Source organism: Aestuariibaculum sp. YM273 (assembly GCF_030908365.1).
GTDB lineage: Bacteria > Bacteroidota > Bacteroidia > Flavobacteriales > Flavobacteriaceae > Aestuariibaculum > Aestuariibaculum marinum.
The window spans coordinates 3,072,745-3,130,415 of the sequence record NZ_CP133090.1 but is presented as its reverse complement, the minus strand read 5'-3'; the positions used below and the strand labels follow the sequence as shown (position 1 = coordinate 3,130,415).

General features: G+C 35.6%; 50 protein-coding genes and 1 other RNA gene (2 of these 51 only partly in view). 29 read left to right on the top strand and 22 right to left on the bottom strand.

The window, feature by feature from the left end:
• From RBH94_RS13450 to RBH94_RS13440, 3 genes are all read right to left on the bottom strand, one after another.
• Nucleotides 1-55, bottom strand: partial view of an EamA family transporter gene (locus RBH94_RS13450; RefSeq protein WP_307881367.1) — the start only. It extends 860 nt beyond the left edge of the window; the window shows 55 of its 915 coding nt (coding positions 1-55); it begins with the start codon at nucleotides 53-55; the stop codon falls past the left edge of the window.
• 27 nt (nucleotides 56-82) lie between these two features.
• Nucleotides 83-535, bottom strand: coding sequence for a cold-shock protein (locus RBH94_RS13445; RefSeq protein WP_307881366.1), 453 nt, complete (start codon nucleotides 533-535; stop codon nucleotides 83-85).
• Nucleotides 536-706: 171 nt separating this feature from the next.
• A complete protein-coding gene (locus RBH94_RS13440; protein WP_188222010.1) occupies nucleotides 707-2,269 on the bottom strand; it encodes a DEAD/DEAH box helicase in 1,563 nt (520 codons plus the stop codon).
• A 172-nt stretch (nucleotides 2,270-2,441) separates the two neighbouring features.
• Between RBH94_RS13440 and mgrA the strand changes: the two genes are divergently transcribed.
• Nucleotides 2,442-3,455 carry an L-glyceraldehyde 3-phosphate reductase gene (gene mgrA, locus RBH94_RS13435; RefSeq protein WP_307881365.1) on the top strand — a complete coding sequence of 338 codons (1,014 nt, stop codon included), beginning with the start codon at nucleotides 2,442-2,444 and terminating at the stop codon, nucleotides 3,453-3,455.
• 2 nt (nucleotides 3,456-3,457) lie between these two features.
• Here mgrA and RBH94_RS13430 read toward each other — a convergent pair whose 3' ends face one another.
• Nucleotides 3,458-4,135 (bottom strand): hypothetical protein, encoded by a 678-nt coding sequence (locus RBH94_RS13430; protein ID WP_307881364.1) that lies wholly within the window; start codon nucleotides 4,133-4,135, stop codon nucleotides 3,458-3,460.
• Nucleotides 4,136-4,384: 249 nt separating this feature from the next.
• Between RBH94_RS13430 and RBH94_RS13425 the strand changes: the two genes are divergently transcribed.
• On the top strand, nucleotides 4,385-4,942 hold the full coding sequence (locus RBH94_RS13425) for a biopolymer transporter ExbD (protein WP_307881363.1): 558 nt from the start codon (nucleotides 4,385-4,387) through the stop codon (nucleotides 4,940-4,942).
• A 6-nt stretch (nucleotides 4,943-4,948) separates the two neighbouring features.
• Here the strand turns inward: RBH94_RS13425 and RBH94_RS13420 are convergent, their stop codons facing one another.
• The 3 genes from RBH94_RS13420 to RBH94_RS13410 form a co-directional block, all read right to left on the bottom strand.
• Entirely contained in the window at nucleotides 4,949-5,350 is a 402-nt protein-coding gene (locus RBH94_RS13420) for a 3D domain-containing protein (protein ID WP_374047671.1), read from the bottom strand.
• 83 nt (nucleotides 5,351-5,433) lie between these two features.
• Nucleotides 5,434-5,913, bottom strand: coding sequence for an Hsp20/alpha crystallin family protein (locus tag RBH94_RS13415; RefSeq protein WP_307881362.1), 480 nt, complete (start codon nucleotides 5,911-5,913; stop codon nucleotides 5,434-5,436).
• Between the two features lie 131 nt (nucleotides 5,914-6,044).
• Nucleotides 6,045-8,021 (bottom strand): dehydrogenase E1 component subunit alpha/beta, encoded by a 1,977-nt coding sequence (locus tag RBH94_RS13410; RefSeq protein WP_307881361.1) that lies wholly within the window; start codon nucleotides 8,019-8,021, stop codon nucleotides 6,045-6,047.
• A 148-nt stretch (nucleotides 8,022-8,169) separates the two neighbouring features.
• On the opposite strand from RBH94_RS13410, the gene RBH94_RS13405 reads away from it, so the two are divergent.
• From RBH94_RS13405 to RBH94_RS13380, 6 genes are all read left to right on the top strand, one after another.
• Complete coding sequence (locus RBH94_RS13405; protein WP_307881360.1) at nucleotides 8,170-9,120, top strand: isopenicillin N synthase family oxygenase; 951 nt, start codon at nucleotides 8,170-8,172, stop codon at nucleotides 9,118-9,120.
• Nucleotides 9,121-9,124: 4 nt separating this feature from the next.
• Complete coding sequence (locus RBH94_RS13400) at nucleotides 9,125-9,454, top strand: translation initiation factor (RefSeq protein ID WP_307881359.1); 330 nt, start codon at nucleotides 9,125-9,127, stop codon at nucleotides 9,452-9,454.
• A 3-nt stretch (nucleotides 9,455-9,457) separates the two neighbouring features.
• On the top strand, nucleotides 9,458-10,387 hold the full coding sequence (locus tag RBH94_RS13395; RefSeq protein ID WP_307881358.1) for a DUF1835 domain-containing protein: 930 nt from the start codon (nucleotides 9,458-9,460) through the stop codon (nucleotides 10,385-10,387).
• Nucleotide 10,388: 1 nt separating this feature from the next.
• Nucleotides 10,389-11,258, top strand: a complete 870-nt coding sequence (locus RBH94_RS13390) for a nucleoside phosphorylase (protein WP_307881357.1) — start codon at nucleotides 10,389-10,391, stop codon at nucleotides 11,256-11,258.
• Nucleotides 11,259-11,271: 13 nt separating this feature from the next.
• Nucleotides 11,272-12,126, top strand: a complete 855-nt coding sequence (locus RBH94_RS13385; RefSeq protein ID WP_307881356.1) for a substrate-binding domain-containing protein — start codon at nucleotides 11,272-11,274, stop codon at nucleotides 12,124-12,126.
• A 112-nt stretch (nucleotides 12,127-12,238) separates the two neighbouring features.
• Nucleotides 12,239-13,444: a T9SS type A sorting domain-containing protein gene (locus RBH94_RS13380; RefSeq protein WP_307881355.1), complete on the top strand. Its 1,206-nt coding sequence runs from the start codon at nucleotides 12,239-12,241 to the stop codon at nucleotides 13,442-13,444.
• Between the two features lie 58 nt (nucleotides 13,445-13,502).
• On the opposite strand, the gene RBH94_RS13375 is transcribed toward RBH94_RS13380, so the two are convergent.
• On the bottom strand, nucleotides 13,503-17,198 hold the full coding sequence (locus RBH94_RS13375; RefSeq protein ID WP_307881354.1) for a T9SS type A sorting domain-containing protein: 3,696 nt from the start codon (nucleotides 17,196-17,198) through the stop codon (nucleotides 13,503-13,505).
• 387 nt (nucleotides 17,199-17,585) lie between these two features.
• Between RBH94_RS13375 and RBH94_RS13370 the strand changes: the two genes are divergently transcribed.
• A complete protein-coding gene (locus RBH94_RS13370) occupies nucleotides 17,586-18,974 on the top strand; it encodes a T9SS type A sorting domain-containing protein (RefSeq protein ID WP_307881353.1) in 1,389 nt (462 codons plus the stop codon).
• A 63-nt stretch (nucleotides 18,975-19,037) separates the two neighbouring features.
• Here RBH94_RS13370 and RBH94_RS13365 read toward each other — a convergent pair whose 3' ends face one another.
• The 3 genes from RBH94_RS13365 to RBH94_RS13355 form a co-directional block, all read right to left on the bottom strand.
• Nucleotides 19,038-20,741: a T9SS type A sorting domain-containing protein gene (locus RBH94_RS13365; protein ID WP_307881352.1), complete on the bottom strand. Its 1,704-nt coding sequence runs from the start codon at nucleotides 20,739-20,741 to the stop codon at nucleotides 19,038-19,040.
• 110 nt (nucleotides 20,742-20,851) lie between these two features.
• Nucleotides 20,852-23,932, bottom strand: coding sequence for a SprB repeat-containing protein (locus tag RBH94_RS13360; RefSeq protein WP_307881351.1), 3,081 nt, complete (start codon nucleotides 23,930-23,932; stop codon nucleotides 20,852-20,854).
• Nucleotides 23,874-26,192, bottom strand: a complete 2,319-nt coding sequence (locus tag RBH94_RS13355) for a SprB repeat-containing protein (RefSeq protein ID WP_307881350.1) — start codon at nucleotides 26,190-26,192, stop codon at nucleotides 23,874-23,876. The genes RBH94_RS13360 and RBH94_RS13355 overlap by 59 nt, the downstream gene beginning before the upstream one ends.
• Nucleotides 26,193-26,764: 572 nt before the next feature.
• On the opposite strand from RBH94_RS13355, the gene RBH94_RS13350 reads away from it, so the two are divergent.
• On the top strand, nucleotides 26,765-28,141 hold the full coding sequence (locus RBH94_RS13350; protein WP_307881349.1) for a TlpA disulfide reductase family protein: 1,377 nt from the start codon (nucleotides 26,765-26,767) through the stop codon (nucleotides 28,139-28,141).
• A 64-nt stretch (nucleotides 28,142-28,205) separates the two neighbouring features.
• On the opposite strand, the gene RBH94_RS13345 is transcribed toward RBH94_RS13350, so the two are convergent.
• Nucleotides 28,206-29,750, bottom strand: a complete 1,545-nt coding sequence (locus tag RBH94_RS13345) for an NAD(P)H-hydrate dehydratase (RefSeq protein ID WP_307881348.1) — start codon at nucleotides 29,748-29,750, stop codon at nucleotides 28,206-28,208.
• A 181-nt stretch (nucleotides 29,751-29,931) separates the two neighbouring features.
• On the opposite strand from RBH94_RS13345, the gene RBH94_RS13340 reads away from it, so the two are divergent.
• The 11 genes from RBH94_RS13340 to RBH94_RS13290 all read left to right on the top strand — a co-directional run bounded on the left by RBH94_RS13340 (nucleotide 29,932) and on the right by RBH94_RS13290 (nucleotide 41,980).
• Nucleotides 29,932-30,063, top strand: a complete 132-nt coding sequence (locus RBH94_RS13340; RefSeq protein ID WP_307881347.1) for a hypothetical protein — start codon at nucleotides 29,932-29,934, stop codon at nucleotides 30,061-30,063.
• A gap of 83 nt (nucleotides 30,064-30,146) precedes the next feature.
• Nucleotides 30,147-32,594 (top strand): bifunctional aspartate kinase/homoserine dehydrogenase I, encoded by a 2,448-nt coding sequence (gene thrA / locus RBH94_RS13335; RefSeq protein WP_307881346.1) that lies wholly within the window; start codon nucleotides 30,147-30,149, stop codon nucleotides 32,592-32,594.
• A 109-nt stretch (nucleotides 32,595-32,703) separates the two neighbouring features.
• On the top strand, nucleotides 32,704-33,627 hold the full coding sequence (locus RBH94_RS13330) for a homoserine kinase (RefSeq protein ID WP_307883168.1): 924 nt from the start codon (nucleotides 32,704-32,706) through the stop codon (nucleotides 33,625-33,627).
• A 25-nt stretch (nucleotides 33,628-33,652) separates the two neighbouring features.
• Nucleotides 33,653-34,945 (top strand): threonine synthase, encoded by a 1,293-nt coding sequence (gene thrC / locus RBH94_RS13325; RefSeq protein WP_307881345.1) that lies wholly within the window; start codon nucleotides 33,653-33,655, stop codon nucleotides 34,943-34,945.
• A gap of 114 nt (nucleotides 34,946-35,059) precedes the next feature.
• On the top strand, nucleotides 35,060-36,697 hold the full coding sequence (locus RBH94_RS13320; protein ID WP_307881344.1) for a sulfatase: 1,638 nt from the start codon (nucleotides 35,060-35,062) through the stop codon (nucleotides 36,695-36,697).
• A 78-nt stretch (nucleotides 36,698-36,775) separates the two neighbouring features.
• Complete coding sequence (locus tag RBH94_RS13315; RefSeq protein WP_307881343.1) at nucleotides 36,776-37,336, top strand: sugar O-acetyltransferase; 561 nt, start codon at nucleotides 36,776-36,778, stop codon at nucleotides 37,334-37,336.
• Between the two features lie 350 nt (nucleotides 37,337-37,686).
• Entirely contained in the window at nucleotides 37,687-38,769 is a 1,083-nt protein-coding gene (gcvT, locus tag RBH94_RS13310; RefSeq protein WP_307881342.1) for a glycine cleavage system aminomethyltransferase GcvT, read from the top strand.
• A gap of 17 nt (nucleotides 38,770-38,786) precedes the next feature.
• The gene (locus RBH94_RS13305) at nucleotides 38,787-39,623 is read left to right on the top strand and encodes a sugar nucleotide-binding protein (RefSeq protein WP_307881341.1); all 837 of its coding nucleotides are present in this window, start codon (nucleotides 38,787-38,789) and stop codon (nucleotides 39,621-39,623) included.
• Between the two features lie 64 nt (nucleotides 39,624-39,687).
• Nucleotides 39,688-39,984, top strand: a complete 297-nt coding sequence (locus RBH94_RS13300) for a 4a-hydroxytetrahydrobiopterin dehydratase (RefSeq protein WP_188221986.1) — start codon at nucleotides 39,688-39,690, stop codon at nucleotides 39,982-39,984.
• 126 nt (nucleotides 39,985-40,110) lie between these two features.
• Nucleotides 40,111-40,857, top strand: a complete 747-nt coding sequence (locus RBH94_RS13295; RefSeq protein WP_307881340.1) for a YebC/PmpR family DNA-binding transcriptional regulator — start codon at nucleotides 40,111-40,113, stop codon at nucleotides 40,855-40,857.
• Between the two features lie 136 nt (nucleotides 40,858-40,993).
• Nucleotides 40,994-41,980, top strand: coding sequence for a Gfo/Idh/MocA family protein (locus RBH94_RS13290; protein WP_307881339.1), 987 nt, complete (start codon nucleotides 40,994-40,996; stop codon nucleotides 41,978-41,980).
• 173 nt (nucleotides 41,981-42,153) lie between these two features.
• Here RBH94_RS13290 and RBH94_RS13285 read toward each other — a convergent pair whose 3' ends face one another.
• The 5 genes from RBH94_RS13285 to RBH94_RS13265 form a co-directional block, all read right to left on the bottom strand.
• A complete protein-coding gene (locus tag RBH94_RS13285) occupies nucleotides 42,154-43,215 on the bottom strand; it encodes an iron-containing alcohol dehydrogenase family protein (protein WP_307881338.1) in 1,062 nt (353 codons plus the stop codon).
• A gap of 119 nt (nucleotides 43,216-43,334) precedes the next feature.
• Complete coding sequence (locus tag RBH94_RS13280; RefSeq protein WP_307881337.1) at nucleotides 43,335-44,039, bottom strand: HAD family hydrolase; 705 nt, start codon at nucleotides 44,037-44,039, stop codon at nucleotides 43,335-43,337.
• The gene (gene kdsB / locus RBH94_RS13275; RefSeq protein WP_307881336.1) at nucleotides 44,030-44,758 is read right to left on the bottom strand and encodes a 3-deoxy-manno-octulosonate cytidylyltransferase; all 729 of its coding nucleotides are present in this window, start codon (nucleotides 44,756-44,758) and stop codon (nucleotides 44,030-44,032) included. The genes RBH94_RS13280 and kdsB overlap by 10 nt, the downstream gene beginning before the upstream one ends.
• 81 nt (nucleotides 44,759-44,839) lie before the next feature.
• Nucleotides 44,840-45,415, bottom strand: coding sequence for a DUF4126 domain-containing protein (locus RBH94_RS13270; protein WP_307881335.1), 576 nt, complete (start codon nucleotides 45,413-45,415; stop codon nucleotides 44,840-44,842).
• Between the two features lie 19 nt (nucleotides 45,416-45,434).
• Nucleotides 45,435-46,859, bottom strand: a complete 1,425-nt coding sequence (locus tag RBH94_RS13265; RefSeq protein ID WP_307881334.1) for an ATP-dependent RecD-like DNA helicase — start codon at nucleotides 46,857-46,859, stop codon at nucleotides 45,435-45,437.
• Between the two features lie 127 nt (nucleotides 46,860-46,986).
• Here RBH94_RS13265 and RBH94_RS13260 point away from each other — a divergent pair, with 127 nt between their 5' ends.
• The 5 genes from RBH94_RS13260 to RBH94_RS13240 all read left to right on the top strand — a co-directional run bounded on the left by RBH94_RS13260 (nucleotide 46,987) and on the right by RBH94_RS13240 (nucleotide 50,529).
• Complete coding sequence (locus RBH94_RS13260) at nucleotides 46,987-47,724, top strand: hypothetical protein (protein ID WP_307881333.1); 738 nt, start codon at nucleotides 46,987-46,989, stop codon at nucleotides 47,722-47,724.
• A complete protein-coding gene (locus RBH94_RS13255) occupies nucleotides 47,708-48,529 on the top strand; it encodes a DUF3822 family protein (RefSeq protein WP_307881332.1) in 822 nt (273 codons plus the stop codon). Before RBH94_RS13260 ends, RBH94_RS13255 begins: the two co-directional genes overlap by 17 nt.
• The gene (gene rsmD, locus RBH94_RS13250; protein WP_307881331.1) at nucleotides 48,529-49,074 is read left to right on the top strand and encodes a 16S rRNA (guanine(966)-N(2))-methyltransferase RsmD; all 546 of its coding nucleotides are present in this window, start codon (nucleotides 48,529-48,531) and stop codon (nucleotides 49,072-49,074) included. The genes RBH94_RS13255 and rsmD overlap by 1 nt, the downstream gene beginning before the upstream one ends.
• Before the next feature lie 147 nt (nucleotides 49,075-49,221).
• Complete coding sequence (locus RBH94_RS13245; RefSeq protein WP_307881330.1) at nucleotides 49,222-49,752, top strand: nuclear transport factor 2 family protein; 531 nt, start codon at nucleotides 49,222-49,224, stop codon at nucleotides 49,750-49,752.
• A gap of 33 nt (nucleotides 49,753-49,785) precedes the next feature.
• On the top strand, nucleotides 49,786-50,529 hold the full coding sequence (locus tag RBH94_RS13240) for a hypothetical protein (RefSeq protein ID WP_307881329.1): 744 nt from the start codon (nucleotides 49,786-49,788) through the stop codon (nucleotides 50,527-50,529).
• A 50-nt stretch (nucleotides 50,530-50,579) separates the two neighbouring features.
• Here RBH94_RS13240 and rnpB read toward each other — a convergent pair.
• Nucleotides 50,580-50,896, bottom strand: an RNA gene (rnpB, locus tag RBH94_RS13235) — RNase P RNA component class A.
• A gap of 103 nt (nucleotides 50,897-50,999) precedes the next feature.
• Here rnpB and dnaX point away from each other — a divergent pair.
• The 3 genes from dnaX to RBH94_RS13220 are packed head-to-tail and all read left to right on the top strand — an operon-like array spanning nucleotide 51,000 to nucleotide 53,863.
• Nucleotides 51,000-52,703 (top strand): DNA polymerase III subunit gamma/tau, encoded by a 1,704-nt coding sequence (gene dnaX / locus RBH94_RS13230; RefSeq protein ID WP_307881328.1) that lies wholly within the window; start codon nucleotides 51,000-51,002, stop codon nucleotides 52,701-52,703.
• Nucleotides 52,704-52,713: 10 nt separating this feature from the next.
• Nucleotides 52,714-53,280 carry a hypothetical protein gene (locus tag RBH94_RS13225; RefSeq protein ID WP_307881327.1) on the top strand — a complete coding sequence of 189 codons (567 nt, stop codon included), beginning with the start codon at nucleotides 52,714-52,716 and terminating at the stop codon, nucleotides 53,278-53,280.
• A gap of 1 nt (nucleotide 53,281) precedes the next feature.
• Nucleotides 53,282-53,863: a tRNA-(ms[2]io[6]A)-hydroxylase gene (locus RBH94_RS13220; RefSeq protein ID WP_188221906.1), complete on the top strand. Its 582-nt coding sequence runs from the start codon at nucleotides 53,282-53,284 to the stop codon at nucleotides 53,861-53,863.
• Here RBH94_RS13220 and RBH94_RS13215 read toward each other — a convergent pair.
• The 4 genes from RBH94_RS13215 to RBH94_RS13200 form a co-directional block, all read right to left on the bottom strand.
• Nucleotides 53,860-54,384, bottom strand: coding sequence for a porin family protein (locus RBH94_RS13215; RefSeq protein ID WP_307881326.1), 525 nt, complete (start codon nucleotides 54,382-54,384; stop codon nucleotides 53,860-53,862). The genes RBH94_RS13220 and RBH94_RS13215 overlap by 4 nt on opposite strands.
• A gap of 105 nt (nucleotides 54,385-54,489) precedes the next feature.
• Complete coding sequence (locus tag RBH94_RS13210; protein ID WP_188221904.1) at nucleotides 54,490-55,395, bottom strand: Ppx/GppA phosphatase family protein; 906 nt, start codon at nucleotides 55,393-55,395, stop codon at nucleotides 54,490-54,492.
• Between the two features lies 1 nt (nucleotide 55,396).
• Nucleotides 55,397-57,460 carry a polyphosphate kinase 1 gene (gene ppk1, locus RBH94_RS13205; protein WP_307883167.1) on the bottom strand — a complete coding sequence of 688 codons (2,064 nt, stop codon included), beginning with the start codon at nucleotides 57,458-57,460 and terminating at the stop codon, nucleotides 55,397-55,399.
• Nucleotides 57,461-57,539: 79 nt separating this feature from the next.
• Nucleotides 57,540-57,671, bottom strand: the final stretch of a protein-coding gene (locus RBH94_RS13200) for a histidine phosphatase family protein (RefSeq protein WP_307881325.1). The gene runs 360 nt beyond the window's last position; 132 of the gene's 492 nt are visible here — the last part of the coding sequence; the start codon falls outside the window, past its right edge; its stop codon occupies nucleotides 57,540-57,542.

Sequence of the window (57,671 nt, the reverse complement as noted above, 5' to 3'; positions counted from 1 at the left end):
CATAGATAGCAAAAAATGCCAATACAATTAAAACAGTTTTACGAGGTATACTCATAAATACACAATTAGTTCTTATTGCAAATTATATTTTTTTAACTCTTACAGCGTTCATGCCTTTAGGTCCGCGTTCCAGCTCGTAAGTTACCTTGTCATTTTCAGAAACAGGCTCAAGTAAACCACTAACGTGAACGAAATATTTTTCCTGATTAATACTGTCTAAAATAAATCCGAAACCCTTAGAGGTATCAAAAAATGATACTTTACCTTCTTTAGCAGCCGGCTCTTCCTCTTCGCGTTCTTCCTTCTTTGGAATCCCCACTTCAATACTTTCCAGGTCTATCTGTTCTTTTAGTTGTGGATCCGGTGGCGTATCAGTTAAATTGCCGTTATGATCTACATAGGCGAACTGAATTCCTTTAGGATTTTCCTTCGCTTCGGTCTTACGTGCTTCTTTCTTCTTCTGCTTTTCCTCGCGCTTTTTTAAACGTTTCTTTTCTTTTTCAATTTTGTTATAAGTAACCTGAGATTTTGCCATAGATAATTCATTTTCGATTAATACTGAATGTTACAGTGAATTTTTATGAAAAACCTAAACCAAGACCTTTGAAAAAAAATGGAAAAATTAAATAAAAATTGCCTAACACACTTATATGGCGTAAAGGTACATTTATTTTTTTTTCGTTTTAATAATTATTGTAAGATATATTTAATCTTCCGGAGGATACCCATGAATATCTTCAAACACTTCGTCAAAGTTCTGACGTAAGTATGAGTTCAATTTCTTGCGATAATCGTCTTTTAACCACTCTACAAAATTGTAAGTACTTTTACTAATACACTTCGTATAGCGTTGTATTCTGAAATCGATATCATCGCCTAACATCTTAGCTAAACCTATTGCATCGTAAACATCTTCACTGTTTTCAATACAAATTCTGGCATGTTGCTCTATAGAACGTTCTAAGACCACTTTTGAAGACTCTCCACTTCTAATTGAGTCGACATACGTTTTTTGAATATCGAAATACACCTCTTTACTATTCCCAAACTCCTTACGTAATTCGTCTGGCATTTCGTAACGGAAGTTGCTTTCTAACTCTTCATCACTAATAATAGAATCCAGGTAATAGTTAGGTGATTTAAAGATGCGTTGCCAATCTAAATTATCACCCCATGGCCCGAAACGGTAAAAGTTATTACCTAAGTCTATAACCGTAAATTTATTCTTATTCTTAAATATACGAGAACCACGACCAATCATCTGGTAGTACAAGGTCAACGATTTTGTTGCTCGGTTAAGAATGATACTCTCCACTGATGGCTCATCAAATCCAGTCGTTAAGATACTCACCGATGTTAAAATCGCATCCGGTGTATTTTTAAACCACTTTAAGATTTGAGCACGCTCCTTTTTAGTATTGGTATTATCTAAATGCGCAATGGGATACCCCGCTCTTCTAAACGTATCGTAAACGTGTAAAGACGTGTTAATACCATTGTTAAAGATTAAGGTCTTCTTCCCTTTTGAACGCTCTTCGTAAGCCTGAAGTAATTTCGACAACATGTCATCTGCCGTATACAGATCTTCTGAAGATTTCACGGTATAATCACCATTAGCACCTACGACTAACGAGGTTAACCCCACGTTATACGTGTACATATCAGCACGTGCCAGGAATCCGTTTTCAATAAGCGACTCAATACTTTCTCCAACAATTAACTCATCGTAATTATCGGTCATTGGTAATTCAATACTTGAACTTAAAGGTGTAGCCGTAACCCCAAGAATAAATGACTGACTAAAGAATTTAAACAACTTCGTGAATGAGTTGTAATGCGCTTCATCGATAATCACTAAACCAATATCTGATATATCAAGTTTGTTATCATTTAAACGGTTGTTTAAAGTTTCAACCATGGCTACAAAACAGCTGTAGTTGGCCTGGTCGCTTAAGTCTGCCTTACTATCAACCACTTTATTCTCTACAGCAAACTCTGTAAGCATTCTGGATGTTTGCTTGCACAGCTCAATACGGTGTGTCATGATTAACACCTTCTTGTTGTGGTTTTTTAAATATTGTCTTACGATTTCAGAAAAAATAACCGTTTTACCACCACCGGTAGGCAACTGGTATAACAAGTGGTAATCGTCACGTGATTCATCAAAAGCCTGAAAAATTTTACTGATGGCTCCTTTTTGATAACTATATAAGTCCTTCCCTGCTTTACGCTCTTCTTGTTCTAATTCTGCTTTCGATGTAATAGACATGTATTTAACTTTTAGGCGTGCAAAAATAACACCTTTGCAGGGTTTATGACGAATAAATGGTATAAAAATTTCGAAGTTTTTATTTATTCTAATCTTCAATAAGATAGATTTAAACTGTAATAATTTTGAAAAGAAATTTATCTTTACAAACCAATTAAACAAGTACATATTTATGCAAATCAACGACAAAAGCCAAATAAAAGCGTATTACGCCAACGAACAACGCTATAATACCATGACTTATAATCGCTCAGGTAAAAGCGGTGTATTACTACCGGCATTATCTTTAGGCTTATGGCATAATTTCGGATTTGTAGATAGTATTCAAAACGGGCGAGATATTTTAAGAACCGCATTCGATTTAGGCATCACGCACTTCGATTTAGCGAACAATTATGGACCGCCATATGGATCGGCTGAAGAAAACTTCGGTGTCATTTTTAAAAAAGATTTTAAATCCTATCGTGATGAACTTTTTATAGCTTCTAAGGCAGGGTACGATATGTGGCCGGGACCTTATGGTAACTGGGGCTCAAGAAAATATTTAATTTCAAGTTTAGACCAGAGTTTAAAACGTATGAATCTGGACTATGTCGATATTTTTTATCATCACAGACCTGATCCTGAAACCCCGTTAGAAGAAACCATGGGCGCATTGGCTGATATCGTCCGACAAGGAAAAGCCTTGTATGTGGGTATTTCTAATTATCAACCCAAAGAAACTGCCGAAGCAGCGAAACTACTTAAAGATTTGAATGTGCCGTTTATTTTGCATCAGGCGCGTTATTCGATGTTTGACCGTTGGGTTGAAGAAAACTTATTAGATACATTAGAGGATAATGGTGTTGGATGCATAGCCTTTTCGCCTTTAGCTCAAGGCATGCTTACCGATAAATATTTAAAAGGTATTCCCGAAGGCTCCCGGGCATCAAAAAGTTTAACTTATTTAGACACCGATTCGGTAAATAAAAACATTGAAAAAATACAGGCCTTAAATACTATCGCAGCGTCTAGAAACCAAAAGCTTTCTCAAATGGCTATTGCATGGATTTTACGTCAGCCACAAGTGGCCTCTGTTTTAATCGGTGCAAGTTCTTCGAATCAATTAAAAGAAAATGTAAAAGCACTAAACAATTTAAGCTTTAGCAAAGAAGAACTTGAAGCTATAGAACGAATTATAAAATAGTATTATTCCTTTACAATAATGATACTGGCTTTAACACCTGTGGCAAGGTTCCATCGGTTGCCTGAAATTAAGTTTTCCTGATCATCTACCACTCTAAATTCAGCGGTGTTAGGGCCAGATTGCCCTTGATTTAAAGCTACAAAGTCTATTTTGTTTAATCCAGGTCTTAAATCAATTTTAACCCCCTGATATCCGCCATTTAAATACACTCTGGCTTTGATAACATCGTCGTTGACACGAACCTGAATAATATCGCCATCAACAGCGCCATGATCACGATATACGACGTTAACAAATTTGGCATTGCTTTTAAAATCCCCAAAATACTGATCAGTTTTACTTCCATTTAACTGTTCTACTTCCTCTGGCGATAGTTTTAAATCGGCTATATTTTTATCGATTTGCTTTTTATATAACTCTCCCGGGTTTCCAAATTCCTCTTCGTATAATGAAAATGACTTTTTAGGGGTGTTTAATCCGGTAGCAGAAATATCAGGAACATCTAATTTCCCAAACACCACAGGGTCTTCTTTCTTTTCAGCAGGCAATATGGTTTTAGACTCGGTTTCCTTTTTAGTCTCAACCGCAGGAATAGCTACAGACGTTTTTCTGTTATCTAATTGCCCGTATGCAGATAACGATATAGAAAATATGATAATATATAACGAAACTAACTTCATTGTCAATTTAAAATTTGGGTTCGCCTAAACGTATCGGTTTATATTTCATTCAAATATATTTCTTAAAATTTAAACCACCTCGTTGTTCATGGTATTTTGCATTGATTTAACAAAAATCGTTCCTATTTTATCAATAAAACAGGAAATACTTAATTAAAATTCGCATTAATAGGTCAACGTGTTCATTCTCTTTTAATTATGGTATTGTTTTTGTGAGGTAATTAACACATAACCTCTAAACATATTCTTATGCGACTTTCAAAACAACACCCAGAAGTCAATGCTGGTTCTATGGCAGACATTGCATTTTTACTGCTTATTTTCTTTCTGGTAACCGCGACGATCTCCTCGGATGAAGGTATTAACCGAAAACTTCCAGCCGAATGTCCGCCGGGTACAGACTGTGAAACCATGATTCCTGAACGCAACTTATTTCGAATTTCAATCAATAACAAAGATGAAATAATGGTTGAAAACGAAATTATTGATTTAGACGAGCTCAAAGCGTTAACAAAACTGTTTATTAATAATAACGGTGATGGATCTTGTGCGTATTGCACTGGTGTTAAAAACCCTGAAGGGTCTGATAACCCATCAAAAGCTGTGATTTCACTATTAACACACCCACAAGCTACATATAATCGCTTTATTCAAGTACAAGACAGACTTACTGCTGCTTATTACGAACTAAGAAACGATTATTGTTTAAATGTTTTAAACAAACCTGCCACCGAGTTAACATCAGAAGAATTAAAACAGGTTAAAGAAGCTTATCCGTTTATTATTTCGGAAGCTGAAACAAAATAAAATACGCTATTCATCTATAAGCTCGCCATAAGCTATGGTAATGGTTCGCCTCCCCCAAGCTTTGGCAGCTTTTACATCAACTCCCATGTAGATGTCTATTTTGTTTTGCCAGCGAGCCGGCATTTTATCTTTTACATAATATATTCCTTCAAGCCCTTTTATTTTTACCGGTGTATTGTATTTAAGTCCTTTTTTATACAAATCATTTGAAACAGCAATAACTTTTAAACCTGGTTTTAAACTGTCTCCAAAAGCTGTAATTTGAGGTCTTGAATTGGTTTGTGATTGCAAAGAATTATAAGCTGTTGCTGTTACCTTTAAATCATGCCAGACATAATTATCCTGCATGTCATAAGATATTAAAGGATGACTTAACAAAAAAGCTACAGTTATTACAATCGTTTTCAATTCAGTGAGGTTTTCTTAAATATACGATAATTTGATTTGTTCTGGATTATAAAAAAAAAGAGGACTAACGCCCTCTTCTCTTTCTATGATACATCAATTTTCTTAATGGACTTGGTTTTGTCTTTTTCCATTTTTGGCAAATGGATATTTAAAATACCTTCATTATACTCGGCTTTAATCCTTTCGATATCTACAGTTTTAGGAATGGTAAATGTTCGTTTGAACGAAGAATAACCAAACTCTCTTCGTGTATACTGCTCAGATTCTTCTTTATGCTCTGTTTCAGTAGCTGCACTTATAGAGAGCACATTGTTGTCAATGTCAATATTAAAATCTGATTTTTTAAGTCCTGGCACAGCCATTTCTATGGTGTATTTATTTTCAGAATTCATGATGTTTACAGCAGGTGATGAAATTCCTGTATTAAAATTAGACATGAAATCTGTACTAAATCTATGATCCAATATTTCATCGAACCAAGATGTTAAATTTGGTAACAAATTAAAGTTAGAGTCTGAAATTTTATTACCGTTTCTGTTAGTTGTTGGAATTAAAGTACTCATAACTATTGATTTTAAATTAAACATTCATTTTAACCTAAAAACATCAAAAAAAATACCATGCTAAATAGACTGAAAATTTTTCATAAAAACTGACAAACTTTCACCATAACACTCTTAAAACAAATGTCTTATTAGTAATTCATTAACTCAAGTAACGCATCTTCAAAGCGAACTTTAGGCAGGTATTGTTCCTCTAAACGCTTATTAAAAGGAATTGGGGTATCTAAACTTCCCACCCGCTTTACAGGGGCATCTAGGTACTCAAAACAGTGTTCTGATATTAATGCTGAAATATCGCTGGCAATTCCACCAAAAAGAGAATCTTCCTGAAGAATAATAACACGTCCCGTTTTTTTGACCGAAGTATATATGGCTTCAATATCTAAAGGCTGGATCATTCTTAAATCAATTACATCAGCTTTTATTTCATAATGCCTATCTAAAACCTCCAACGCCCAATGCACCGCGGCGCCATAAGAAATAATGGTAACCTGTTCGCCAGATCTAATAAGTGAGGCTTTTCCAAACGGTAAGGTGTAATAATCTGTGGGTACTTCTTGTTTTATAGTTCGGTACAATCCTTTATGTTCAAAAAACAGCACAGGATTCGGGTCGTTAATAGATGTATTTAATAACCCTTTAGCATCGTATGGAAATGCAGGATAAACTACTTTTAATCCAGGAGTTTTAGTAAACCAGGCTTCATTAGTTTGTGAATGGAATGGTCCTGCTCCCACTCCCGCTCCACATGGCATTCTCAAAACTACATCAGCATGTTGTCCCCAGCGATAAAAACTTTTAGCCAAATAATTCACAACCGGATTAAATCCGGAAGAAATAAAATCGGCAAACTGAAGTTCTACGACGCTTTTCATACCTGCAATTGATAATCCCATTGCTGTTTCAATAATAGCAGACTCACAAATGGGTGTATTCCGAACACGCTCTTTCCCAAAAGCTTCAACAAACCCCTCCGTAATTTTAAACACACCACCATATTCAGCAATATCTTGCCCTATAATCACCAGGTTTTCATGTCGTTGCATGCTTTGTTTTAAACTATCCGAAACAGCATCAACAAATCGAATCTCTTCAACTTTTGAATTAGATTTAAGATATTGAAAATCAAAAACTTGAAAAACATCATTTAATTCATTAATTTCATTAGGAGTAATATCTTCTTCCTCAAATGCTATCTGTAAATTATCGATGATTTCTTTAGTAAATTCAGCTTTTATAGCTTCAATTTGTCCGTCATTTAAAACACCTGTTTCTTTCAAAAACCGCTCATAATTTTCAACAGGATCTTTTTCACCCCAAACATCCATAAGTTCCTGAGGGACATATTTGGTTCCGCTTGCTTCTTCATGACCTCGCATTCTGAAGGTTTTAAATTCAATTAATACAGGACGTGGATTTTCACGAACACTTCTGGCAATTTCTGAAACTTTAGAATAGACTTCAATAATATCATTTCCGTCAATAATGTGTGATTCCATGCCATAACCAACCCCTCGATCAGCAATATGCTCACAATTATATTGCTCGTTTGTTGGCGTTGAGAGTCCGTAACCATTATTTTCAACACAAAATAACACAGGTAATTGCCAAACCGATGCCACATTTAAAGCTTCATGAAAATCTCCTTCGCTGGTTCCGCCTTCTCCACTAAAAACAGCGGTTACCTGATGTTTTTTATTTAATTTAGACGCTAAAGCAATCCCATCGGCAACCCCGAGTTGAGGTCCAAGATGAGAAATCATCCCTACTATTTTGTATTCCTGCGTACCAAAATGAAACGAGCGATCTCTTCCTTTAGTGAATCCAGAGGCTTTCCCCTGCCATTGCGCAAACAATCGGTGCAATGGAATATTTCGAGTTGTAAATACTCCCAAATTTCTATGCATTGGTAATATGTATTCTTCAGCGCCTAATGCCATGGTCACCCCAACCGAAATTGCCTCTTGACCTATACCCGAAAACCACTTACTAATTTTACCCTGACGCAACAATACCAGCATCTTTTCTTCAATCAATCGAGGCTTTAATAATCCTTTATAAATTTCAATTTGTAAATTAGGACTTAGAAATTCGGTGTTAAATTCCATATTTAAGTGGTATAATTAGATGTCGTTTAGTGGGTTGATTTATATCAAATATACTATAAAATAAGTGGACGATAAACAAAATAGTATACGCTAAACTTATCAATGTTTTTGTACATTTGTATAGAGTCTTATTTTAAATAAATGCCACATGAACGTAATTCCTAGTGTAGATTTATCCGATTTTATTTCGGGTGATGCTTCCAGAAAACAGAAATTTGTAGACGCCATCGGTAAAGCTTATGAAGAAATTGGTTTCGTTGCTTTAAAAGGTCATTTTCTAGATGACACCTTGGTTGAAAACCTATATACAGAAGTCAAAAACTTTTTTAACTTACCTCTGGAAACAAAGCAGAAATATGAAATTCCAGGCATTGGAGGACAAAGAGGCTATGTATCTTTTGGAAAGGAGAGTGCTAAAGGCAAAAAAGAAGGCGATTTAAAGGAATTCTGGCATTTCGGACAGTATGTGGAAGATGACGACAAGCTTAAAGCAGAATATCCAGATAACGTAATTGTTGAAGAATTACCTGAATTTAATAAGGTTGGTAAAGAAACCTACCAAATGTTAGAAAAAACTGCGAAATACGTGCTTCGTGCTTTATCGCTTCATTTGGGTTTGGAAGAAACATATTTTGATGAATATATTCATAATGGCAACTCTATTCTTAGGCCAATACACTACCCGCCTATCACAGAAGAACCCAAAGAGGCCGTTCGTGCTGCCGCTCATGGTGATATTAACCTAATTACGTTATTAATGGGGGCTCAAGGTCGTGGTTTGCAAGTACAAAACCATAAAGGCGAATGGATTGATGCCATTGCAGAACCCGACGAATTAATGATTAATGTTGGGGACATGCTCTCTCGACATACAAACAATAAACTTAAATCGACCATACATCGTGTGGTGAATCCTCCAAAAGAACTCTGGAGCACCTCGCGTTACTCTATTCCGTTCTTCATGCACCCTATCAGTAGTATGAAATTAGATGTTTTAGATAGTTGTGTAGACGAAAACACGCCTAAAGCTTTTGAAGATATTACTGCAGGGGAATTTTTAACAGAGCGTTTAATAGAATTAGGACTTATTAAAAAATAAAAAAATGGATTTACAAGACCAGCTAAAAAACCTGTTTCCCGATCACGTGTCGGAAGAACCAACAGAAGAGACAACAGAAGAAACAGGAATATGGATGCAGGACGATCCTTTAATTTGTAAATACGAAAAACGCAAGGGTAAACCTATTACCATTATTGAAGGTTATACTGGTGCTACAAGTGATTTTAAAATATTAGCAAAAGAGATAAAAACCAAATTAAGTGTTGGTGGTAGCTTTAAAGATGATAAAATTATTATTCAAGGAGATTACCGTGATAAAATCATGCAAATGCTTAAAGATAAAGGATTTCTTGTAAAGCGCGTTGGCGGATAAATAATGAGTGAAACTTCACTACATATTACCAACGGCACCGTTTTAACCAACCGATTAGAGGAGTTAAATATAGAAGGTAAAAAACTTACCTGGCAGGAAATGTTATGCGAAGGCCCTGCCGTAGAACAAGTGTACTCTGAGGAATTTTATGCCCTAAGAAAACAGTTTTTTGATGAATTCTATAGTATTGATTTAGAAATTGAAAAAATAAAATCTGCCTTAGATGTTTTAAATCATACCGAAGATTTTACTGAAATTATACTTTGGTTTGAATACGATTTATTCTGTCACATCAACATGATTGCTGTTATTAGTTTAATTCAGCAGAAAAAAATTGAATTACCTCTTTTTTTAGTGTGTAGTGGTCGCGTTAGAAGAAGTAAGAACATGAAAGCCCTTAATGAATTGACAAGTGGGCAGCTTCTTAAGCACTACAACGATAAAATAAAGTTAACTCCGGAAGACATTGATTTAGCTCGAACCGTTTGGAGCATTTACTGTGGAAAAGACCACAACTTATTAAAACCTTATATTCTAAAAGAATCATCGTTCGATTATCTAAGTAATTGCCTTAAGGCGCATTTAGAGCGATTTCCAGCTACCAAGGATGGCTTAAATAATTTAGAACGTAATATCCTTGAAATAGTAAGAGATATTGATGTTAATTCTACGAATCACTTATTAGGATACGCCTTGCATTTTCAGGGGTTCTATGGCTATGGTGATTTGCAATTAATAAGAATCATTGAAACCTTGATGGTTTATATTGATAAAGAAGAAAACAAATTAACCCTAAACCGAAAAGGTCATGAGGTACTATTAGGTACACATCGTTATCTTTCTGAACTAGATAATCGCATGGTTTACGGAGGTGTAAAAAAATCAGATTTTCAATTTAATAGCAGCATCAACCGATTAGTTAAAAACGCATAACATGAGTATTAAAGCTTCCGAACTAATATTAAATCCCGATGGCAGTGTTTATCACTTAAATTTGAAACCCGAAAATATAGCTCAAACCATAATTTTAGTAGGTGATCAGGATCGGGTGGAGAAAGTTTCGAAGCACTTCGACGCTATTGAATTCAAAACTCAAAAGCGTGAATTTAAAACCCATACCGGAACCCTGAAAGGAAAGCGAATTTCCGTCATTTCAACAGGTATCGGACCTGATAATATTGATATTGTTTTAAATGAATTGGACGCATTGGTTAATATCGATTTAGAAACACGCTCTCCCAAAGAAGAGTTAACATCACTAAATATCATTCGAATTGGAACTTCAGGAGCATTGCAGGAATCTATTCCTGTAGACAGCTTTGTCTTAAGCTCCGCGGGTTTAGATATTAACGGTATGCTCCACGCCTATCAAATTGAAGGTATTTGTAATCCAGATTATGAAGACGCTTTTATAAAACATACCGGCTGGAGTATAAACAAAGCAAAACCTATTTTAGTAAAAAATAGCCAAGCTTTAGAAAGTATATTAATTGAAGATCATATCTTTAAAGGTGTAACACTAACTGCTGGTGGCTTTTACGGGCCACAGGGACGTGTTTTACGCCTTCCAGTTCAAGATCCGGATCTAAATAAAAAAATAGACAGTTTTAGTTTTCAGGGAATGACAGTAACAAATCTTGAAATGGAGACGTCTGCAATTTATGGGTTATCCAAACTTTTAGGACATCATGCTGTGTCGTTAAATGCCATTATTGCCAACCGAGCCACCGGAGATTTTAGTAAAAATCCTTCCGAAACGATAGAAAAACTCATAACTTATACACTAAATAAAATTACCATTTAAAAGAGAAGGATTCATGAAGAAAGTTACTATTGGTGGTGTGCCGGAACATTTTAATTTACCTTGGTATTTAACATTAAAGAATGGTGAATACAAGCAGAAGGGTATCAATCTGCGTTGGAAGGATTATCCGGGTGGCACAGGTGCCATGTGTAAAGCGTTACGTGAAAAAGAAATTGATATTGCCATAATCCTTACAGAAGGTATTATTAAAGATATTATTGAAGGAAACCCTAGCAAAATTGTGCAAACTTTTGTTCAGAGTCCTTTAAACTGGGGAATTCATGTTGCTCATCATTCACCCTACAAAACAGTTAAAGATTTAAAAGGAACCAAAGCTGCAATAAGTCGTTATGGTTCAGGATCACATTTAATGGCCTATATCAATGCTGAAAACCATCATTGGGATATAGAAAACGATTTAAATTTTGAAGTTATAAAAGATTTAGATGGCGCCATTGAAGGCCTCACTAATGGTTCTGCCGATTATTTCATGTGGGAAAAATTCACCACCAAACCCATTGTCGACCAGGGTATTTTCAGAAATATTGGCAACTGCCCTACACCCTGGCCATGTTTTGTAATTGCAGTTCGTGAAGATTTTATTGAAAATAATAAAGAGGATCTAAAAACCATTCTAAACATTATCAACACGACTACAGCTGATTTTAAATCTATTCCAAATATAGATAAAACCATAGCCAATCGTTACGAACAGGAACTGGAAGATGTTAGAGAATGGTTAAATATCACCGAATGGTCTCAAAGTTTAATTGATGAGGAAACTGTAATGAATACACAAAAAGAACTTCGTGCCTTAAATATTATTTCAGAAATAGTGTCTTATGATAAGTTAACCTTTAAAATATAAACTCTTATCAAAATTAACTTCTGATAATCTATAAATTAAACAGTTAGACTAATATTAATAAATAACTCATTTTTTTTTTCATAAATTTAATAAAGCCTAAACTTCTTTATTTATGAAAAAAATTACACGCTATTTTCTTTTTATTTTATTAGTATGCAGTATATCTGCAGTAGCTCAACCAACAAACAACTTGCCTTGCGGAGCTATTGAGTTAACTGTTAATGAATCTGGAATTTGCTCAAACCAAGTTTACTCTTTTGATGGCAGTGAAACAGATTCAAATATGGGAATACCTGCTTGTACCAGTAGTTACAGTGGTGAAGATCTATGGTTTAAATTTAATATGCCTGCTGATGGAGCCGTAACCATTAAAACCTCTTACGAATCTGTAATTGATAACATAGATTTAGAGGTGTTTGCAGGGAATGACTGCAACACTTTAACATCTATTGGATGTAATGCTGATGGTAACCCAGATGTTGGTTTAAGTGCTTACTATGCACAAATAGATGTTGTTCAACCTGCCGGAAGCACCGTATACTTTAGAGTTTGGGATGTTGATTATTTAGAAGAAGGTTCTTTTAACGTTTGTGTTTACAAAATAGACTCTCCTATGATTGCTACTAATGATGATTGTAGTAGTCCTATAAATCTTACTTTATCTGCCGATTGTTCTTCACCTATTTTGGCAACAAACTTTCAAGCAACACCTTCAAACGGAATAGACGACCCTAGTTGCGGTATTTACGAAGGATATGATGATGTTTGGTTTACTGTAAATGTTGATGATACCAAATTTTACGATATAACCATAGAAACATCTGAAGACACGGGCTCCGCTTTTTTAGATACGGGTATTGTTGTATATAGTGGCTCCTGTGATGGAACTCTCACCGAAATCGAAAATGGGTGCGATGACGACAAAGGAAATAAAAATTTCTCAAAAGTAACCATTGAAAACCGAAGGAATGAAACCCTTTTTGTTAGGGTTTTTCCATCATTTGAAGCTCAAACAGGAACATTTAACATATGCGCCATCGGAACAGAAACACTTTCCTTAAAATCTCCTGAATTATTTTCTTTTAATCTTTATCCAAACCCAACTAAATCTTTTGTAAACCTAAAATTTAACAACAACATTAGTAGCATGGTTAATATTGATATTTATAATCTTCAGGGCACCCTAGTTCAGAGTACAAAAAAAGAGCTTCAAAACAGTCATTTACAACTAGATGTCTCTTTTCTATCTGATGGTTTTTATTTCTTAAAAGTAAATGATGGTTTAAATTCGCTTTCAAAAAAATTAATTATAAAATAACTTTTAATAAAACAAAAGGCTACTTAATTAAGTAGCCTTTTTCATTTATTACAAAAATTTAAAATTTAACAATCTGCCTTACAATTGATTGATTATTTTCTAAGCTCTTGATTTTAATTAAATACATTCCTTGTTGAAAAGCTTCAAGATGCTCTATTTGGATTTGCTGATTGACATTTTTAACATTTCTGTTAAGAATTAGCCTTCCATTTAAATCAAAAATAGTAATTTCAAAATCTGTATTCACAAAGATTTTTGGAATCATTACTGATATCATTGAGTTAAATGGGTTTGGTTTTACAAACAATTCATTTAATAAAGATTTTTCAACACTTAAACTTTCGCAACCATCAGGTATACCATCATTGTCAGAATCTACAGCATCATCAAATCCAGGGCAAACATCATCACAATCTGCTACACCATCTTGATCGGTATCTATATCTGAAACACCACAACCACAACTTCCCTGATCTGTTTTATTAGGATCATTAGGACAATTATCATCACAATCTGGAGTACCATCTTGATCGGTATCTATATCTGAAACGCCACAACCACAACTTCCTGGGTCTGTTTTATTAGGATCATCAGGACAATTATCATCACAATCTGGAGTGCCATCTTGATCAGAATCTATATCTGAAACGCCACAACCACAACTTCCAGGATCATTTTTATTAGGATCGGAAGGGCATAAATCAGTACAGTCAGGAGTGCCATCTCCATCTGAATCTGTGTCTACTACTCCGCAACCGCAATTACCTGGATCGGTTTTAATAGGGTCGGAAGGACATAAATCATTACAATCTGGAGTACCATCACCATCTGAATCGGTATCAGCTACCCCGCAACCACAACTACCCGGATCGGTTTTATTAGGGTCGGAAGGACATAAATCATTACAATCTGGAGTACCATCACCATCTGAATCGGCATCTGCTACACCACAACCACAATTACCCGGATCGGTTTTATTAGGGTCGGAAGGACATAAATCATTACAATCTGGAGTACCATCTCCATCTGAATCGGTATCTGCTACTCCACAACCACAACTACCAGAATCGACTTTATTGGGGTCATTAGGACAATCATCAACACAATCGGCTACACCATCTTGATCTGTATCCTGAAAACCTTCATCAATGTCTCCATCTCCATCATTATCAATTCCATCACAAGTTTCTGTATCTACACAATCGGCTATTCCATCACCATCTGTATCAGGAAAGCCTTCATCTACATCTCCATCTCCATCATTATCCACTCCATCACAAGTTTCTGTATCTACACAATCAGCTATTCCATCGCCATCTGTATCAGAAAAGCCTTCATCTATTTCTCCATCTGAATCGTTATCAACACCATCACAAACCTCCGTAGCACTTGGGTTAATAGTGTCATCGGCATCATTAGAATCTCCTGAAATAGTAGAATACCCTTCAGGAGCACTTGTTAAGCAAAATTCAACCATCACATCTGTTCCATATCCATCACCATCATTATCGACATAATAGATAATAGGTTCATGAATAGCCGGATTTGTGTCGTCACAATCTGAGTTATCTAAAACATAACCTGCTGGCTGGCTCGGTTCTTCTAAACTAACATTTAGATTTCCAAATCCATCATCATCAGCATCTTCATACCAAACAAAGGAATCTGACCCATCACAATTTTCATCTATACTATTTCCAGGGATTTCATTTGCATTCGGATTAATCTCTGCTACAGCATCATCACAATCCTCACTATTTAAAACATAACCTTGTGGTTGGGTACATTGTGTTAAAGTTGAATTTATATCACCATAACCGTCTTGATCGGAATCTTCGTACCAAACCGTTTCAGGGTTTATTTCTAATTTAGAATCATTACAATCGGTGTTATCTAAAACATAACCCAGTGGTTGATCACATTGTGTTAAAGTTGAATTGATATCACCATAACCATCTTCATCGGAATCTCTATACCAAACGGTATCGGGATTAATATCTGGATCAGTATCATCACAATCAGTAGGATTTAAAATATAGCCTACTGGCTTAGTACATTGTGTCAAAGTTGTATTTATATCACCATAACCATCTTCATCAAAATCTCTATACCAAACGGTATCTGCGTTAATTGCTCCATTATTATCATCACAATCTGTATTATCTAACACATAACCTACTGGCTGCGTACATTGTGTTAAAGTTGAATTTATATCACCATAACCATCTTGATCGGAATCTTCGTACCAAACCGTTTCAGGGCTTATTTCTAATTTAGAATCATTACAATCGGTGTTATCTAAAACATAACCCAGTGGTTGATCACATTGGGTTAAAGTTGAATTGATATCGCCATAACCATCTTCATCAAAATCTCTATACCAAACGGTATCTGGATTAATATTTGGATCATCATCATTACAATCTTCACTGTTAGTAGAAAAACCTGGAGAAGGTGTTAATTCGCATCGCATTGCAACCACAGAAGAACCATAACCATCTTCATCTTTATCTTCATAATACAATTGAGGTTCATAAATAGAAGGGTTACTATCATCACAATCTACTTCGTCACTATAACCATCGTCATCAAAATCTGTAGTGGCTGTTGGTGACCATAAATTCATTGTAAAATTTGGATTAGGGACTGTAAAGGGTTGAGAATACACTCTAAAATAATAGGTATCGCCTACTGTTAATCCAGTATAACTTATTTGTTCCAATGTAGTAACACCTCCATTAATATCACTACAGGATATTTGAGTTAAATTATTGCAATCTCCCGAAAACAAAGTTAAAATAGCATCAAAAGAGGAATTAACAGTGATGTTTATATCTGTTGTTTGTGCTAAAAACGAATACCAAATGTCATCTCTCGCATTAGCTTGTCCATTGCAGGATTCTGCTATAATATCTGTACCAGCACCTCCCGCAACACTACCTTGAATTGTGTTTTCCGATAAATTAACAGATGAAATTCCAGTTTCTTGCAATATTGATATCGCTCCACTACAAAAATCATTAGATGGCGGACCTACAGAAAGTGTTGTAACAACAGGTGTTTCATACCAAATACTATAAGTATTTGCATCACATTTTGACCTAATAAAAACGATATATGCCGTATTTGGCGACAATGCATTTTCTCCTGTTGAAGCGTTTGTGCTTCCGCCAGTGTTACCTGAAGCCACTACTCCCTCCCCTTGAGTATTTCCAGACGGAACAATTTCCCATTCATAATCTACAGGATTATCTCCAGATGCTGGAGCCTGCCAATAAAAATCTAAACGCGTGTTTGACAAATAACTAATTCTGGCACTATTAGTTAAAGGCTCGTAACACGTGGGCAGGTTATCTAAATTTATTAGTGAAATAGTGTGATTTCCATTATCAATTGAACTACACCCTGAATTTAAATGAATATGTATTTGAATGGTATTATCATCAACTTGCCCTGGCTGAAATTGATATGTTAAAGGCGATGTTCCTTGAGCTAAAATATTATCGCCAGAAGAATCTCTTATGGTAATATAATCGTTTACATTAGTTATAGCAGATGTAAATGTATATTCGTTTTCTAGGATATTAGAAACTGTTACATACTCATTTGGAATAATATATTGTGTTACAATTTCAGTATACCCATTATTAATTGCCACGTAAGCATTTTCAATTTCTGTATTACTTCTGCAATCTTGCGGATACATCAAACTGATATTAAGTAGAATAAATGCTAAAACAGTAATTTTTTTCATAAATATATAGCTTTGAAGGTGTTTATTAAATATAGAATATTCTTAGCCAAAGTTTACGATTAGTAGATGTATAGCAAAAAAAACTGATGATCTGATAATGAATGAATTAAAATTATTTTTATTACACCAAAAAGTTGTAATTAATCATCTCATTTCGTTTATATTTGCGCGGCTGTTTTTAATACGCTATTTACAATACTTTATTGATTAACAATTTATTACAGCATCATTTTCTCACAATTTCAAAATCTGTATCTGTATAAATTTTCTTTCTTTTAATAGAAATAAATAAGAAAATTATCGTTTAAAAGCTTAAAAATCAGATTATTGGTTGCTAATTAACATTTGTTTATTTATGTTTATCGTCAATTTTAAGATTATGACGATATGAAAACAACTTTACTACCTTATATTTTATTTATATTTTTAAGCTTGAGCTTTTCTTGTTATTCACAGTTATTTAGCTCGAAAAAAAATATATCCTCTACAGGATCTAGTCCTTTTGTAATACAATCCGGAAACTTAGATAATGATAATTTGCCTGATATTTTAATAGGTACCCTAAGCAGTACAGTTGAATGGTATAAAAATAATGGTGATGCTACTTTTTCAAAACAAAAAGATATATCTAATAATCTGCGTTATGTTAAAAGTGTAGCTATTGCAGATTTAGACTTAGACAACCACAATGACATCATTGCTATTTCCAATATCGATAATCAATTAGTATGGTTTAAAAATGATGGCAACGGAAATTTTGGTAGTGCTAAATTGATTTCATCCGCATTAGATAGACCTGTAGTTATTAAAACAGGTAAATTTGATAATAACAATAGTATCGACATCGCTGTTGCAGACTATGAAGGGAATCAAATTGTGTGTTTTACAAATAATGGCTCTGGGAATTTTAGTTCAGGCAAAGTAATAATAACCCCTCCTGTAATAGCAAAACCCGGAGATATTGACTTAGCGGATTATGATAAAGATGGTGACTTAGATGTAGTTGTTGCTTATTCTCAAACAAAAAACGTATTTGTCTATTATAATGACTTGGGTCAAACAGGTTTATTAAATTTTACAACTTCTGAATTTGTAGCTGGAGGTATATCAGGAATTACAGATGTCTCCTTTTCAGATATTGATAATAATAATCAATTAGATATTTTAGTAGTGGCAGGAAGTAGTAATATTGTTAACTGGTACAGCAGAGAAGCCTCTGAAAACCATGTAGCTAATTCAATCACAAGTAGTAACATGCCTTATAATGCTTTAGTTGGAGATTTAAATAATAACAATAAGCAAGATATTGTTTTAAGTTATGCTAGTACAAATGTTGCTGATCAAATTTCATATTTTGAGAGTTCTAACTCTGGAACATTTATGACTGAATCAATAATAGACAATACTCAGGATGATATTATTTTTACAATTAATGATTTTGACAATGATGGTGATCTAGACATTGCAAGCGTTGCTAAAAATGAAAGTACCTTAAGTTGGTTTGAAAACCAAACTATAAACTCAAAGTCTTTAAGTAATTCTAATTTTGAAACTACCCCTATAAAATTTTATCCAAATCCGACTAAAAGTGTTTTATACTTCGAAAATTTACATAATAGCAATAAAAATATCACGATCTATAACATATTAGGCCGAAAAGTTATGAGTAGTAAAATTAATAATTCAAATACTTTAGATGTAAGTAAACTATCTAATGGCTTATATATTATTCGGTTTATAGAAACAAATACTTCTGTAAAATTTATTAAAGAATAATACTCAATAAAATAAGAAAAGCAGCCAAAAAGGCTGCTTTTTATTTTTAGTTAAAAATATCATCTATCTTTTAATTTGTTGTTTCTTAGAAGAAATTACTTTTTTAACTAAGGTTCCTTTATTAGTCGTTAATCTTACAAAGTACATTTGATCATTAAATCTTGAAAAATCTAGTTTGGTTCTATCAACTGTACCTCTTCTATAATTATTATTCTCTGCTTTTTGTATTACAGCTCCTTTAAGATCATAAACATCAATCTTAACGTTAGTTTCGTAATCAAATTTGTAGCTAACTGTTACTTCTTCCTCAAACGGTACAGGATACGCAGTAAATGTTACAGCTTTAGTATCTCCAACTTTACCCCATCCTCCTGTATCAACCTCACATTCAGGATATACAAAAGACGCGCTAGGCGGAGAAAATGCACCTCCCTCCATAGGCGATGCTGGTAAATATAACCCATCTGGAATATCTGTTTTACAAACTACAGCATGAGCTATAAAGTAAAAATCTCCCGAAGCCACAATTGAAGGTGTGCTAAATGTTGTTTGCACATATCCTAAATCGCCAGCGTTAAAGCTATATTGCCCAGGAGCTACCGTATAATCACCTTTTTTAGTTTTAGGATAAGGATCACAACCAACATATACGTGAGCTTCTGATAAAACAAAACCTTCAAGCATTTCATAAACCACATCAACTGTACCATCTTCTGCATAATTTAAGGTAACAGTACCTGCGTAATCACCTTTACTTATGTCACATCGTCCTGCTCCAGCATATAAAGAGAATTCATGCGATCCAAATTCAGTTATTTTATTAACCCAACCCCATCTCTGGAAACCATCATTTCTAAAACAGCTACTAACTCCATTATCTCCATCATTCACGTATACTAAACCATTTTCAATATAAGTAGCCACTCCAAATGCTGTTTCACAACTAGGCACACAATTATATAAATTAGCGGTTACTATACAGGTTGTTTGACATCCTTTAGCATCAGTAATTGTTGCAGTGAAGATCTCCCCAATCACAGCACCATAAGCTGTTGTGCTTTCGGATGTATCATCATCATATGTAGCAGAACCTGTACTTGTCCATTTTATCTGATAAGGAGCAGTACCTCCTGTAGGAACAACACTTAATGAAATCGGCAATCCTTCACACATTAATTCTCCGGTAGAGGCATTACACTCTAATAAAGGAGGTAACATAACCTCATAACTCGCATAGGCTTTACATCCGTTGTCGTCGGTTACTTCCAAATTGTATGTTCCCGCTGCTAATCCACTAATGTCCTCTGTGGAAGCTGTATACCCATCAGGACCTGTCCAGCTATAGGTGAACGGTGATACCCCATTGGTTAATGTAGCATCTATACTACCATCATCACTGGTACCATCCTCATCGTTACACGTAACATCCGTACCTGTTGCACTGGCACTGAAGGCTTCTGGTAACATAACCTCATAACTCGCATAGGCTTTACATCCGTTGTCGTCGGTTACTTCCAAATTGTATGTTCCCGCTGCTAATCCACTAATGTCCTCTGTGGAAGCTGTATACCCATCAGGACCTGTCCAGCTATAGGTGAACGGTGATACCCCATTGGTTAATGTAGCATCTATACTACCATCATCACTGGTACCATCCTCATCGTTACACGTAACATCCGTACCTGTTGCACTGGCACTGAAGGCTTCTGGTAACATAACCTCATAACTCGCATAGGCTTTACATCCGTTGTCGTCGGTTACTTCCAAATTGTATGTTCCCGCTGCTAATCCACTAATGTCCTCTGTGGAAGCTGTATACCCATCAGGACCTGTCCAGCTATAGGTGAACGGTGATACCCCATTGGTTAATGTAGCATCTATACTACCATCATCACTGGTACCATCCTCATGTTACACGTAACATCCGTACCTGTTGCACTGGCACTGAAGGCTTCTGGTAACATAACCTCATAACTCGCATAGGCTTTACATCCGTTGTCGTCGGTTACTTCCAAATTGTATGTTCCCGCTGCTAATCCACTAATGTCCTCTGTGGAAGCTGTATACCCATCAGGACCTGTCCAGCTATAGGTGAACGGTGATACCCCATTGGTTAATGTAGCATCTATACTACCATCATCACTGGTACCATCCTCATCGTTACACGTAACATCCGTACCTGTTGCACTAGCACTGAAGGCTTCTGGTAACATAACCTCATAACTCGCATAGGCTTTACATCCGTTGTCGTCGGTTACTTCCAAATTGTATGTTCCCGCTGCTAATCCACTAATGTCCTCTGTGGAAGCTGTATACCCATCAGGACCTGTCCAGCTATAGGTGAACGGTGATACCCCATTGGTTAATGTAGCATCTATACTACCATCATCACTGGTACCATCCTCATCGTTACACGTAACATCCGTACCTGTTGCACTAGCACTGAAGGCTTCTGGTAACATAACCTCATAACTCGCATAGGCTTTACATCCGTTGTCGTCGGTTACTTCCAAATTGTATGTTCCCGCTGCTAATCCACTAATGTCCTCTGTGGAAGCTGTATACCCATCAGGACCTGTCCAGCTATAGGTGAACGGTGATACCCCATTGGTTAATGTAGCATCTATACTACCATCATCACTGGTACCATCCTCATCGTTACACGTAACATCCGTACCTGTTGCACTAGCACTGAAGGCTTCTGGTAACATAACCTCATAACTCGCATAGGCTTTACATCCGTTGTCGTCGGTTACTTCCAAATTGTATGTTCCCGCTGCTAATCCACTAATGTCCTCTGTGGAAGCTGTATACCCATCAGGACCTGTCCAGCTATAGGTGAACGGTGATACCCCATTGGTTAATGTAGCATCTATACTACCATCATCACTGGTACCATCCTCATCGTTACACGTAACATCCGTACCTGTTGCACTAGCACTGAAGGCTTCTGGTAACATAACCTCATAACTCGCATAGGCTTTACATCCGTTGTCGTCGGTTACTTCCAAATTGTATGTTCCCGCTGCTAATCCACTAATGTCCTCTGTGGAAGCTGTATACCCATCAGGACCTGTCCAGCTATAGGTGAACGGTGATACCCCATTGGTTAATGTAGCATCTATACTACCATCATCACTGGTACCATCCTCATCGTTACACGTAACATCCGTACCTGTTGCACTAGCACTGAAGGCTTCTGGTAACATAACCTCATAACTCGCATAGGCTTTACATCCGTTGTCGTCGGTTACTTCCAAATTGTATGTTCCCGCTGCTAATCCACTAATGTCCTCTGTGGAAGCTGTATACCCATCAGGACCTGTCCAGCTATAGGTGAACGGTGATACCCCATTGGTTAATGTAGCATCTATACTACCATCATCACTGGTACCATCCTCATCGTTACACGTAACATCCGTACCTGTTGCACTGGCACTGAAGGCTTCTGGTAACATAACCTCATAACTCGCATAGGCTTTACATCCGTTGTCGTCGGTTACTTCCAAATTGTATGTTCCCGCTGCTAATCCACTAATGTCCTCTGTGGAAGCTGTATACCCATCAGGACCTGTCCAGCTATAGGTGAACGGTGATACCCCATTGGTTAATGTAGCATCTATACTACCATCATCACTGGTACCATCCTCATCGTTACACGTAACATCCGTACCTGTTGCACTGGCACTGAAGGCTTCTGGTAACATAACCTCATAACTCGCATAGGCTTTACATCCGTTGTCGTCGGTTACTTCCAAATTGTATGTTCCCGCTGCTAATCCACTAATGTCCTCTGTGGAAGCTGTATACCCATCAGGACCTGTCCAGCTATAGGTGAACGGTGATACCCCATTGGTTAATGTAGCATCTATACTACCATCATCACTGGTACCATCCTCATCGTTACACGTAACATCCGTACCTGTTGCACTGGCACTGAAGGCTTCTGGTAACATAACCTCATAACTCGCATAGGCTTTACATCCGTTGTCGTCGGTTACTTCCAAATTGTATGTTCCCGCTGCTAATCCACTAATGTCCTCTGTGGAAGCTGTATACCCATCAGGACCTGTCCAGCTATAGGTGAACGGTGATACCCCATTGGTTAATGTAGCATCTATACTACCATCATCACTGGTACCATCCTCATCGTTACACGTAACATCCGTACCTGTTGCACTGGCACTGAAGGCTTCTGGTAACATAACCTCATAACTCGCATAGGCTTTACATCCGTTGTCGTCGGTTACTTCCAAATTGTATGTTCCCGCTGCTAATCCACTAATGTCCTCTGTGGAAGCTGTATACCCATCAGGACCTGTCCAGCTATAGGTGAACGGTGATACCCCATTGGTTAATGTAGCATCTATACTACCATCATCACTGGTACCATCCTCATCGTTACACGTAACATCCGTACCTGTTGCACTAGCACTGAAGGCTTCTGGTAACATAACCTCATAACTCGCATAGGCTTTACATCCGTTGTCGTCGGTTACTTCCAAATTGTATGTTCCCGCTGCTAATCCACTAATGTCCTCTGTGGAAGCTGTATACCCATCAGGACCTGTCCAGCTATAGGTGAACGGTGATACCCCATTGGTTAATGTAGCATCTATACTACCATCATCACTGGTACCATCCTCATCGTTACACGTAACATCCGTACCTGTTGCACTAGCACTGAAGGCTTCTGGTAACATAACCTCATAACTCGCATAGGCTTTACATCCGTTGTCGTCGGTTACTTCCAAATTGTATGTTCCCGCTGCTAATCCACTAATGTCCTCTGTGGAAGCTGTATACCCATCAGGACCTGTCCAGCTATAGGTGAACGGTGATACCCCATTGGTTAATGTAGCATCTATACTACCATCATCACTGGTACCATCCTCATCGTTACGTAACATCCGTACCTGTTGCACTGGCACTGAAGGCTTCTGGTAACATAACCTCATAACTCGCATAGGCTTTACATCCGTTGTCGTCGGTTACTTCCAAATTGTATGTTCCCGCTGCTAATCCACTAATGTCCTCTGTGGAAGCTGTATACCCATCAGGACCTGTCCAGCTATAGGTGAACGGTGATACCCCATTGGTTAATGTAGCATCTATACTACCATCATCACTGGTACCATCCTCATCGTTACACGTAACATCCGTACCTGTTGCACTGGCACTGAAGGCTTCTGGTAACATAACCTCATAACTCGCATAGGCTTTACATCCGTTGTCGTCGGTTACTTCCAAATTGTATGTTCCCGCTGCTAATCCACTAATGTCCTCTGTGGAAGCTGTATACCCATCAGGACCTGTCCAGCTATAGGTGAACGGTGATACCCCATTGGTTAATGTAGCATCTATACTACCATCATCACTGGTACCATCCTCATCGTTATCTGACGTAACATCCGTACCTGTTGCACTGGCACTGAAGGCTTCTGGTAACATAACCTCATAACTCGCATAGGCTTTACATCCGTTGTCGTCGGTTACTTCCAAATTGTATGTTCCCGCTGCTAATCCACTAATGTCCTCTGTGGAAGCTGTATACCCATCAGGACCTGTCCAGCTATAGGTGAACGGTGATACCCCATTGGTTAACGTAGCATCTATACTACCATCATCACTGGTACCATCCTCATCGTTACAGGTTACATCTGTACCTGTTGCACTCGCACTAAAGGCATCTGGATTTATTAAAACAACCTCCTCTTCGACATAACACCCTGCAGGAAGCTGAGCCTTAACCATATAAGTGCCTGCTGGAAGATTCGAAAACAAATGACCATCTAGCTCACTACCCAAGACAGGGGTGCTATAACCATTTCCATCATTTATTGAGTATGTTATTGTATTTAAATAAGGACTGGGCTCAACTTTTATAGAACCGTCATCACTTGTACCATCCTCATCGTTACAAGTTGGATTCGTGCTAACAATTTCAATTTCTAGAGGCCTTGTATTTCCAAATTGAATTGGCCCCACTAAATCTTTTAACTCAGATACAAAAGATGTAGAGGATCGAGTTTTAACCATTACACTTCCTAAAAAAGGCTCACAAGGTTGATCTTCCCCATTTATATCCAAACTTAAAAACGTACCGTCTACAGCAAACTCTGCAAATTGTAAAGTTGAATAATTTGCATATAATTGCCCCCCAGGTTTAACAGTATCCCAACCGTCTGGACCATCCACTTCATTAAATTCATTAACTTGAGCATATGCCTCAACTCCTAGCTGAACCTGAGCATATCCAAATGTAGTGGTTCCTTCACCTCCATCATATCTTGGGAAATTACCATTTCCATCTCCAAATGTAAATGGCGCTGCATTATAACTATTAAATAGCTCAAACCAAGTATCATCTTTTCCGTTTAAATCCATCCAAATAAAAACTCTGGTATCTGCTGCACCCCCACCATTTTCATAATTCATAGAAAAGGATACATCTCCATTTTCTACAATAGAACCTTGAAAACCTGGAGTTATCATGTCAAACACATAAGCTGTTCGTCCATCATCTTCCCCTCCCGAAGTCCAGACACCTCCAGAATAATCAATACCTTTCCTATAAAATTCGACATCTAAATAACTAGTCCCATTTGTGGCTCTTGTTGATACCCCAAAATAAGCCCATATTTTACCATTTGGATCTTCACGTATGTGTAGATACGTATCCACAATATCATTTTTTTGAGGACCCCCTGAACCTTCTCCAACCGTCCAGGTTGTTGGATTATCTGCATTAGAATCTGATCCTGATGTAAAGAAAGAATTATCCACCTTATTTCCATCTGTTCTTGGGTCTCTATTGTAAAAAGCATCAATCCAAAGATAAGTTAGCCCATCGGGAGCCAAAACAGGTGTGTAAGCTGGAACAGATTGCCCCAAAGTAAAGCTTAGGTTTGTTCCTGCTAACAATCCTGCAGGAACATCAGAAACATCTATAATTCCATTCCCTCCATTTGAGCCTATAAACCAGTCATCACTGGGGACACTATTACCACTTACAGGTCCTAGTTCTCCCGAATAAACATCAGCGTCAACACCAAATCCTCCTACCACATCAGATCCTAATGTAATCTGCGCCTTAACCGTAGTGACGCTAAACAAAAAAAGCATGAATAAAACTAAGCTCGAGGCTCGTTTTACATGCTTTATTAACCAATAGCAATATGCTGTTCGATTAGTAAATCGTTGAGTAAAATTGTTCATTAACATAACAGTAGTTTTAATTAGTAAATATGTTAACACAACAATCGTAAAGTTCAGAATACAACATCTGCATAAAACAAATGAAGTATCATTCTAGAACAAGGTGACATGTGGGCATTTTAATTACCTAACAGTCGTAAATTTTTAATACATAGATAAAATAAGGGCACTTAACCCAACAAAAGAAAAAGTTTAGAAAACCTAAATAATTATATAACAAATTATTCAAGTAAACTTGATAGTACAAGGATGAAAATAGGGCATTTCAAACTGCTATTAATCAAAATGCGCTTTTAACTATTAAAGAGAATAATAATATAAATATGTAAAGAATATGAGAGAATGGGTTATAACAAATATATGTAATAAAATACTGTTTAGCAAGAAGATTTTACCTTATTATTTATTTTTAGACCATCCGCAGATTAAACCGACAAACAGATAAATTTCAATTTCTTTGAATAAAAAGTTTTTAAAGATACGCACAGTATTAAATCGTTAATATTAAGTGAAAGTTGCCTTGTAAACCACGTGTTTTTATATTTTTGAAAACATTAAATCTAAAATCAAACATGAAAAAACTACTAATCTTATCTACAGCTGTTGCTATGATAGCCTGTAAAGAAACGCCACAAGTAGATTACGCCCTTATTGGTGGAACTATTACAAATTTTAAAACTAACACCAAAGTAACCATTAATACGCCTGATGGGTCTGTTAAAGAAGATTTAATGGTTGCTGAAAACGGCACTTTTGCAGATACTCTAAATACTAATAAAAATCTTTACGCGCTTTACGACGGAAAGACCCCTATTTATCTTTATGTAGAACCAGGTTTTAATCTGAATATTAATTACGATATTAACGATGTTCAAAATTCCTTGGCAATTACAGGAAAAGGTGCTGAGATTAACAATTACTTAATTGCTAAAAGAAAAAAAGAAGGGGAATTATTCGGTAATCCGAGAGAGACATATAAGCTTGAAGAAGCCGATTATAAAGCTAAGTTAAACGAGATTAAAACTGAACTTTCTTCTTTACTTAATGAAACTACTGGACTTCCGGAAGACTTTAAAGCCAAAGAGTTAAGAAATATTAATTACTTCTATTTAATGCTTCATGATAACTACGAAAATGCGCACCGTGCTTTAACGCAAAATCCAACATTCAAGGTGTCTGAAGAATTCATGAAAGAATTAGAAAACGTAGATTTTTCAAGCCAAGAGGATTTTAAATACTCTACATATTATAAAAACTTAGTGTCTGCTCACTACAGAAATAAAGCACAGGAATTAGTTAAAAATGATTCCATTGATTATGAAGTAGCTTACCTAAAATCTGTAGCAACAATTACCAATGCAGAAATGAAAAACACTTTAGCTTTCGAATTTGCAAACCAATACATTGGTCGTGCAGAGGATGTTGAAGCGTTTTATAACTTATACATTGAAAACTCAACAAACGAAGAAAACAATGAGATTATTAAAGAGAAGTACAATAAGTTAATGGCTTTAGCTAAAGGGAAACCTTCTCCAATATTCACTGATTATGTAAATTATGAAGGTGGTAAAACATCTTTAGCTGACTTAAAAGGAAAATATGTTTACGTTGATGTTTGGGCTACCTGGTGCGGACCATGTAAACGTGAAATTCCTTTCTTAAAAGAAGTTGAAGAAAAATTTCATGATAAAAACATTGAATTTGTAAGCATCTCAATCGACCAACAAAAAGATTTTGAAAAGTGGAAATCTATGGTGGCTGAGAAAGAACTTAAAGGTGTTCAGTTATTTGCTGATAGCGACTGGAAATCATCATTCGTTCAAGAGTATCAAATTAATGGAATTCCTCGTTTCATCTTAATCGATCCGAATGGAAATATCGTTAACTCAAACGCTCCAAGACCTTCAAATCCTGAATTAACAGAATTATTTACGTCTTTAGACATTTAATTCCAACTTATATACTATTAAAAAAGGCAGTTTTAAAGCTGCCTTTTTTAGTTTTGCCTATTATTTATTTTGTTTGTTCTGCTTGCTGAACTTGTTCTGGTTTTTGAAACAAATCTAAAAAAGCTTCTCCAAGGTAGTTTATAAGATGACTGGCAACTAAACTTTCATAGCCATAATCTTCAACAGCAATATCTGCTGATTTTCCATGTAAATACACACCAAAAACAGATGCAATCAACGGATCATAACCTTGTGCAATTAATCCTGTAATTATCCCTGTTAACACATCACCACTTCCTGCTGTAGCTAATCCAGGATTCCCTGTAGAATTGATATAAAGTTTGTCTTGATAAACAGTAATAGTATGAGCGCCTTTAATAATTACAATGACATTATATTTTTTTGAAAAGGCTTTCACTTTATTAAGCTTATCGAAATCATCCGTCCATTCCCCAATTAATCGTTCTAACTCTTTAGGATGTGGTGTTAAAACTGTTTCCGAAGGTAATAACCCTAATAGTTCGGGAGATTTAGATAAAATATTTATACCATCAGCATCAATTACCAAGGGGATTTTGTTTTCTTTAAAAAAGACTTCCAAAGCATTGATTGTTGGTGTTGCTGTTCCTATTCCAATCCCTAAACCTATAACCGTTGGTTCAATATTAAAAGAAATATTCGTGATTTTATCCTCATTCTTATCAGTAATAACCATAGCTTCAGGAAACCCGGATTGTAACGGTATGTAGCCACATTTTGGTATATAGGCGGTCACTAATCCTGAACCAATAGAAAGCGCTGCCTTGCTCGCTAAGGTGACTGCTCCTATCCTGCCATAGCTCCCTCCTATCATTAAACTATGCCCAAAACTTCCTTTATGTGAAAACTTATCTCTAGGTCTATATAACGGTATAACTTCATTTTTTCCAATTAAATTAGCTTCCGTTTCCGTTTCAAAAATATATTGTTGATCAAACCCAATATCTAATACTTCCCATTGGTCTGTATATTTTGCTGTTTCAGGTAAAAAGAACACAAGCTTTGGCGTGACAAAACTTAAGGTATAATTTGCTTTCACGACACACAAATCACTTTCAGGCACTTTATTGGTTTGCAAACCCGAAGGAATATCAACCGACAAGGTAAAGGCTCTTGACTCATCAAAATGTTTAAACAATAATAATACCCACTGGTGTATTGGTCGATTTAATCCAATACCGAAAACGGCATCAACAATAATATCCTTCTCTCCTATATCAGGAAAGTCATCACCTTCTTTTAGTAACGTCGGCCAGACTTTTGTAGACTGCTTAATTCTGTCGTAATTAATTAAGAAATCTTTAGAACGTTTATCACTGTAATTAACGATGTAGGTGTTCACATTATAACCATCGTGAATAAGATGCCTTGCCAATACCAGACCATCACCCCCATTGTTGCCTATACCACAAAATATATGAATGGGTACCTGAGCCCCCTGCATGCGCTGATGAAACCAGTTGAAAATAGCTGTGCCGGCACGCTCCATAAGATCTGCAGAGCTTATTTGCTGCCGCTCTACAGTCAACCGATCACCTTCATAAATCTGTTCATTTGAAAATATTTTCATTTATATCTTTATCGTTTGTAAGTTGCCTCTTTTAAATTCTCTTAATATTATCTTAAAATTTATTTATTAAATTTTCATTTCTTAATTCCTTTCGTGAATTTTATTAAATGAAAATCGACTCAATGTAAGAATACTGTAAAAAAATTCAATTTGTTTTTTTATACCATTAAAAATAATACTTTTGAAACATACTATTACAGAAATAATGAATCTTTTAGCCCAAAATATGAGTACAACGCATCCTTTTTCTTCAAAAGGATACACTACTATTTTTGGTACAACTACAATTATTACAACCCCTTGGGGTTACTAATTATATATTCTTCAGGCTCATTTTGTAATTTCAACAATTACAACCAAACAACATATTTAACCAAACAATCAACTTATTAAAACATGAAAGTTTTAAAATTTGGAGGAACATCTGTAGGTTCATCGAAAAACATCAACAACGTTATAAATATATTAGAAAACTATTCTAAAAACGATACAATTACATGTGTGGTATCGGCTGTTGGCGGTATTACAGACAAATTGCTTCTAGCTGGCAAACAAGCACAAAACAAAGACCAACAGTATATAGATACATTCAACCTGATTAAGGACATTCATTTTAACATTATTAATGAACTTAATTTAGGGGATAGCTCTGCAATTATCGCCTTTGTAGACGATAAATTGAATGCACTTAAAAGCTTATTAGATGGTATCTTTTTAATCAATGAATTATCGCCAAAAACATCAGATAAATTGGTGAGTTTTGGTGAATTATTATCATCTTATATCATTGCTGAAACGATGAAAAATCGTGGCATTTCAGCAGATTCTAAAAACTCACAAGAACTAATCGTTACGAATTCGAACTTCACAAAAGCTGAAGTTAAATATGACGTAACTAATAAAAATATTCAGGATTATTTTAATAGTGCTGAACAACAAATTACTATTCTTCCTGGGTTTATTTCTAAATCTAAACTAGGAGAACAAACGACTTTAGGGCGTGGAGGGTCAGACTTTACTGCTGCTATTGTAGCGGCCGCTTTAAAAGTAGAGCAATTAGAAATATGGACCGATGTAAGTGGTATGTTTACTACCAACCCGAAATTGGTGAAACAGGCCTACCCGATTGAAAAAATATCGTATCAGGAGGCTATGGAATTGTCTCATTTTGGAGCGAAAGTATTATACCCACCAACCGTTCAGCCGGTATTAGATTTAAATATTCCAATACACATTAAAAACACATTAGATCCTGAAGCTGCAGGCACTGTTATTTCTAATGACGATGCCCCTGTAAATGGTTCTGTAGTAAAAGGAATTAGTAATATTGGAAACATTGCCTTAATTACTTTACAAGGGAGTGGTATGATTGGTATTCCTGGATTTTCTAAACGTTTATTTGAAACCCTATCCCAGGAAAAAATTAATGTTATCCTTATAACCCAGGCTTCATCAGAACATTCTATTTGTCTAGGTATTGATGAAAGTGATGCCGATTTAGCAAAAACAGCTATCGATGCGACATTTGAGAATGAAATTCAACTGCATAAAATCGATCCAATTATTGTTGAAAAAGGACTTTCAATCATTGCTTTAGTTGGTGATAATATGAAGAACCACCAAGGCATCAGTGGTAAAATGTTTAGTGCCTTAGGAAAAAACAATATCAATATTAGAGCCATTGCTCAAGGCGCTTCAGAGAAAAACATCTCTACCGTAATTGCTGAAAAAGATGTAAAAAAAGCATTGAACACCTTACATGAACAGTTCTTTGAATCGAAAACCAAGCAACTTAACGTCTTCATCACAGGTGTTGGTAACGTTGGCGAAAAATTGGTGGAGCAAATCAAACAACAACGTAAATATTTAAAGGAAAATTTAAAAATCAATTTACGTGTTGCTGGTTTATCGAATTCAAGAAAAATGATTTTCGACGAGGATGGTATCGATTTAAGTAACTGGAAAGAACAACTTGAAAATGGAGAACAGGCTTCTTTAGACGGTTTCTTTGAAAAAACAAAATCACTAAACTTACGAAACAGTATTTTTGTAGATGTAACAGCCAATAAAGACGTCGCTTTTCTTTATGAAAAATATCTACGTCAAAGTATAGGCGTTGTTGCTTGTAATAAAATTGCTTGTTCCAGTGATTATGAGAATTATAAATTACTAAAACGTTTATCTCTAAAATATAATGCACCTTACTTGTTTGAAACCAATGTTGGTGCTGGACTACCAATCATCGATACACTAAACAACTTAGTAGCATCGGGAGATAAAGTAACATCTATCCATGCAGTATTATCAGGAAGTTTAAACTTTGTATTCAATAACTTTAACGATACCACTAAGTTTTACGATATTGTAAAACAAGCTGGCGCTGAAGGCTATACCGAACCAGATCCAAGAATTGATTTAAGTGGTGTAGATGTGGCCAGAAAAATTTTAATTCTTGCCAGAGAAAGTGGTTTTGAAATGAATTTAGAAGATATTGAAAACATACCTTTCTTGTCGGAAGCCGGTTTAAAAAGTGATACGGTAGATGATTTTTATGAAACCTTAATTGCTGATGAAGACCATTACCAAGCGCTGTATGCTTCAGCGAAAGCCAAAGGTTGTCAGTTAAAATATGTTGCTCAATTTAATAATGGTAAAGCTAGTGTAAGCTTACAGGAAATTCCAAGCGATCACCCATTTTATAATCTAAAAGGAAGTGATAATATCGTAATGTTCTATACTAACCGCTATGCGAACCAACCCATGATTATTAAAGGTGCTGGTGCCGGTGCTGATGTTACCGCTTCTGGTTTGTTTGCCGATATTATAAGAATTGGAAATAATTAATTGTTATCTGAATAGAAATAGACAAACTCTAAAACTAAACAAGATGACATTACACAAACAAAATTCCAGCTTTTGCTCTAGTGCTGCTGAGAACTATTTATTAGAAAAAATGAACGAAATAAGAATATTTTCACCTGCCACTGTGGCAAATGTAGCTTGTGGTTTCGATGTGTTAGGCTTTTGCTTGGACAGTGTTGGAGACGAGATGGTTATTCGTAAGGTTGAACGAAAAGGGATTCATATCACAAACATTGAAGGATTCGATTTACCATACAAAGCTGAAGAAAATGTTGCAGGTGTTTCTGCTCTAGCCATGTATGACGCTATCAATGTTGATTACGGTTTTGAAATAGAAATTTACAAAAACATAAAGCCTGGAAGTGGCATTGGTAGCAGTGCCGCAAGTGCTGTTGGTTCTGTATTTGGTATGAATGAGCTTATCGGTCGTCCGTTTAACAAAACACAGTTAACCGAATTTGCTATTAAAGGCGAAGCTCTCGCCAGTAAATGCGAACATGCCGATAACCTAGCTCCTGCTATGTTTGGTGGTTTTACCTTAGTAAAAAGCATTAGTCCGTTAGAGATTTTAGAAATCCCGTCGCCTCAAGATTTATACGCTACTATCATTCATCCGCAAATTGAAATTAAAACCTCTGAAGCCCGTGCTATTCTTCCAAAAGAAGTAGCATTAAGTAATGCTATTACACAATGGGCAAATTTCGGAAGTTTAATTCATGGGTTACATACCAGCGATTATGGTTTAATTCAACGTTCATTAAATGATGTCATTGTGGAGCCGTACCGAAGTCAATTGATTCCTTATTACAACGAAGTAAAACAAGCGGTAATCGATGCAGGTGCTTTAGGCGCTGGCATTTCAGGATCTGGTCCTTCTATATTTTCTTTAAGTCAAGGCTTAGAAACTGCCGAAAAAGTAAAAGATGCTATGAGTCAAGTTTACTCGAATACAAACATCGATTTCGACATCCACGTGACTAAGATTAACACCTCAGGAATTAAAGTATTAAACTAACTATTCATTATTATTTGATAATACAATGAACTATTACTCATTAAACCAACAAGCACCAAATACATCTTTTAAAGATGCCGTGATAAAGGGATTGGCTCCTGATAAAGGCTTATACTTCCCGGAAAGTATTACACCGCTTCCGCAATCCTTTTTCGATACTATTGATAATTTGTCATATAGCGAAATTGCTTTCGAAGCCATTAAGCAATTTGTCTCTCCGGAAATTCCTGAAGACACTTTAAAAACCATTGTTGAAGAAACATTGTCTTTCGATTTCCCAGTGGTGAAGTTAAATGATAACATTTCTACGCTTGAGTTATTTCACGGGCCAACCATGGCTTTTAAAGATGTTGGTGCGCGTTTTATGGCGCGTTGCTTAGGCTATTTTAACCAGAATAACAACAAAGAAGTTACTGTTTTAGTAGCTACATCTGGTGATACTGGTGGCGCTGTAGCCAATGGCTTCTTAGGGGTTAAAGGTGTAAATGTGGTTATTTTATATCCTAGTGGAAAAGTGAGTGATATTCAGGAAAAACAATTAACCACACTCGGACAAAATATTAAAGCTTTAGAGGTTAACGGGACATTTGATGATTGCCAAGCGATGGTAAAAACAGCGTTTTTAGATGAAAGTTTAACAAACCAAATGCAGTTAACATCAGCTAACTCAATTAATGTCGCTCGATGGTTACCACAATTATTCTATTTTATGTTTGCTTACAAGCAATTACACAAGCAGTATAAAGATATTGTCTTCTCAGTACCAAGCGGAAACTTTGGAAACATCTGTGCAGGAATGATGGCGCAACAATTAGGTTTACCGATCAAACATTTTGTAGCCTCAAACAACGCTAATAATGTTGTAACTCGTTATTTAATTTCTAAGTTATACGAACCAAAACCATCGATACAAACTATTAGTAACGCCATGGATGTTGGTGCTCCAAGTAATTTTATTCGCATTCAGGAGATTTATAAAAATGATTTTGAACATTTAAAGGACAACTTATCATCTTTTAGTTATTCTGATGAAGAAACCAAAGAAGCGATGCTGGAAATATATAAGAACTACAATTACGTTGCCGATCCTCATGGAGCTGTGGGGTATTTAGGTTGTAAAGATTATTTAAAGGAACAGCCCGATGCGCATTGTGTGTTTTTAGAAACAGCACACCCAACAAAATTCTTAGATGTAGTTGAAGAGGTTATAAAAGAAAAGCAACCATTACCTGAGCAAATTCAAGCAGTAATGGATAAAGAAAAAGAGTCTGTAGTGATTTCAACTTACGACGATTTAAAAGACTTCCTTTTAAAATAATACAAATGGCGTTTCACTTTTGAAACGCTTTTTTTTTGCTTCAAAGAATACATTTGAATGTTTATATTTACCCCTCAAACTAAAACTTTCAAAATATTCTACTTAAAATCAATTATGAATTTTAAACAACTTTTACCCCTAACCTTATCTATTACTTTATTCGTTTCCTGTGGTAAAACCAAGAAAAACCAAGACAAAACTGAAGTTACTTCTAAGCGACCCAATATCATCTTTATCATGTCCGATGATCATGCTTATCAAGCCATAAGTGCTTATAGTGATAAGCTAACCACGACTCCGAATATCGATCGCATAGCTAACGATGGAATTTTATTTACCAATGCCTCGGTTACCAACTCTATATGTGCGCCTTCCAGAGCAACCATTCTTACCGGAAAGCACACACATATTAATGGAAAAATTGATAACCTATCCCCTTTTGACACCACACAGGTCACATTTCCTCAATTATTTCAAAAAGCAGGATACCAGACCGCCATGTTTGGAAAACTTCATTTTGGAAACAGTCCCAAAGGTGTTGATGAATTCATGATTCTTCCGGGGCAAGGTAATTACATCAATCCTGATTTTATTACCACAACCGGAGAAAGAGTAAACAAAGAAGGCTATGCAACAGATATCATCACAGATATGTCTATTGAATGGATGGATAAAAAGCGTGACACCACAAAGCCCTTCCTATTAATGTATCTACACAAAGCCCCACATCGAGCCTGGTGGCCTAAACCTGATAAGTTTAAAGCTTATTCAAAACGAAGCTTCCCTGAACCTGAGTCTTTATTCGATGATTATACCAATAGAGGAACAGCAGCTAAAACTGCAGAAATGAATATTCTAAATCACATGTTACTCTCTTACGACCTGAAAGTGTTTCCTGAAACTGTTGACGCTTTGGGTGCAAATACCGATAAGAGAAATACAGGTATGTTTAACCATGGTGATTTCTCAAGAATGAATAAAGAGCAAAAAGCCTTGTATATGCCTATTTTAGAAGCTATCAATAAAGACTTTAAAGACCATTGGCCTACAATGACAAAAGAAGATAAAATGCGATGGAAATACCAACGTTATATGCAGGATTACTTAGCCTGTATTTCTACAGTTGATGAGAATATCGGTCGGGTTTTAGATTATTTGGAAGAGAACAACTTAGAGGACAATACCATTGTGGTTTATACGTCCGATCAAGGTTTTTATTTAGGTGAACATGGTTGGTTCGATAAGCGTTTTATGTACAATGAATCCTTCAGAACACCTTTAATGATAAAATGGCCAAACCAAATAAAACCTGGAATTACAAGCGATGAAATGGTTCAGAATTTAGACTTTGCACAAACCTTTTTAGAAGCGGCTGGAATTTCCATTCCCAACGATATGCAAGGTGAAAGTTTAATGCCATTATTAACAGGTAAAACCGAAGAATGGACGCGTGATGGCGTGTATTACCATTATTACGAATATCCTGCTGAGCACGCCGTAAAACGCCACTACGGCATTGCTACCAAAGAATTCAAATTAATTCACTTTTATTACGATGTGGATGAATGGGAATTATACGACCTTAAAAATGATCCTCAGGAAATGAATAACGTTTATAATAACCCAGAATATGCCGACATTGTAACAAAACTAAAAAAGGAGTTAACTGATATGCGTAAAAAATACAAAGACTCTGATGAGTTAGATCAAAAATTTATAGAGCGATATAAAGACAAAACAAATCATCATTAATTTAAAAAAAAGCGTTTCAAATGGAACGCTTTTTTTATTTCAGCATATCAGCTAACTTTATTATCTCAACTTTTACTTATGAAAACAGAAAAAGAAAAAATGCTTGCCGGCGAACCGTTTGACGCCCATTGTGACGAAATGATTGGCATAAGAACTAAAATAAAACACATTCTTCACAAACTTAATGTTACCGAATATTATACCGATAAATTTCAGGATACCATTAATGAATTATGTCCAAATTCAGCCAAAAACATTCACCTAGAACCTCCTTTTCATTGCGATTATGGCGAAAACATTTTTGCCGGTGATGGCGTGTTTATCAATTTCGGAGCTGTCATTCTCGATGGCGCCAAAGTAACTATTGGTAGAAAAACATTAATTGCGCCTGGCGTTCATATTTATACGGCACGACACCCACTTAACATTAAAGATCGATGTGCCTGGGAAGACGTTAGACCCGTAACTATTGGAGAAGAATGCTGGATCGGTGGACACGCCACAATTTGTCCGGGTGTAACCATTGGCGACCGCTCTGTTATTGGGGCAGGTTCAGTAGTAACTAAAGACATTCCTTCCGATTGTCTGGCTGTTGGTAATCCTGCCAAAGTTGTAAAACAATTAAATCAAGAGGTCTAAATGAATTTAACAGATTGGATTGGCTTCGTAGGCGTATCATTAATACTCCTCGCTTATATTTTAAATGTTACCAATAAAATTTCAAATACCCACGTAGCGTTTATTCTTTTAAATTTAATCGGTGCATCATCAGCATGTCTAGCTTCCATCCTATTGAATTACTGGCCATTTATCATTCTGGAAGGTGTTTGGGCATTTGTATCATTACTGGCACTTTTCAGATATAGAAAATTAAAATAGTTCATTTTTCATTTTTATGCATTGAATCTTAAGTTCTTTTTAACTTTTGATAAAAAGAGGGATCTATAAAATTTCAATACATTTGCGGAACAAACTAAAATATTACGTAAATGAAAAATACAGCCTTAACAGAAACTCACGTTGCTCTAGGTGCTAAAATGGTGCCTTTCGCAGGATATAACATGCCTGTTCAATATGAAGGAGTAAATATTGAACACGAAACCGTAAGAAACGCCGTTGGTGTTTTTGATGTGTCTCACATGGGTGAGTTTTTAATTGAAGGTGAAAATGCATTAGCTTTAATACAAAAAGTATCGAGTAACGATGCTGCAAAATTAACCATTGGTAAAGCCCAATACAGCTGTATGCCGAACGATAATGGTGGAATTGTAGACGATTTAATTATTTACAAGATAAAGGACGAGCAATATTTATTAGTGGTTAACGCTAGTAATATTGAAAAAGACTGGAACTGGATTCAATCTAAAAACGATGTAGGTGCTGAGATGCGTAACCTAAGTGATGAATACTCGTTATTAGCGATTCAGGGGCCAAAAGCTATTGAAGCAATGCAAAGCTTAACAAGTCACGATTTATCTGCAATTAAATTCTACTCTTTTGAAGTTGGAGAATTTGCTGGTATCGATAATGTAATTATCTCTGCGACAGGTTACACAGGAAGTGGCGGATTTGAAATCTACGTTAAAAATGAAGACGTACAACAGGTATGGGATAAGGTATTTGAAGCCGGTGCCGACTTCGGTATTAAACCTATTGGTTTAGCGGCTCGTGACACCCTTCGTTTAGAAATGGGATACTGTCTTTACGGAAATGATATAGATGACACGACGTCTCCTATTGAAGCTGGTTTAGGCTGGATTACAAAATTCACGAAAGATTTCACCAATTCCGAAGCTTTAAAAGCCCAAAAAGAAAATGGCCCATCGCGTAAATTAGTAGCCTTCGAATTAGACGAGCGTGGTATCCCGCGTCAAGGTTACGATATCGTGGATGCTGAAGGAAATAAAATTGGAAATGTAACCTCAGGAACCATGTCACCAAGTTTAAGCAAAGGTATTGGTTTAGGTTATGTACCAACCGAATTAACTTCTGTAGGAAGTAAAATTCACATTCAAATACGTAAAAATGCAGTTCCTGCAACTGTGGTAAAACTACCTTTTTATAAGGCATAAATTCTAAATTCTATGTTATGAAACGGTTGCCGAACGAAGTAAAACATAGAATACTAATATTAGGGGCTAGCGGTTTTTTAGGCCATGCAATCTACAAAGAGCTATGCCCCTATTTTAATACCTTCGGCACCTATAATACAGAGAATCCTCAATTTGATAAAAATCAGCATTTCTTTCAATATAATATTGAAGAAGACGATGTCTACGAAATTCTCGATATTGTAAAACCAAGTATTATTATTTCTGCCCTTCGAGGCGATTTTTCTGCTCAGTTTGTTGCACATAAACATGTTGCCGAATACATAAATAATCATAAAACCAAATTTATATTTCTATCCTCTGCCAATGTGTTTGATGCATATAGCAAATACCCTAGTTATGAAGAAGATAAAACCTTAAGCAATAGCATTTACGGGCATTTCAAAATAAAAATTGAAAACATGCTGCTTCGATTACCTAAAAAGAAAGTTGCCATACTACGATTACCCATGGTTTTCGGACCTTATTGTCCACGACTGAAAGAAATTGCACAACTTATTAGTGATAAAGAACCGGTTGAAATATTTCCTAATTTAATTATGAATGTCACTACGCACACTAAAGTGACACAACAAATTCACTATATCATAAACCGAAACAAATCTGGCGTGTTTCATTTGGGAAGTATCGACTTAGTGCATCACGATGAGTTTATCAGGGATATTATTAAAATTTCGGGACTCAAAAAAGCGATTTATAAAAGAGTTTATACTACAAACGACGATCGGTATTTAGCGGTTTTACCCAAATACAATATGCTTCCTAAAAATCTACAATTATTAAGTCAGGAAATTTTAACAGAGTTAGAAATATAATTGATTTTGCAATTCTTAATTAGTACATTGTAGCTAATTATAACCCTATTAAAAACCACACATTATGAGCAAACTATCAGAACAAGATATTGAAAAACGTTTATTACACCTACCAGAATGGGACTATTATGACGATGCCATTCATGCCGAATTTGAATTCGACAACTTTAAAGACTGCTTCAGTGCTATGAGTCGTATTGCTTTTGAATGTGAAGCATTAAATCATCATCCAGACTGGTCTAATACCTACAACGTCTTAACCATTTCCCTTTCTACACACTCCGCTCATGGCGTAACCGATAAAGATTTTGCATTAGCAAAAGCCATAGAAGCGATTGTAGAACCGGAAGATGAAGATTAAAACTTGCAACAATTTAAAATCTAATGCACATGCTTTGTAGATTTTTTTAAATTTGCAGTCGAAGATTAAAAATAACAACCTTAATAAGTCATTCTATAAATGACTTTTATATAAAGATTTTATAATATGGGAAGAGCTTTTGAGTTTAGAAAAGCACGTAAAATGAAACGCTGGTCGGCAATGAGTAAAGCGTTTACACGTATTGGTAAAGATATTGTAATGGCAGTAAAAGAAGGCGGTCCCGATCCGGATAGCAATTCGCGTTTAAGAGCTGTTATTCAGAATGCCAAATCGGTAAACATGCCAAAGGACAATATTGAGCGTGCCATTAAAAGAGCTTCAGATAAAAGTCAAGGAGATTATAAAGAAGTTATTTTTGAAGGTTACGCGCCTCATGGTATTGCAGTTTTGGTTGAAACCGCAACCGATAACAACACAAGAACAGTAGCTAACGTTCGTAGTTATTTTAATAAATGCGACGGAAGTTTAGGAACTTCAGGTTCGGTTGTATTCATGTTCGACCACACGTGTAATTTTAAAGTGAAAGCTGACGGTCTAGACATGGAAGAACTTGAGCTAGAACTCATCGATTTTGGTGTCGAAGAAATTTTTGAAGATACAGATGAAGATGCTGATGGAAATGAAGTTACTAGCGTAATGATTTATGCACCTTTTGAAAGCTTTGGAAAAATTCAGGCGTATTTAGAAGAAAATAACATTGAAATATTATCATCAGGTTTCGAGCGTATTCCGCAGGTAACGAAGCCACTTTCGGGTGAAGAAGTTGCAGATGTTGAAAAGCTTTTAGAAAAACTTGAGGAAGATGACGACGTACAGAATGTGTATCACACGATGCAGGAAACAGAAGAGTAAATCATCAATATAATTTACAAAAGGCTATCATTAATTTTGATAGCCTTTTTTATTACAACAATTCTTAACATAAAGATTATATTAGCTAAGTCTGACTTTACAAAGAATTCTTAATTTAGAAAGAAAATATATACACATGATAAAAAACGATACAGTTATTAAATGGGGCATTATTGGTTGTGGAGATGTTACCGAAGTTAAAAGTGGACCAGCTTACAAACTTACTAAGGGTTTTGAACTGGTTGCGGTAATGCGCAGAAATAAAGACAAAGTTAAAGACTACGCAAAACGTCATCAAATTGAGAAATACTATACTGATGCCGACGGTTTAATTAACGACCCGGAAGTTGATGCTGTATATATTGCTACCCCACCAGATTCACACATGTTCTATGCTTTAAAAGTAGCCGCAGCTGGTAAAATCTGCTGCATAGAAAAACCAATGGCCCCAAACTACAAAGAAAGTTTAACTATTTTCAATGCCTTTAAAGAAAAAAATATCCCCTTATTTGTTGCCTATTACAGAAGGTCTTTACCTCGTTTTACTCAGGTGAAAGAATGGATTGATAATAACGAAATTGGAGAAGTAAGACATATCAGTTGGCAGTTCAGTGCGCCTGCTTCAGAATTGGATAAATCTGGTGAATACAACTGGCGCACAGACGCTAAAATAGCACCTGGAGGTTATTTTGATGACTTAGCCAGTCATGGTCTGGATTTCTTCACTTTCATTTTAGGAAACATAAAAGAAGTTAATGGTATTAGTGTAAATCAGCAAGATAATTATTCTGCCAAAGATGCCATAACGGCTTGCTGGCTTCATGAAAATAACGTTACAGGATCGGCGTTTTGGAATTTCGATTGTAATGAACGATTAGATAAGGTTACCATTCACGGTAGTGAAGGCAATATAGAATTTGCTATTTTTCATGACAAGCCAATTAAATTAAAGAGTATGAAAAATAAAGAAACTCTGGATATAGAACATCCAAAACACATTCAAATACACCATGTCGAAGATATGCGAAACATGCTCGTTCAAGATGATTTTACACATCCATCGCTTGGTGCTTCGGCATTGCACACCAGTTGGGTAATGGATAAAATTTTAGGAGTTCTGTAAAAAAAAAAAAGCGACTTCATTTGAAAGTCGCTTTTTTTGTATGTAGACATGTAATGTTTCTTTTTAGGGACAAGTAATTGTTTACTTTATGTTTCATTAGAACCCACACATACTATAAAGTTCAAAATCTATGCCAAATTGAAGTTATAAACCTCTAATTAACGAAGTTTTTACTACATTTTCTGGTATAAACTTTTAAGTTTTTTTGGAGTCATAATACTCTTCCAGTTTTTACCTAGAGCATTTTCCCAAAGTGGTGCCATACCAAGAGATACATTAATCATAATATCAAATTCAGCATCAGATAAATTAGCACAGATACCCTGCGGTAATTCAACATTATGCTTCGCTTTCATTTCTTTAAACAGCTTTACGCCTTCAGGATAAAATTCTTCTAAATGGTCAAAAACAATACAGTTTCCAATACCATGTTTAGTTCCTAATAAATAGGCTAAACCATAACTCATGGCATGTGCAACCCCTACCTGAGAATAGGCAATACTCATACCACCATGCCAAGAAGCCATCATTAATTTTTCCTGTGATTCTTCATCTGATAAATTGTTATCTAGAAAAATTTCATGACATAAATCGAAGGCTTTTTCTCCATAACTCTGACTAAACGCATTGAGGTAAGACCCTTCTAAAGATTCAATACAATGTATATAACAATCCATACCTGTATAAAACCATTGTTCTTTTGGTACATCTTTGGTTAGTTCTGAATCTAAAACAACCTGATCAAACGGGGTGTAATCTGAATTAATTCCAAGCTTTTTTTCAGGACCTGTAAGAACCGTTGTTCTGGATACTTCGGCTCCCGTTCCGGAAATAGTAGGTATGCCTACGTGATAAATAGCTTCATTTTTAACTAAATCCCAGCCCTGATAGTCCTTAGCTTCACCCTCATTGGTTAGCATGATTGAAACAGCCTTAGCCAAATCTAAAAGGGTGCCTCCTCCTATACCAATAATTCCAGAAGGTCTTTCTTTAGTTGTGAGTATTATATCTTCCACCAACTCGTCGACCTGAGACGTTTTTGGTTCTTCAGCAGCAGATATATATATAATTTTATCATCATAAGCTAAAGGAATTCTAGAAGTCAGCCACGCGTTATTTTTAAATACATCGTCTACCAAAAAAATAAATGGAGCTTTGGAATTTAAACGCTTTGGTTCTAAAATATCATTTAACTGATTGAAACTACCGCGACCAAAAATAACTCTTGGTACCATTGGAAAGTTTTTATAACTCATCTAATATGCTTTCTTTTTCGAAACCCAAAAATAAGGTTATTTTAAAATTTACCTCATAAAATCGTACTAGATTTTATGAATTTTAACACAAATTATATTTAATCTAAAAGTGTTATTAACTCCTTTAAACTACTAATAGTTTTGTAATTTTTACCATTAGTTTCTTTTTCAGTCACTTGCTCATGAGCCCAAGTGGTATGAAATGGTATATGCACTGCATGAGCTTTAATATTCACTAACGGCAATACATCGGATTTTAATGAATTACCTACCATTAAAAACTCCGAAGGATTAATATCTAAGTGATTTAAAAGCTTCGAATAATTCGCTTCTTTTTTATCACTTAATACTTCGATATGATGAAAATACTTTGTTAACCCAGATTTTTCAAGTTTACGTTCCTGATCTAATAAATCGCCTTTTGTAGCTAATATTAAACGGTATTTTTGTGACAATGCTTCTAAAACTTCTTCTACTCCATCAAGTAATTCCACAGGTTTATTCAGCATATCTTTACCTATGTTTAATATGGCTTCAATGGTTTTTGTAGACACCTGGTAATTAGATTGTTCAAGCGCACTTTCAACCATCGATAACACAAATGCCTTTACGCCATAACCGTATAACGGCAAATTATCAATCTCCTTTTTAAAAAGTTCCTGATCTAATTTGTTTAGGGTTTCATACTCCGATAATAAATTCCCAAAAGCAACTTCTGCTTCTCTAAAATACGTTTCATTGACCCAAAGGGTATCGTCGGCATCAAAACCTATAACTTTTATATTCTGGTAGTTTACTTCCATTGTTTTTGTGCTCGTACTAAATCTTCTGGAGTATCAATCTCTACACCTTCTACATCGGTTTCCACCATTTTAATGCGTTTACCGTACTCTAAATACCTTAGTTGCTCTAGTTTTTCCGAAGCTTCCAATGTTAACATCGGTAAACGGTAAAAATCAAGAATCGCTTCTTTTCTAAAGGCGTATACGCCTTTGTGCTTATAATACTTCACCTTAACCTCCTTATCTCTTGGATATGGAATCGGACTTCGTGAAAAATATAAAGCGAAATTAAAATGATCAAGAACGACCTTAACGGTATTTGGATTTTTTATGTCCTCTTCCTCGGTAATATGCACCATTAAAGACGCTAAATCAATTTGTTTATCATGATCATCTTTAAAAACATTGATTAGTTTTGATAAGGATTCTTTATCCGTAAATGGCTCATCACCTTGAACATTAATTACAATATCGATATCCATATCTTCAACAGCCTCGGCTATCCTATCACTTCCACAATCATGTTCCTTCTTACTCATAATGGCCTTGCCCCCATTATTCACGATTTCGTTGTAAATAATATCGCTATCGGTTACCACAAACACATCATCAAACAATCCTGTAGCTACAGTGGCTTCATAAGTTCTAAGAATAACTGGCTTTCCTCCTAAATCTTGCATGAGCTTTCCTGGAAAACGAGAAGCACTGTAACGTGCCGGAATCATTGAAATTATCTTCATTGGTGTGTTATTAATATCTGCTTTCAGTTCTTTATTTTCTTACTTAAATTCTGAAATTATGAGACAAAAATAGAATTTTTATTATCGATTTGAAGCTTTTGGACGACTAAACTTTTTATAGAGTTTAAATATGATAAACAAGATGAATATCACAACTAAAAATGCGATTACAGGAACAAAAATAGAAAGCACAGACATCACCATTGATGTGCCTGTTTCTATGGTCGACACCACAGGGTTTGCCAAGCCGCCTGTTGTAGCGGTTGATGCTAATCGTGTGGTTCCCGAAGAGCCTGAGATTGCTGCTGCTGTTCCTCCACCGGCTATTATTGCCAGTGCCCAGGTTACAACCGGACTTAAATCGGCTACTGTTGATAGCATCACGGCCGTTCCTGCCAAAGCAGCTAATGGTACTGCAATACTGTCTAAAGCATTATCAACGTAAGGAATAAAATAAGCGAAAATTTCCACTATTGTAGCTACCCCTAAAGTTATTAATGCAGTTGAACTCCCCACCCACAGCCAGGATTCATTAAGTTCCCAGACACCAAAATATGATGCTAAACTTAGCGCAAATAAAGGTAAGAATACACGAAAGCCCACTGAAGCTGCCAAACCTATACCCAAAAAAATACTTATTATAGAATCAACTGTCATAGAAAAATAAAATCAAAAACTATGCCTCAAAGAAATCGTCTTTAAAACCTATAAGATACAATTTTTCTTTGGCACGTGTCACTGCCGTATATAACCAACGTAAATAATCGGTATCAACACCATTTGGCAAATAAGGTTGTTCTACAAAAACCGTATTCCATTGTCCTCCCTGAGATTTATGACAGGTAATGGCATAGGAGAATTTCACCTGTAAAGCATTAAAGTGTTTGCTGCCTTTTACTTTTAAAAACTTACGGTAGTTACTGCTTTCGTTAGCGAAATCTTTCATCACTTCTTGATACAACTTATTGGAATCATCATAAGACAAGGAGGGCGTTTCTGCTTCAATAGTATCTAAAAGTAAAACAGTTTCTATCGGTGCCATTTTAGGATAATCGACCATGCGTATTTTTACTTCCGCAAAGCGGAACCCATAAAGCTCTTCTATTTTGAATATTTCCAAAACTTCAATAATATCGCCATTAGCAATAAATCCAGCTTCACTGGTTGGCTTTACCCAGAAATAATTATTTTTTACAACCATTAAATAGTCGCCTGCCGAAAGTTCACTCTCATTAAATAAAATGCGGTTTCTTATATTCTGATTGTAAAGATTCGCTCGCTTATTACTACGAACAATAATAGTAGTTTCTTCATTACCTAAATCACTATAAGCACTGTTAATCGCGTCCATAATTTCATGTCCATCGATTAAGCGAACAATGTCTTTAAAGCCATGCAAATCAAACTTAAAATAATCATGATAATCGCTCGCTAATGCTTCGCGTAACACCGTAGCATTAGCTAAAATACCTGAATCGTATTCCTGACGCACCACTTCATCTAATTCCATACGAGTGACTTCCTTGTTATAATTTAAAGCCAAGGTATTTTCATTTAAGGCAGGACTTAAATCCAGTTTCACCGGCGGTAACTGTGCCGTATCCCCTATTAATAAGAGTTTGCATTTATGTCCGGAATACACATATTGAATCAAGTCGTCTAAAAGCGACCCGTTTTCAAAAAGTTTTGATTCTCCAGGGGTATCCGGAATCATCGAGGCCTCATCAACGATGAAAATCGTGTTTTTGTGTTTGTTAGGTTGCAATACAAACGACACACCGCCTCCCTTGTCTTTTTTAGGGAAATATATTTTTTTATGAATCGTAAAAGCCTCTCTTCCTGAGTAATTGGATATTACTTTAGCTGCCCGACCTGTTGGAGCCATTAAAACAGAGCTTTTTTTGGCTTTCCATAAATTATTTACAATGGATCCAATTATGGTTGTTTTTCCAGTTCCAGCATATCCTTTTAAAAGATACAATCCGTTAGGCGAATCGTTAAATATAAATTCCGAAAGTTGCTGTAAAACAACACCTTGCTTTAACGTCGGTTCGAAAGGAAATTGTTTTTTTACTAAGGAATTAAATTCGGATGCAGTCATTGAAAAGAAAAAAATTTATAAATTATTCAAATATAGAAATGATTTTATTCTCAATAGATTTTTACGATTAAAAAAAAATTGTAGATTTGCGAAAGACCTTTAATAACTTTTTAATTAAAAAATAACGATGTTAAAATTTATTCTTATTGCTGTTGCAGTAATCCTACTTACAGTTGTCCTGGTTAAGGTAATTGACAAATTTGTTCCTTCTAAACTTAAACCAGTTATTAGTATAGCACTTTGGATTTTAATCATATTTTTAGGTTACCAAACCTATATGTCTATATACACGCCTATCTTGTTTAATCAAGAAAAGAACAAACGTTACGCAGAAGTAATTAAGAAATTAAATGACATTAGAGATGCCGAGTTAGCACACAAAACCGTTACAGGTAAATTCGCAGATAACTTTGATGATTTAATAAAATTCGTAGATACAGCTGAGTTTACTATCACTGAGCGTCGTGACACATCTGTTTTAGATGTAGAACAATCAAAGCGTTTTGGTGTAGATATGTTTAAAGACGAAGTAATTATTGATACATTAGGATATGTTCCTGTAAAAGACTCTTTATTTAAAAGCTCTGACCGTTACAAAACTATGATGAATGTTCCTGTTGGAGAACCAGGTGCTAAATTTAATTTAGATGCTGGATTTATAGAACAAAGTAAAATCAACATTCCTGTTTTTGAAGCATTCGTTAAAAAAGACGTTGTTTTATTTGACTTAGACAGAGATATGGTTATCCAAGAAAAGCAAGTAATTTCTGTTGATGGTGTAAACGGTGAAACTTTAAAAGTAGGTTCTATGGAAGAAGTTAATACCGCTGGTAACTGGCCTAAAAATTATGGCGCAAACGAATAAAGAAATAAATACTTTAACAAATAAAGACTTGTCCATTCAAATTAGTTTGAGTGGACTTTCTTTTTGTATACTACAAAGAGATAGCAACACCATTAGCTCACTTACCGAAATTAATTTTGGTAAAAAGCTAAATTATTTAGTGCTTCTTGATCATTTAAAAAATGCTATTGAAGACACACCTGCTTTACAACAATCATTTAATAGCATTACTGTAGTTCATGACAACGATTTGTCTAATTTAGTGCCCATGCCACTTTTCGACGAAGATCATCTAGCAGACTATCTTAAATTCAGCTCAAAAATCTTAAAGTCAGATTTTATTGCAACCGATGATATTCTATTAAATGATAGTGTTAATGTTTATGTCCCGTTCATCAACATTAACAATTTTATCTATGACACCTTTGGTGAGTTTACATTCAAACATGTCTCTTCTGTTTTAATAGAAAATATTCTACTTACAGAAAAAAATGCGGATGAACCGAAGGTATACGTAAATGTTGGCCAGGATCATTTTGAAATCATCATTGTAGACAAGGCTAAGCTTGTGCTTTACAACACCTTCGATTTCTCTTCTAAAGAAGACTTTATTTATTACATTTTGTTCACTACAGAACAACTTAATTTAAACCCCGAAACCTTTCAGCTTATTCTATTGGGTCAAATTGAAGAAGGTGATGAGTTATATAATATAGCGTACAAATACATAAGATTTGTTAGCTTTGGCGATAAAAACGTAAACTACAATTTTGTAGAGACACCAAAATCTAAACACTCTAATTTTACACTAATACACAGTTTTTAATGCGAATTATTTCAGGATCACTTAAAGGAAGAAAAATTATTGCTCCAAAAAAATTGCCAATTCGGCCAACCACCGATATGGCAAAAGAATCCTTATTCAACATTTTAAATAATTCATTTTATTTTGACAGTGTTTCTGTTTTAGACTTATTCGCCGGATCAGGAAATATAAGTTATGAATTTGCATCTCGCGGTACTTCACAAATCACTTGCGTAGATCAGGATTTTGGTTGTATAAAGTTCATTAAACAAACCGCTGATAGTTTTAACTTGCCTATTCAAACTATCAAAAGTGATGTGTTTAAATTTTTAGAGAAAGCGACGATGAAAACCGATATTGTTTTTGCCGATCCGCCATATAACTTCCCTGAGGAAGAGTTTGCTAAAATTGCCGAACTCGTTTTCGAAAATAACTTTCTTTTAGAAGAAGGCGTATTAATAATAGAGCACTCTAAGCATACTGATTTATCGGAGGTGAAACATTTTAGTTATGCCAAAAACTATGGCAGTAGTGTTTTTAGTTTCTTTGAAAATGAAGTAAGTTAAGTTTTACTTCTGTAATTATTTTTTTTTCAGTACTTTAGGAGATAGAGTTAAAGCCCTTTCTCTAACTTTTACTTATATTTTCATGTAAGCCAGTTGTTGTTCTTATTTATGGTTCTGTGTATTAATAACCAATTAAAAACCATAAATATGAAAAATCTTTTTCTATTATTACTTGCATTAAGTGTACTTACTGCATGCAACGACAAACCACAACGCTATTTCGAAACTTCGCAGGAAATAGATATCTTAAAATCGGGTATAAAAGCCTACGAAACACAGGACTGGACTGCCTGGAGAGCCAATTTCGCCGATACTGCTAAAATTCACCACAACACCATTAAAGGATTATCACCTGAAGATAATATAGCTAATCTGCAAAGCATGGTTGCCAATTTTGCATCCTATGGATTTCAGGATAAAGGTTCTTTCTCTGAAATGGTAATAGATAAAGACGCTGAAACCTGGGTAAACTACTGGGGCATCTGGAATGGTGTTGTCATGGCGTCTGGAGAAAAAGTTACGGTTCCTGTGCATTTAACCGCCAGATTTATTGGTGATAAAATTGTTGAGGAATATGTGTACTACGACTCCGCTCCTATTTCAAAAGCTTTAGAAGCTGCCGAAGCCATGTCGGATTCTGAAGCTCCAGCTGAAGAGGTCGAAATGGCTAACGAATAATCATTCATTTACAAACTAAAAAACCAAACCAAAATGAAAACAATAAAACACCTCCTGACACTCATTTTATTAATTGTATTAATTCCTGCAGGTTCCGCTCAAATGTATCGCATACATCAGGATAACGTAAAACCATCCAAAGTCATGGACTATGAAAAGGCCGCAAAAGCCTTTAATGAAGCTTGTGCAAAACATAACGTGCAAACAAGCTGGGCCACGGCAACCACAAATGATTTAAAATACATTTACATTTCTGAAATTGAAAACATGGCCGCTTTAGATGAACGTCCTTTTGCAGATATGGCTAAAGCTATGGGAGACGACTTCGGAAAACTATTCGAAGATTTCGATAAATGCTATGATTCGCATTCCAGCTACATCATTCATCTTTCAAAAGATTTATCTTATATGCCAGAAGGATTAAGTATAACACAGGAGGGCCAGGACTATCGTAAATGGTTTTATATCTATTTTACCCCTCAAAACGCAAGAAAAGTTAGAGAGGGCATGGAAGCCATTAAAAATTTGTATGTATCAAAGAAAGCCAAAGAATATTACCGTGTTTACAGAAACGGTTTCGGCACCGCTGAAGACTGTTATCTTGTAGCAGTATCATCCAAAGATGAAATTGATGGCGCTACAAAGTCTAAAGAAAACGAAAAACTTTTAGGCCCTGACAGTTGGGATACCTTTAAAAAAGTTATGGATTATGCAGAAAGATTTGAAGAAGTTAGTGGTAGAATGCGTCCTGACCTGTCTTACGCTCCTAAAAACTAAATTATAACAAGTAAATAAAAATCCTTCTGGAATACCAGAAGGATTTTTTGTGCTTAAGTAAATCTATAAGCCGAATTCTGTACTTCTAATACTAAAAGCCCTTATCATTTATCTGAATGTACTGTTACCAGCACACTTTAGCTGCCTACCCTCCAACAATCAAACGTGCCGCCCTCAAGCGTTGGTATACATGGCATTGCACCGCATAGAGTTTACCTGATTTCACTACAGCATTACCTGTACATCCTTTCTGTTGCACTTTTCCTGACCTCTCGGCCGGTGGTCATTAACCACTACGCTGCACTATGGTGTTCGGACTTTCCTCTCTTTCAAAATAAATTGAAACAGCGATAAGGCGATCTACTCGCGGGCAAAAGTACAATTAATTGTTAATAACTCCTGTTTAATTTTTATTCTGTTTTCATAAATTTTTGACTTGAATTTTTAACTTTGTTTATCAAAAAATATCAATGGAACACTTTGTAGTATCAGCCCGTAAATACAGACCTCAAACGTTTAAAGACGTTGTTGGTCAGCAGGCCATTACAAACACATTACTTAATGCCATTGATAACAATCATTTAGCACAAGCTTTGCTCTTTACAGGACCGCGTGGTGTCGGAAAAACAACCTGCGCCCGTATTCTGGCGAAAATGATTAACAGTGATGGTGCTGAAACCGGAGATGAAGATTTTGCCTTTAACGTTTTTGAACTGGATGCCGCCTCTAATAACTCAGTAGACGATATTAGAAGCTTAACCGATCAGGTGCGTATTCCTCCTCAAGTTGGGAAATATAAAGTCTATATCATAGACGAGGTCCATATGCTGTCTCAGGCTGCTTTTAATGCGTTTCTTAAAACATTAGAAGAACCGCCAAAACACTGTATTTTCATTTTAGCAACCACCGAAAAGCATAAAATTATTCCAACCATCTTATCACGTTGTCAGATTTTTGATTTTAAGCGCATCACCGTTAAAGATGCTAAGGAATATTTAAAGTATATAGCCGAAGAGCAAGGGGTTAATGCCGATGATGATGCACTTCACATTATTGCTCAAAAGGCAGATGGAGCCATGCGTGATGCACTTTCTATTTTCGATCGGGTTGTTAGTTTTTCGGGAAAAGACCTAACGCGACAATCTGTTACCGAAAACTTAAACGTACTGGATTATGAAACTTATTTCACGAGTACGGATTTAATTTTGGAAAATAAAATTCCGGATTTGCTGCTACAATTCAACAATACCTTAGCTAAAGGGTTTGATGGACACCATTATATTGCCGGTTTAGCCTCTCACTTTAGAGATTTACTGGTAAGTAAAACACCGGAAACTATAGAGCTTTTAGAGGTTGGCGAAGAAACCAAGAAGAAATATTTAGAACAGTCACAAAAAGCATCGCAAGCCTTTTTACTTCAAGCCATAAATCTCGCCAACGACTGCGATTTAAAATACAAAACCAGTAAGAATCAACGCTTACTCATTGAATTATGCCTTATGCAACTTGCCTCTATCACTTTTGATGGAGAAAAAAAAAATAGCAGACATTACATAATTCCGTCTTCTTTCTTTAAAAAGAAAGGTATAAAACCTATTGCTGTTAATGTTCCAAAGGAGGAAACAGCTTTAGAGCCAAATACAGCCAAAAAACAGCCCCCTTCAAATAATTTTCAAGCGCCACAACCAGCTAAAATTGATTTAAAGAGCGATAACAAGCGTAAATCTGGTTTATCACTTAGTAGCTTACGAGTTAAGAAAGAGCACCAAATTAAGCAAATGGAAGTGGTTGTAGATGAAGAAAACCTACCAACCGAGCCGTTTGAAGAACAAGACCTTATTACCGCCTGGAATGAATACACAGACGCTATAAGAAGTAAGGGACAATACAATTTGGCCTCTATTTTAGCTATGGATGTACCTAAAGTAAAAGGAACTACAATACATGTAGAATACCCTGCTGAAACCAATAAAGTAGAAGTTGAGCGTAACCAATACGAACTTATGTCCTATATTAGGAAGTCTCTAAACAACTACGATATTAGTTTATCTATTGATGTTAATGAAGTGAAGCAGAAACAATACGCTTACACTCCAATAGAAAAGTATGAAAAGCTTAAAGAGAAGAACGCTAATATTGACGTTTTAAGAAAAACTTTCGATTTAGACATTTAATTAGCTCAAAATGAATAAGTTTCTTTTTTTTATTTTAATCATTACTGCTTTTGCGAGTTGTGACGGTCGTGAACGGGCTTACATGACTAATGAGGCTATTTTAAAAGAAGATAATCTATTTAAAGCCTTTAGCGAAGAGTTGCATTTTATTCCTGAAAGACCTGTTGTAATTGAAACTGACACGATTTTAAGTACAGGATTTGAAATTAAAATCAATTACCACTCCACAGAGCATAATCCCATTATTATATCTAAGAAGAATAAAAGCGACTCTATAACATATTCTCATTATAAAAATTTTGAAGCCAATATTGATTTTTCGAAAAACAGTTCATTAATAACAGCATTTGTTTTAAATAAAACACACTTCAATCGATTTGAAAGTCCAGCATTCTGGAACAACGCTATTATGCAATATGTGTGGATTAATCATGAAGCTTCTGATGAAAACAGAGTTCAATTGCATACTGCTTTCAAAATTCCTGAAACAGAGATTTACAAAGATTTTATTTTAAGTATTTTTGCAGACGGAACGACAGAAATTAAAGAATACCAAATGACACCAAAAACAATATAATATGTTAGGATTAAAATTACCAACAGACCCACGCTGGGTTAATATTGTAGAAAAAAATATTGAAGAAATACTTACAGATCATGCCTTTTGTGAGCAAAAAGCAACAAGTACTGCAATATCACTTATTGTAAGTTTTCCGGAATATACGGAGCTTGTTCAGGAAATGACCGCCTTAGTGAAAGAAGAAATTAGCCATTTTAAAATGGTTCATGATAAAATCATCGAGCGTGGCTGGACTTTAGGACGTGACCGTCGTGATGATTATGTTGTGGAATTAATGAAATTCTTCCCTAAAGGTGGAAGCAGAACCACACAGCTTGTACATCGCTTACTTTACGCCGCTCTAATCGAGGCTAGAAGTTGTGAACGTTTTAGATTATTATCGGAAGAATTAGAAGATAAAGAACTGGCTACATTTTATAGAAACTTGATGGTTAGTGAAGCTAACCATTACACGATGTTTTTAGGCTTTGCCAGACAATATGGTGAAAAAAAAGAAGTTGATGCCAAATGGCAACAACTTCTGGAATATGAAGCCGAGATTATGTCTAACTTAGGAAAATCTGAAACCATTCACGGTTAAAACTTAAAACCAACACCAATTTGAATATTGGTGTTTTTTGCTTCAGCTGAAACGTAATCATCAAAAATATTTGAGAAACCATAAGTATATCGTACATCTGCGAATACGCTGTACGATATCTTATATTCTAATGCTGCGACACCAGAATAGGCAAAGTTTTTCATCATATCCTCTTCTTTATGCACTTTTAGCCCCACTTGTGGAGCCACACCAAAACGTAATTTCTCTGCCAGTCTAAACTTTAAAAAGACAGGCATTTGAATATAATCTAAGTTTAATTCTTCAGCCTTAGCGCCTTCAGCAGAAAACTGAATTTCAGGCACTAACGAAAATCCTTTAGAAAAGGCTATATCACTAAAAGCACCAAAATAAAAACTGTTTCTGTGTTTATTTTCCATAAATGGCGTGTCGTCGAAATCTAGATTTGAGATGTTATAACCTGCTCTAACACCGAATTTTACATCTTGTGAAAATCCGTAAAAGGAAGCACAAAGAAATATTGTAAGTAGTAATTTTTTCATAATAAATAGGTTTAGTGTGTAAATCTGTTGCTTAAATAAATAAGTAACACGAATATATATTATAAACCTAAAATCTTACAATTTTAAAAGGTGAAGTGCACAATTTTACTGTGTATTGCTAGAAACGGTATCGTAGTATATACTTTTTATAATACCATCGGCCAATCCTATCTTTGGCACATAGATGTTTTTAGCATTACTCCATTTCATCGCCGATAAATAAATACGCATTGCAGGAATAATAACGTCTGCACGGTCTTGATTTAAGTCTAATTCTGAAATACGTTCTTCGTAAGAATAACTTTGAAGCGTGTTATAATAAGAGGTTAAATAAAAGTAAGATAAAGGTTTACCCATGGCCTTTCCAGAGATTTTAAAAATCTTATTGATGTTACCTCCAGATCCTAAAACAGATATCTTGTCATATTCTTTTGTATTGGTTTTAATCCAACTTTCAAGTTCTAACCAGGTTTCTTTAGACACCATATCATTAAGTAAACGTACGGTACCAATCTTAAAAGAACGAGAGGTAATTTGTTCACCTTCATGAATAACCGTAAACTCTGTACTACCACCACCTACATCGACATAAAGATAGGTCTTGCTTTCATCTATATATGTATTTAAATCGGTGGCCGCGATAATAGCAGCCTCCTCTTCTCCATCAATAATATCAATATTTATACCGGCGTGTTGCTTTATACTTTCAACAATTTTCTTTCCGTTTGCCGATTCACGCATCGCTGATGTTGCACAGGCTTTATATTTAACTACCCTATGAGATTTCATAAGTAATTTAAATGCCAACATCGTGTCCAGCATGCGCTGTGTATTTTCTTTAGATATTTTCTGATTTACGAATACGTCGGCACCCAAACGAATAGGCACACGTACCAATGAGTTTTTTTTGAACTTGACCGGTTTACCTTCGCGTTCTATGATATTTGAAATAAGTAATCTAACGGCATTCGATCCGATATCTATAGCCGCATATTTTTTTATTGAAAGCATATTAGTTATTCATTTTGTCTACATAGTATTGGTAAGTGGCAAATTGCGATCTTACCTTTTCCTTGTCATTAACTCTATATTTATTTTCTTGTGAGTCGCAAATAATACGAGCTTTAACATTGTCGCTCCACGAGATATTAAATGTATCAATTATTTCTCGTTTAATATCTTCATCGTATATAGGACAACTTACTTCTACTCTATTATCAATGTTTCTGGTCATCCAATCTGCTGAGGAAATATAGACTTTTGGGTCACCATCATTTCCGAAGATATAAACTCTAGGGTGCTCCAAAAACTTATCGACAATACTTATGGCTTCAATATTCTCGCTCATCCCTTCTATACCAGGAATTAAACAACAAATACCACGAACAATCATCTGGATTTTCACCCCGGCATTGCTAGCTTCGTACAACTTATCAACCATGGTATAACTTGAAATACTGTTCATTTTAAGTCTGATGTATCCCGGTTTTCCCTGCTTGACATTCTCTATTTCTTTGTCAATCAGTTTAAAAAGAGCCTTTTTCGTGTAATGCGGAGACGTGATTAAATGCTTATATCTGAAAATTTTATAATTGGTTTCAAAGAAACTAAAAATCTTATTGACGTCTTTTAGAATACGTTGATCTGAAGTTAACAAGGTATAATCTGTATAAATCTTGGCGGTCGATTCATTAAAGTTTCCTGTACTAATAAATCCATAGCGTCGTATTTTCTTGCCTTCTTCACGTTCAATAACACACATTTTACTGTGAACTTTTAATCCTTGAACGCCGAAAATCAGATTCACACCCTCCTCCTTCATTTGTTGTGCATAAGCGATGTTGGCCTGTTCATCAAATCGGGCTCTAAGTTCAATAGCAACAGTAACTGATTTACCGTTAATAGCGGCATTGATTAGAGAGCTGGCAATATGTGAGATTTCAGCTAAACGGTAAATGGTAATGCGAATCGTTTTTACACTGGGATCTAATGCTGCTTCTCGCAATAATTTAACTACATATGAAAAGGTTTGGTAAGGTGCATAGATTAAATAGTCCTTCTTTTTTATCGCCTTAAAAATACTTTCTTCGAGATTTAAACCTTTAACAGGTAAGGCTTCAATTTTATCATACATTAAATCTGCACGACCTAAACTCGGGAAATTCATATAATCTCTTCGGTTATGGTATCGACCTCCAGGAATAATACTATCGGTATTATCGATGCCCATTTTAGACATTAAATAGTCTAAAGTATCCTGATGAATGGTTTTATCGTAAACAAATCGAACCGGATCACCAATTTTACGGTGTTTAACACTATCGGATACTTTTTCAATAAAACTTTTACTTAAGTCACTATCGAAATCCAACTCACCATCGCGTGTAATTTTAATCATGTGAGCCGAAATATCTTTATAGTCAAAAATATTGAAGATATCTTTTAGACAATAACGCAACATATCATCAATCATGATAATATAGCTTTTATCACCTTGTTTTGGCAATTCGACAAACCGATTTACAGATTTTGGTATTTCGATTAAAGCAAATTGCTTTTCGTCTTTAGCCATAATCATCTTTACTGCGAGATAAGCCGCACTATCCTTTAGGTTAGGTAAAACAACCGCGTCATTTAATATAATAGTAACTAATGCCGGGCTGATTTTTCTTAAAAAATAGCGTCTAATAAATTCACTTTGAGAATCGTCTATCTGTGTTTCATTTATGATATGAATATTTTCAGCCTCCAGTCGCTCCTGAATAACCGCCAGAATCTCTAAACTTTCGGTTTGTTGCTTTATAACAATTTGCGTTATGATTTCAAGCAACTCTTCGGCCTTTATCCCTCCTAACTCACTTTTACCCGTTTTTCCGGCATCAACAATACGCTTTACCGTAGCATAACGTACCTTAAAGAATTCATCTAAATTGTTTGAAAAAATACCAAGAAACCTTAACCGGTCGATTAAGGGTACCGTTTCATCTTCTGCTTCCTGTAAAACCCGTGCATTAAACTGCAACCAACTTATTTCTCTATTAATATAGCTATTTGTGTGTACTTCGGGTTTCGTCATGCTCATGATTCGTTTTTATCGGTTTAAGCAAATATATTCTATTTGCAGCAAATAATAATGATTAAAAGATTATGTTAGTTTAATCATTTTTTAAATCTCTCGGAAATAAAGTTAACACAGTTTTTCCTTTATTCAAATCCTTCCAATCGTTAATATTAAACTCCATTATAACCACACCACTGGTTGAAACATTATCAATCATCTGATTACC

Coding starts and splice junctions, on each gene's coding strand:
- ppk1 (WP_307883167.1), bottom strand. CDS start 57,460: ATGACGAAACCCGAAGTACACACAAATAGCTATATTAATAGAGAAATA.
- RBH94_RS13360 (WP_307881351.1), bottom strand. CDS start 23,932: ATGAGGTTATGTTACCAGAAGCCTTCAGTGCCAGTGCAACAGGTACGG.
- RBH94_RS13265 (WP_307881334.1), bottom strand. CDS start 46,859: ATGACTGCATCCGAATTTAATTCCTTAGTAAAAAAACAATTTCCTTTC.
- RBH94_RS13415 (WP_307881362.1), bottom strand. CDS start 5,913: ATGAGTACTTTAATTCCAACAACTAACAGAAACGGTAATAAAATTTCA.
- RBH94_RS13315 (WP_307881343.1), top strand. CDS start 36,776: ATGAAAACAGAAAAAGAAAAAATGCTTGCCGGCGAACCGTTTGACGCC.
- RBH94_RS13320 (WP_307881344.1), top strand. CDS start 35,060: ATGAATTTTAAACAACTTTTACCCCTAACCTTATCTATTACTTTATTC.
- RBH94_RS13240 (WP_307881329.1), top strand. CDS start 49,786: ATGAAAACAATAAAACACCTCCTGACACTCATTTTATTAATTGTATTA.
- gcvT (WP_307881342.1), top strand. CDS start 37,687: ATGAAAAATACAGCCTTAACAGAAACTCACGTTGCTCTAGGTGCTAAA.
- RBH94_RS13405 (WP_307881360.1), top strand. CDS start 8,170: ATGAACGTAATTCCTAGTGTAGATTTATCCGATTTTATTTCGGGTGAT.
- RBH94_RS13350 (WP_307881349.1), top strand. CDS start 26,765: ATGAAAAAACTACTAATCTTATCTACAGCTGTTGCTATGATAGCCTGT.
- dnaX (WP_307881328.1), top strand. CDS start 51,000: ATGGAACACTTTGTAGTATCAGCCCGTAAATACAGACCTCAAACGTTT.
- RBH94_RS13410 (WP_307881361.1), bottom strand. CDS start 8,021: ATGGAATTTAACACCGAATTTCTAAGTCCTAATTTACAAATTGAAATT.
- RBH94_RS13280 (WP_307881337.1), bottom strand. CDS start 44,039: ATGGAAGTAAACTACCAGAATATAAAAGTTATAGGTTTTGATGCCGAC.
- RBH94_RS13210 (WP_188221904.1), bottom strand. CDS start 55,395: ATGCTTTCAATAAAAAAATATGCGGCTATAGATATCGGATCGAATGCC.
- RBH94_RS13330 (WP_307883168.1), top strand. CDS start 32,704: ATGAACGAAATAAGAATATTTTCACCTGCCACTGTGGCAAATGTAGCT.
- RBH94_RS13225 (WP_307881327.1), top strand. CDS start 52,714: ATGAATAAGTTTCTTTTTTTTATTTTAATCATTACTGCTTTTGCGAGT.
- RBH94_RS13385 (WP_307881356.1), top strand. CDS start 11,272: ATGAAGAAAGTTACTATTGGTGGTGTGCCGGAACATTTTAATTTACCT.
- RBH94_RS13220 (WP_188221906.1), top strand. CDS start 53,282: ATGTTAGGATTAAAATTACCAACAGACCCACGCTGGGTTAATATTGTA.
- thrA (WP_307881346.1), top strand. CDS start 30,147: ATGAAAGTTTTAAAATTTGGAGGAACATCTGTAGGTTCATCGAAAAAC.
- RBH94_RS13270 (WP_307881335.1), bottom strand. CDS start 45,415: ATGACAGTTGATTCTATAATAAGTATTTTTTTGGGTATAGGTTTGGCA.
- RBH94_RS13355 (WP_307881350.1), bottom strand. CDS start 26,192: ATGAACAATTTTACTCAACGATTTACTAATCGAACAGCATATTGCTAT.
- RBH94_RS13375 (WP_307881354.1), bottom strand. CDS start 17,198: ATGAAAAAAATTACTGTTTTAGCATTTATTCTACTTAATATCAGTTTG.
- mgrA (WP_307881365.1), top strand. CDS start 2,442: ATGCAAATCAACGACAAAAGCCAAATAAAAGCGTATTACGCCAACGAA.
- RBH94_RS13445 (WP_307881366.1), bottom strand. CDS start 535: ATGGCAAAATCTCAGGTTACTTATAACAAAATTGAAAAAGAAAAGAAA.
- rsmD (WP_307881331.1), top strand. CDS start 48,529: ATGCGAATTATTTCAGGATCACTTAAAGGAAGAAAAATTATTGCTCCA.
- RBH94_RS13345 (WP_307881348.1), bottom strand. CDS start 29,750: ATGAAAATATTTTCAAATGAACAGATTTATGAAGGTGATCGGTTGACT.
- RBH94_RS13260 (WP_307881333.1), top strand. CDS start 46,987: ATGTTAAAATTTATTCTTATTGCTGTTGCAGTAATCCTACTTACAGTT.
- RBH94_RS13400 (WP_307881359.1), top strand. CDS start 9,125: ATGGATTTACAAGACCAGCTAAAAAACCTGTTTCCCGATCACGTGTCG.
- RBH94_RS13305 (WP_307881341.1), top strand. CDS start 38,787: ATGAAACGGTTGCCGAACGAAGTAAAACATAGAATACTAATATTAGGG.
- RBH94_RS13440 (WP_188222010.1), bottom strand. CDS start 2,269: ATGTCTATTACATCGAAAGCAGAATTAGAACAAGAAGAGCGTAAAGCA.
- kdsB (WP_307881336.1), bottom strand. CDS start 44,758: ATGAAGATAATTTCAATGATTCCGGCACGTTACAGTGCTTCTCGTTTT.
- RBH94_RS13295 (WP_307881340.1), top strand. CDS start 40,111: ATGGGAAGAGCTTTTGAGTTTAGAAAAGCACGTAAAATGAAACGCTGG.
- RBH94_RS13390 (WP_307881357.1), top strand. CDS start 10,389: ATGAGTATTAAAGCTTCCGAACTAATATTAAATCCCGATGGCAGTGTT.
- RBH94_RS13395 (WP_307881358.1), top strand. CDS start 9,458: ATGAGTGAAACTTCACTACATATTACCAACGGCACCGTTTTAACCAAC.
- thrC (WP_307881345.1), top strand. CDS start 33,653: ATGAACTATTACTCATTAAACCAACAAGCACCAAATACATCTTTTAAA.
- RBH94_RS13370 (WP_307881353.1), top strand. CDS start 17,586: ATGAAAACAACTTTACTACCTTATATTTTATTTATATTTTTAAGCTTG.
- RBH94_RS13380 (WP_307881355.1), top strand. CDS start 12,239: ATGAAAAAAATTACACGCTATTTTCTTTTTATTTTATTAGTATGCAGT.
- RBH94_RS13430 (WP_307881364.1), bottom strand. CDS start 4,135: ATGAAGTTAGTTTCGTTATATATTATCATATTTTCTATATCGTTATCT.
- RBH94_RS13285 (WP_307881338.1), bottom strand. CDS start 43,215: ATGGTACCAAGAGTTATTTTTGGTCGCGGTAGTTTCAATCAGTTAAAT.
- RBH94_RS13290 (WP_307881339.1), top strand. CDS start 40,994: ATGATAAAAAACGATACAGTTATTAAATGGGGCATTATTGGTTGTGGA.
- RBH94_RS13245 (WP_307881330.1), top strand. CDS start 49,222: ATGAAAAATCTTTTTCTATTATTACTTGCATTAAGTGTACTTACTGCA.
- RBH94_RS13300 (WP_188221986.1), top strand. CDS start 39,688: ATGAGCAAACTATCAGAACAAGATATTGAAAAACGTTTATTACACCTA.
- RBH94_RS13255 (WP_307881332.1), top strand. CDS start 47,708: ATGGCGCAAACGAATAAAGAAATAAATACTTTAACAAATAAAGACTTG.
- RBH94_RS13215 (WP_307881326.1), bottom strand. CDS start 54,384: ATGAAAAAATTACTACTTACAATATTTCTTTGTGCTTCCTTTTACGGA.
- RBH94_RS13425 (WP_307881363.1), top strand. CDS start 4,385: ATGCGACTTTCAAAACAACACCCAGAAGTCAATGCTGGTTCTATGGCA.